This window comes from Deltaproteobacteria bacterium, assembly GCA_021737785.1.
In the GTDB taxonomy this organism is placed as follows: Bacteria; Desulfobacterota; DSM-4660; order Desulfatiglandales; family Desulfatiglandaceae; genus AUK324.
Genome location: JAIPDI010000046.1, coordinates 1 through 42,838, shown reverse-complemented (window position 1 = coordinate 42,838; position 42,838 = coordinate 1). Strand labels below are relative to the sequence as shown.

General features: G+C 52.2%; 44 protein-coding genes and 1 tRNA gene. 22 read left to right on the top strand and 23 right to left on the bottom strand.

Annotated elements, in window-relative coordinates:
- Nucleotides 1-299: 299 nt before the first annotated feature.
- Entirely contained in the window at nucleotides 300-2,660 is a 2,361-nt protein-coding gene (locus K9N21_19050) for a tetratricopeptide repeat protein (GenBank protein MCF8146011.1), read from the bottom strand.
- A gap of 1,344 nt (nucleotides 2,661-4,004) precedes the next feature.
- Between K9N21_19050 and K9N21_19045 the strand changes: the two genes are divergently transcribed.
- From K9N21_19045 to K9N21_19030, 4 genes are all read left to right on the top strand, one after another.
- Entirely contained in the window at nucleotides 4,005-4,778 is a 774-nt protein-coding gene (locus K9N21_19045; protein MCF8146010.1) for a phage Gp37/Gp68 family protein, read from the top strand.
- Nucleotides 4,779-4,782: 4 nt separating this feature from the next.
- Nucleotides 4,783-5,493 (top strand): DUF4919 domain-containing protein, encoded by a 711-nt coding sequence (locus K9N21_19040; GenBank protein MCF8146009.1) that lies wholly within the window; start codon nucleotides 4,783-4,785, stop codon nucleotides 5,491-5,493.
- A 324-nt stretch (nucleotides 5,494-5,817) separates the two neighbouring features.
- Nucleotides 5,818-6,006, top strand: a complete 189-nt coding sequence (locus tag K9N21_19035; GenBank protein ID MCF8146008.1) for a type II toxin-antitoxin system HicA family toxin — start codon at nucleotides 5,818-5,820, stop codon at nucleotides 6,004-6,006.
- Nucleotides 6,007-6,010: 4 nt separating this feature from the next.
- Nucleotides 6,011-6,412, top strand: a complete 402-nt coding sequence (locus tag K9N21_19030; protein MCF8146007.1) for a type II toxin-antitoxin system HicB family antitoxin — start codon at nucleotides 6,011-6,013, stop codon at nucleotides 6,410-6,412.
- 86 nt (nucleotides 6,413-6,498) lie between these two features.
- Here the strand turns inward: K9N21_19030 and K9N21_19025 are convergent, their stop codons facing one another.
- On the bottom strand, nucleotides 6,499-7,932 hold the full coding sequence (locus K9N21_19025) for a 4-hydroxybutyrate CoA-transferase (protein MCF8146006.1): 1,434 nt from the start codon (nucleotides 7,930-7,932) through the stop codon (nucleotides 6,499-6,501).
- Nucleotides 7,933-8,247: 315 nt separating this feature from the next.
- On the opposite strand from K9N21_19025, the gene K9N21_19020 reads away from it, so the two are divergent.
- Both K9N21_19020 and K9N21_19015 read left to right on the top strand, forming a co-directional pair.
- Nucleotides 8,248-9,177, top strand: a complete 930-nt coding sequence (locus K9N21_19020) for a phosphatase PAP2 family protein (protein MCF8146005.1) — start codon at nucleotides 8,248-8,250, stop codon at nucleotides 9,175-9,177.
- A gap of 623 nt (nucleotides 9,178-9,800) precedes the next feature.
- Nucleotides 9,801-11,243 (top strand): ATP-binding protein, encoded by a 1,443-nt coding sequence (locus K9N21_19015; GenBank protein MCF8146004.1) that lies wholly within the window; start codon nucleotides 9,801-9,803, stop codon nucleotides 11,241-11,243.
- A 356-nt stretch (nucleotides 11,244-11,599) separates the two neighbouring features.
- Here K9N21_19015 and K9N21_19010 read toward each other — a convergent pair whose 3' ends face one another.
- Nucleotides 11,600-13,096, bottom strand: a complete 1,497-nt coding sequence (locus K9N21_19010) for a CoA-binding protein (protein MCF8146003.1) — start codon at nucleotides 13,094-13,096, stop codon at nucleotides 11,600-11,602.
- A gap of 444 nt (nucleotides 13,097-13,540) precedes the next feature.
- Between K9N21_19010 and K9N21_19005 the strand changes: the two genes are divergently transcribed.
- From K9N21_19005 to K9N21_18975, 7 genes are all read left to right on the top strand, one after another.
- Nucleotides 13,541-14,662 carry an SPFH domain-containing protein gene (locus K9N21_19005; GenBank protein ID MCF8146002.1) on the top strand — a complete coding sequence of 374 codons (1,122 nt, stop codon included), beginning with the start codon at nucleotides 13,541-13,543 and terminating at the stop codon, nucleotides 14,660-14,662.
- 223 nt (nucleotides 14,663-14,885) lie between these two features.
- On the top strand, nucleotides 14,886-16,112 hold the full coding sequence (locus tag K9N21_19000) for a hypothetical protein (protein MCF8146001.1): 1,227 nt from the start codon (nucleotides 14,886-14,888) through the stop codon (nucleotides 16,110-16,112).
- Nucleotides 16,113-16,317: 205 nt separating this feature from the next.
- On the top strand, nucleotides 16,318-16,785 hold the full coding sequence (locus K9N21_18995; GenBank protein MCF8146000.1) for a YtfJ family protein: 468 nt from the start codon (nucleotides 16,318-16,320) through the stop codon (nucleotides 16,783-16,785).
- 22 nt (nucleotides 16,786-16,807) lie between these two features.
- The gene (gene tsaA, locus K9N21_18990) at nucleotides 16,808-17,221 is read left to right on the top strand and encodes a tRNA (N6-threonylcarbamoyladenosine(37)-N6)-methyltransferase TrmO (protein MCF8145999.1); all 414 of its coding nucleotides are present in this window, start codon (nucleotides 16,808-16,810) and stop codon (nucleotides 17,219-17,221) included.
- A gap of 338 nt (nucleotides 17,222-17,559) precedes the next feature.
- Nucleotides 17,560-17,928, top strand: a complete 369-nt coding sequence (locus tag K9N21_18985) for a hypothetical protein (protein ID MCF8145998.1) — start codon at nucleotides 17,560-17,562, stop codon at nucleotides 17,926-17,928.
- Nucleotides 17,929-18,042: 114 nt separating this feature from the next.
- On the top strand, nucleotides 18,043-18,669 hold the full coding sequence (locus K9N21_18980) for an XTP/dITP diphosphatase (GenBank protein ID MCF8145997.1): 627 nt from the start codon (nucleotides 18,043-18,045) through the stop codon (nucleotides 18,667-18,669).
- A gap of 116 nt (nucleotides 18,670-18,785) precedes the next feature.
- Nucleotides 18,786-19,100, top strand: a complete 315-nt coding sequence (locus K9N21_18975) for an IscA/HesB family protein (GenBank protein ID MCF8145996.1) — start codon at nucleotides 18,786-18,788, stop codon at nucleotides 19,098-19,100.
- A gap of 111 nt (nucleotides 19,101-19,211) precedes the next feature.
- Here the strand turns inward: K9N21_18975 and K9N21_18970 are convergent, their stop codons facing one another.
- Nucleotides 19,212-19,580, bottom strand: a complete 369-nt coding sequence (locus tag K9N21_18970; protein MCF8145995.1) for a hypothetical protein — start codon at nucleotides 19,578-19,580, stop codon at nucleotides 19,212-19,214.
- Nucleotides 19,581-20,023: 443 nt separating this feature from the next.
- On the opposite strand from K9N21_18970, the gene K9N21_18965 reads away from it, so the two are divergent.
- Entirely contained in the window at nucleotides 20,024-20,686 is a 663-nt protein-coding gene (locus tag K9N21_18965) for a YggS family pyridoxal phosphate-dependent enzyme (GenBank protein ID MCF8145994.1), read from the top strand.
- A 24-nt stretch (nucleotides 20,687-20,710) separates the two neighbouring features.
- Here the strand turns inward: K9N21_18965 and K9N21_18960 are convergent, their stop codons facing one another.
- Nucleotides 20,711-21,136, bottom strand: coding sequence for a cyclic nucleotide-binding domain-containing protein (locus tag K9N21_18960; protein ID MCF8145993.1), 426 nt, complete (start codon nucleotides 21,134-21,136; stop codon nucleotides 20,711-20,713).
- Nucleotides 21,137-21,151: 15 nt separating this feature from the next.
- Nucleotides 21,152-21,925, bottom strand: coding sequence for a cyclic nucleotide-binding domain-containing protein (locus tag K9N21_18955; protein ID MCF8145992.1), 774 nt, complete (start codon nucleotides 21,923-21,925; stop codon nucleotides 21,152-21,154).
- Between the two features lie 555 nt (nucleotides 21,926-22,480).
- Between K9N21_18955 and K9N21_18950 the strand changes: the two genes are divergently transcribed.
- Both K9N21_18950 and K9N21_18945 read left to right on the top strand, forming a co-directional pair.
- Nucleotides 22,481-23,200 (top strand): tRNA 2-thiocytidine(32) synthetase TtcA, encoded by a 720-nt coding sequence (locus tag K9N21_18950; protein ID MCF8145991.1) that lies wholly within the window; start codon nucleotides 22,481-22,483, stop codon nucleotides 23,198-23,200.
- Between the two features lie 27 nt (nucleotides 23,201-23,227).
- Complete coding sequence (locus tag K9N21_18945; GenBank protein MCF8145990.1) at nucleotides 23,228-23,641, top strand: cyclic nucleotide-binding domain-containing protein; 414 nt, start codon at nucleotides 23,228-23,230, stop codon at nucleotides 23,639-23,641.
- Between the two features lie 54 nt (nucleotides 23,642-23,695).
- Here the strand turns inward: K9N21_18945 and K9N21_18940 are convergent, their stop codons facing one another.
- The 3 genes from K9N21_18940 to K9N21_18930 all read right to left on the bottom strand — a co-directional run bounded on the left by K9N21_18940 (nucleotide 23,696) and on the right by K9N21_18930 (nucleotide 25,296).
- Nucleotides 23,696-23,998, bottom strand: coding sequence for a hypothetical protein (locus K9N21_18940; protein ID MCF8145989.1), 303 nt, complete (start codon nucleotides 23,996-23,998; stop codon nucleotides 23,696-23,698).
- A gap of 294 nt (nucleotides 23,999-24,292) precedes the next feature.
- Nucleotides 24,293-24,658 carry a hypothetical protein gene (locus tag K9N21_18935; GenBank protein MCF8145988.1) on the bottom strand — a complete coding sequence of 122 codons (366 nt, stop codon included), beginning with the start codon at nucleotides 24,656-24,658 and terminating at the stop codon, nucleotides 24,293-24,295.
- A gap of 221 nt (nucleotides 24,659-24,879) precedes the next feature.
- Nucleotides 24,880-25,296 (bottom strand): J domain-containing protein, encoded by a 417-nt coding sequence (locus tag K9N21_18930; protein MCF8145987.1) that lies wholly within the window; start codon nucleotides 25,294-25,296, stop codon nucleotides 24,880-24,882.
- Between the two features lie 315 nt (nucleotides 25,297-25,611).
- On the opposite strand from K9N21_18930, the gene K9N21_18925 reads away from it, so the two are divergent.
- The 6 genes from K9N21_18925 to K9N21_18900 all read left to right on the top strand — a co-directional run bounded on the left by K9N21_18925 (nucleotide 25,612) and on the right by K9N21_18900 (nucleotide 32,486).
- Nucleotides 25,612-27,429, top strand: a complete 1,818-nt coding sequence (locus tag K9N21_18925) for a GAF domain-containing sensor histidine kinase (GenBank protein MCF8145986.1) — start codon at nucleotides 25,612-25,614, stop codon at nucleotides 27,427-27,429.
- Nucleotides 27,430-27,557: 128 nt separating this feature from the next.
- Nucleotides 27,558-28,865 carry a cyclic nucleotide-binding domain-containing protein gene (locus tag K9N21_18920; protein ID MCF8145985.1) on the top strand — a complete coding sequence of 436 codons (1,308 nt, stop codon included), beginning with the start codon at nucleotides 27,558-27,560 and terminating at the stop codon, nucleotides 28,863-28,865.
- Nucleotides 28,866-28,916: 51 nt separating this feature from the next.
- Nucleotides 28,917-30,038: an MlaE family lipid ABC transporter permease subunit gene (locus K9N21_18915; protein ID MCF8145984.1), complete on the top strand. Its 1,122-nt coding sequence runs from the start codon at nucleotides 28,917-28,919 to the stop codon at nucleotides 30,036-30,038.
- Between the two features lie 9 nt (nucleotides 30,039-30,047).
- On the top strand, nucleotides 30,048-30,830 hold the full coding sequence (locus K9N21_18910) for an ATP-binding cassette domain-containing protein (GenBank protein MCF8145983.1): 783 nt from the start codon (nucleotides 30,048-30,050) through the stop codon (nucleotides 30,828-30,830).
- Nucleotides 30,830-31,852: an MlaD family protein gene (locus tag K9N21_18905; GenBank protein MCF8145982.1), complete on the top strand. Its 1,023-nt coding sequence runs from the start codon at nucleotides 30,830-30,832 to the stop codon at nucleotides 31,850-31,852. Before K9N21_18910 ends, K9N21_18905 begins: the two co-directional genes overlap by 1 nt.
- 10 nt (nucleotides 31,853-31,862) lie before the next feature.
- Nucleotides 31,863-32,486: a PqiC family protein gene (locus K9N21_18900; GenBank protein ID MCF8145981.1), complete on the top strand. Its 624-nt coding sequence runs from the start codon at nucleotides 31,863-31,865 to the stop codon at nucleotides 32,484-32,486.
- A gap of 207 nt (nucleotides 32,487-32,693) precedes the next feature.
- Here the strand turns inward: K9N21_18900 and K9N21_18895 are convergent.
- The 14 genes from K9N21_18895 to kdsA form a co-directional block, all read right to left on the bottom strand.
- Nucleotides 32,694-32,780, bottom strand: a tRNA-Leu gene (locus tag K9N21_18895).
- Nucleotides 32,781-32,793: 13 nt separating this feature from the next.
- Nucleotides 32,794-33,126, bottom strand: coding sequence for a preprotein translocase subunit SecG (gene secG / locus K9N21_18890; protein ID MCF8145980.1), 333 nt, complete (start codon nucleotides 33,124-33,126; stop codon nucleotides 32,794-32,796).
- A 159-nt stretch (nucleotides 33,127-33,285) separates the two neighbouring features.
- Nucleotides 33,286-34,056 carry a triose-phosphate isomerase gene (gene tpiA, locus K9N21_18885; GenBank protein MCF8145979.1) on the bottom strand — a complete coding sequence of 257 codons (771 nt, stop codon included), beginning with the start codon at nucleotides 34,054-34,056 and terminating at the stop codon, nucleotides 33,286-33,288.
- A 59-nt stretch (nucleotides 34,057-34,115) separates the two neighbouring features.
- Nucleotides 34,116-35,117, bottom strand: coding sequence for a type I glyceraldehyde-3-phosphate dehydrogenase (gap, locus tag K9N21_18880; GenBank protein ID MCF8145978.1), 1,002 nt, complete (start codon nucleotides 35,115-35,117; stop codon nucleotides 34,116-34,118).
- A 223-nt stretch (nucleotides 35,118-35,340) separates the two neighbouring features.
- Nucleotides 35,341-35,793, bottom strand: coding sequence for a ribosomal protein S18-alanine N-acetyltransferase (rimI, locus tag K9N21_18875; GenBank protein ID MCF8145977.1), 453 nt, complete (start codon nucleotides 35,791-35,793; stop codon nucleotides 35,341-35,343).
- Nucleotides 35,790-36,191 (bottom strand): PTS sugar transporter, encoded by a 402-nt coding sequence (locus K9N21_18870; GenBank protein ID MCF8145976.1) that lies wholly within the window; start codon nucleotides 36,189-36,191, stop codon nucleotides 35,790-35,792. Before K9N21_18870 ends, rimI begins: the two co-directional genes overlap by 4 nt.
- A 70-nt stretch (nucleotides 36,192-36,261) precedes the next feature.
- Complete coding sequence (locus K9N21_18865) at nucleotides 36,262-36,723, bottom strand: PTS sugar transporter subunit IIA (GenBank protein ID MCF8145975.1); 462 nt, start codon at nucleotides 36,721-36,723, stop codon at nucleotides 36,262-36,264.
- A 271-nt stretch (nucleotides 36,724-36,994) separates the two neighbouring features.
- A complete protein-coding gene (gene raiA, locus K9N21_18860; protein ID MCF8145974.1) occupies nucleotides 36,995-37,534 on the bottom strand; it encodes a ribosome-associated translation inhibitor RaiA in 540 nt (179 codons plus the stop codon).
- Nucleotides 37,535-37,636: 102 nt separating this feature from the next.
- Nucleotides 37,637-39,091, bottom strand: coding sequence for an RNA polymerase factor sigma-54 (gene rpoN, locus K9N21_18855; protein ID MCF8145973.1), 1,455 nt, complete (start codon nucleotides 39,089-39,091; stop codon nucleotides 37,637-37,639).
- 7 nt (nucleotides 39,092-39,098) lie between these two features.
- Complete coding sequence (lptB, locus tag K9N21_18850; GenBank protein MCF8145972.1) at nucleotides 39,099-39,827, bottom strand: LPS export ABC transporter ATP-binding protein; 729 nt, start codon at nucleotides 39,825-39,827, stop codon at nucleotides 39,099-39,101.
- 2 nt (nucleotides 39,828-39,829) lie between these two features.
- On the bottom strand, nucleotides 39,830-40,384 hold the full coding sequence (gene lptA, locus K9N21_18845; protein MCF8145971.1) for a lipopolysaccharide transport periplasmic protein LptA: 555 nt from the start codon (nucleotides 40,382-40,384) through the stop codon (nucleotides 39,830-39,832).
- Complete coding sequence (lptC, locus tag K9N21_18840; protein ID MCF8145970.1) at nucleotides 40,381-40,956, bottom strand: LPS export ABC transporter periplasmic protein LptC; 576 nt, start codon at nucleotides 40,954-40,956, stop codon at nucleotides 40,381-40,383. The genes lptA and lptC overlap by 4 nt, the downstream gene beginning before the upstream one ends.
- 20 nt (nucleotides 40,957-40,976) lie before the next feature.
- On the bottom strand, nucleotides 40,977-41,498 hold the full coding sequence (locus K9N21_18835; GenBank protein ID MCF8145969.1) for an HAD hydrolase family protein: 522 nt from the start codon (nucleotides 41,496-41,498) through the stop codon (nucleotides 40,977-40,979).
- Between the two features lie 213 nt (nucleotides 41,499-41,711).
- Nucleotides 41,712-42,533, bottom strand: coding sequence for a 3-deoxy-8-phosphooctulonate synthase (kdsA, locus tag K9N21_18830; protein ID MCF8145968.1), 822 nt, complete (start codon nucleotides 42,531-42,533; stop codon nucleotides 41,712-41,714).
- Nucleotides 42,534-42,838 lie beyond the last annotated feature (305 nt).

Sequence of the window (42,838 nt, the reverse complement as noted above, 5' to 3'; positions counted from 1 at the left end):
GACGAATCTTTGACCTTAAGGCAGTTCCCTATTCTATGGATTCGGGAGGATGACATTTTCGCAGGGAAGTTTTCAGCATCCGTGTCGTATTCTGCACTTATTAGTTAGTCAATTTATTTAGGACTACCAAAAGTAACCCAGAACCCCGGCCAATTCAAGGATAATATAGGCATCTTGCATCAGAAGGTTTCCCTAAATATCAGAAAACCTCAATTATCTTTTTGAATTTTCAGGTACAAAACTGTCATACAGGACAGGGCTTTCGTACAGGCTTCATTCCTCCAAGACGCATATTCATCTCACTTCAAACCAGCCTTCTGCAGAGCGTCGATTAAGCGTTCCTTGGTGGCCCTCTGAAAATTATACCAACCATACTTACCAATACTCTCCAAAGAGGTTCTCGGATTTATTCTCAGAATCTCTTCGGCTTCAGCACCAGCGTCTTCCATACGGCCTGACAGGCTATAAGATGCTGTCAAACCAATGTGCGAAGACAAAAAGTCAGGCCAAAGATCGATCGCTTTCTTAAATGCTGCGATCGCCTCTTCATACTGGCCCATCACAAGATATGAAAAACCTAAAGTCTCATAGACAAACGGTTCACGTTCAGGCTTAGGTCTGAGGCTTATTGATTTTTTAGCCATCGAAAGGGCTTCCTCGTGCCGCCCTGTAAGGATCAGAACCCATGACAAATTACGGCAGGATTCAGCATCTTTAGGGTTACGATTAAACACTTCCTGCATCGTTGTAATGGCTTCCTCAGTTTGTCCCGTGCAGGCACGGGCAACGGCTAAGTTGCCTGCGTACCAACCTGGACTGTACCAACCTAGACTATCCGGGTTCAGGCTCAACGCTTTGTCAAGCATCCCAACGGCTTCCTCCGGCTTGCCTGCAGCAATAAGAGCAACCCCTAAATAGGCATGTGCGTCAGCGTTCTTAGGCGCGTGACTGACCCCTTTTTTAGCTATCGCAATAGCCTTCTCATACTGGCCTGTCCAGAAATAGGCCCCGCCCAATGGAGAGAGGTACCAGCTTGGGTGTTTGGGGTCTATACGGATCGCCTTCTCAAAAAATGGAATAGCTTCCTTGAACTTGCCCGCACTGAACAGAGCATTGCCAGAGAAGGCGTTTATAAGAGAGCTGGCGGGATCGAGGGCTAAGGCTTTTTTTTGCGCAGCCACAGCCTTGTCAAATTGCCCTGTCTTAGCATACACATTGGCTAACACCATGTAAGCTCGGGGGCTTTGTTCATTAAGGGAGAGTGGCTTCTTTGCCAGTTCTACAGCCTTCTCATATGATTTTCCAGGGGTTTTGGTCCATCCAAACTCGGCTTCATGGAAATAAGTCCAGGCCAATAGTACATATGGGCGGGCATAATTGGGGTCCAATGCAATGGCCTCTCCATATAACCGTCGGGCTATCTCATTATCATTTTTATTAAAGCGCAAATGATGGTATCGCCCCTTCAACAATTTCAGGTATGCCTCCAGGTTTTTTGTGCCTTTGCCTAAACCAGACGCAGTCTCTCCCTCTGTTAGTTTAACCTGCAAGGCCGTTATCACGTTCTTCGTGATACCATCCTGGAGGGCAAACAGGTCTTTCAGGTCCCGGTCGTAGCGTTCCGACCATAGGTGATTCCCTGTCCTGGCATCAATGAGCTGGGCCGTGATCCGCAGTTTGTCTCCCGATTTTTGAACACTTCCCTCCAGCACATACCGCACACCCAGCTCCTCGCTGACCTGCTGCACCATCACGGGCTTGCCTTTGTAGGTAAAGACCGAATTGCGGGCAATCACCAACATCCGTGGTGTTTTGGACAGCGCCGTGATAATCTGTTCAGTGATCCCGTCACTCAGATAGTCTTCCTTTGGGTCGCCGCTGATGTTGGCAAAAGGGAGAACTGCGATAGAGGGCTCATCAGATACAGGTATTGGCGTCTTGTCGGATGACTTAGGAGCAGGGGCTTTTTTGGAGGCAACCTCCACCTTAGTAGGTGAGGGACGTAAGTAAGAGTGCCAGACTGCCAAGGCCCCTCCACCCAGAATAAGGACAACGACTATTGACAAGACAACATTACGCCATGTTTTTCCTACAGCCCTTTTCGCCTTTATAACTCTGTGAGCGGCTGCGCCAGGATAAGATAGAATTCGATACACTCGTATCGGTTTGTCAATATTCTTGACCTCGTGCTCCCCCTGATACTCAAACTCCAATCCCAGCTTACCCTCAATGCTGTCATACACCGTCCCAGAGATGGAAATCCCTCCCCCTGCAGCCAAGCCCTCGACTCTCGCTGCGATGTTGACACCGTCCCCGTAGATCCGTTCTCCTTCCTGAATAACATCCCCTGAGTTGACACCGATGCGAAATTCCATCTTGCGCTCAGGGGTTAACTCCTCATTTCGCTCGGCGAGTTCCCGCTGAATCTCTACAGCGCAATTCACCGCATCTAAACCACTCCCAAATTCGGCCAGGAGATTATCGCCCGGAGAATCCACCACCCTCCCGCGGTATTTCACGACAAGCCTGGCGATAGCCCTTCGGTAAGCCGTGAGCGTCCGGACAGTCTCATCCTCATCGGCCCTCATGAGACGACTGTACCCTTTGACATCGGCGCTTAGGATAGCGGTCAGTTTGCGCTCAAATCTTTCTGTGTTCATGGGATGACCCAGTAAATTGAAAAGCCCCCATGGACATACAAAAGTCCCTTGGAGGCTTTTTAATTGGAACCTTCCGATTGAGTTGTATCATGACAGACTCCAGAAGGTTAAAGTTATGTTGTTTTGTTCACTGGGGGAAAGAATGGATAATACTAATAGCGAATCCTATTTCATATAGAGAAGCCGTTTAATGTCAAGGAAAATTCGGTTACACGGATCGGCTTATTGTGGCAAATTTTGGGATTGAAAAATAAAACAGCTTGCCTAAGGTTTCTTTGTGTATGGCATTGCCCTCGGGAAAGGACTACGTGCATGATCATCGTCTCTGAGCACTCGCCAATTCGTGAAGGCTACAAAATGAAAGGTTGAAAAGTCAATAAGTGAAGGATACAAAAGGTATCTTTTGGAAATCCCACAGATTTCGGGTCACCCAAAACCTGGTATATGCCTACGTTTCCAGCGACTCTCAAAAGACGCCTTTTTGAATGGTCGCTAAACTTTTTTTAGAAAAGAGATAATAAGCTCCTTGCCAATCGCTGTCCGAATCAACGCTGTTACGGGAAAAGAGGATGGGTTGAGGGGGTGCCTAAGCTGCGCTATGGGTTGGGCTGTGAGGTGAAGAGTTGCCGAGTTTTTGGATAGGCCTTTTATGTATCCGATTTTTGTCGTTTGTCAAGGATTTTTGTTTGAAAGTTGGCTTAAATGACCTGATTCGCCCGAGGCGAGAGTCTAGGCCGGCAGGGAGGCAATCCGTACCGGCCTTTTTGTTTCTTATCCCACGAGCCAACGACGGGAGGTCCCATCCATGATCATCGCCAAAACCGCCCAGCACCGCTTTGACGAATCCGATGTGGCCCGGCTGATTGAGTACGACGGGAGCGACCTGCCAGTGTAGAGAGGCGGGACCGTGAAGCTGCGCATCTGCCACGGTGGAGCGGCCGGGTCCTATCCCCTGGCCTGCCGGATGCAGGGCCGCACATCGGCACTTTGTCGTTGACCCCAAGGGGTACCAATACTATAAGGCGTGTCTGGCGGGTTTCCCGGGCATCGGGGTCTATCCCCGGCATTGGGTGTGCCGCAGACGGTTCTTTTCTGATGGCATGGACCCATGAACCGCTCAAAGGACGCAAAGGGATTTGCCTTTTTCGTTTGTCGTTCAGAGGCCGACAAAAGAAAACCCCCTTTCACCGATTCTGATTCGCTGAGTGTATGTGAAATCGCGATGTTGTCTCGTCATCCAAAATGGTGTAGCCTCAGCATGGTCGCCGGGCCGCCTCGATGGGGAAAATCGATCGGGGAGCACCATTTGTCGACAGGCCTGGAGGGAATCGGAGGATTGTCTGGGTGACGACGCGGAGCACCATCGAATGGACCGAGCAGAGCTGGAACCCATGTACCGGGTGCACCAAGGTGTCGCCGGGCTGTCAGAACTGCTTTGCGGAGAGGATGGCCCTGCGTCTGAAAGCCATGGGCATGAAAGGGTACGCGAACGGGTTCACCCTGACGGTCCATCCCGATAGACTGAACGCCCCCCTGTTGCGCCGGAAACCGACTGTCTACTTTGTCAATTCCATGAGCGATGTGTTTCACAAGGCCGTGCCGGACGATTTTATCGACCGGATATTCGCCGTCATGGCACAGACGCCCCGGCACATCTATCAGCTGCTCACCAAGCGGGCCGACAGGATGGCCCGCTTCCTGTCCTCCAGAGAGGTCCCGAAAAACGTCTGGATCGGTGTGACCGTGGAAAACCGGGAACACGGTCTCCCAAGGATGGCGACCCTCAAAACCATCGATGCCCCGGTCCGATTCCTCTGCATGGAGCCCCTGCTGGAGGACCTGGGGGATCTCGATCTTGCCGGCATCCATTGGGTGATCGTGGGCGGAGAATCCGGGCCCCGCGCCAGACCCATGAAACCCGCGTGGGTGCAATCAATCAAAGACCAGTGCGATTTGGGGCAGGTCCCCTTTTTTTTCAAACAATGGGGCGTCTGGGGACCGGACGGCAAGCGGCGATCCAGAAAGGCCAACGGGAGACACCTCCTCGGCCGGACCTGGGATGAGATGCCGGCACTGGCGGGGTCGGTCTCTGCGACGCAGCGAAAAGAGAGTGATTGATTCTATGAAAAAGACAAAAAAAACGGCAAATCATCGAAAGGTAAAACGCAGACAGCCCACGGCAAGACGGATGGCTGCACCGGCATCCAAGAGGAGCCAACAGAGAGATGACGCCAAGGTCATGGATTTAATAAGTTATTCAATTACATACGATCCGATCGACGATGAGTATTCGCATCTGGTACCAGCAAAAATCGAGAAAGAAATCAGCGAGCTCTATCTTTTGTCAGTTGAAAAACCCAAGGAAGCCATCCCTCGACTGGAGGAATTAAGGGGCCTCTATCCCGAACACCCGCGTATCTGCAATTATCTGGCCGGGGCCTATTCACATGTCGGGGATTCAAATAAGATGATTGAAATCGTTGAGGAAAACTACCGAAGAAATCCCGGATACCTATTCGCCAAAATGAATTATGCAGAGATTTGCCTGCAAAGGGGTGAAACTGAAAAGATACCAGAAATAGTGGAACATAAGTTCGATCTGAAGCTCCTTTACCCGGAAAGAAACGCCTTTCACGTAACGGAGGCCGTCTCCTTTTTCGGCCTGCTTGGACTCTATTTCATGGAGATCAATGAATTGAAAAGGGCAGAAAGCATGCTGACAATGCTGGAAGACCTTGACGAGGATGCTCACATGACCAGACGACTCAGGAAACGCATCTCAAGAGCAAAGCGATTTCGACGACTTAAAGACCTGCTTGGCGGTGGACGGTGATGTGACGTGGGACTCGGGGTTTTGGGAAAACCATGCTCGGTCAGGACAAACCCCTTTTTGCCTCACGTAGCTGGAGATCCTGACGCCGCGATATGCCCATCGTGCCTCACCTGATCTCGTGCTTTGGCCTTTGGGCCCCCGCCGCCCTTCCTCGTCTTTCCACAGATGTGTGTGAATCCGAGAAAGTTGAAGGTCTCCGGTTTGAGCTGCCCCCTTTCCAATCCATTCCGGCGGGGGCCTTGTGCCGCGGCTGACCCGCTGGTTCGCCAATAGACCTCCATGGTATCATTGACAACCAAGCCGATAGTGTGTATAATACACATGATGAAAAGTGGGGAAATTATACAACGGTTGAAGAAGGATGGGTGGATTCTCCATCATAAAAAAGGAGACCATCATCAATTCAAGCATCCTGAAAAACCAGGTAAGGTGACAGTTCCTCATCCAAATAAGGATCTCCCTGTCGGCACTCTTCGAAATATTTACCGGCAGGCGGGCTGGCAATGGAGGTGAAAGGATGAAATACGCGGTAGTAATCCACAAAGATGAAAATTCGGATTATGGCGTTACGTTTCCGGACTTGCCGGGTTGTTTTTCCGCAGGGGAAACAATTGAAGAGGCTTTAGCCAATGCCCAGGAAGCCGCCGAGTGTCACATTGAAGGCATTCTGATTGACTCGGAACCCATCCCGGTTTCTACAAATATTGAGAGGCACAAAGAAAACCCTGATTTTAAAGGCGGCATATGGGCAATCGTTGAAGTAGATCTGAGTAAATTGTCCCTCAAGTCAAAAAGGATTAATATCACCATGCCGGAAAGGTTGCTGACTTCATTGGATTATTTTGCCAAAAAGCATGGTGAAACCCGATCCGGCATCTTGGCTCAAGCAGCAACTGAATACATGGCTTCTCGTCAGTAAAACGCACTGTCGAATCGGTTAGCCGGGAGCCTGATCACGAAAAGCCTCCGCCCGCAGAGCGGGTCGAGGCTCACTCCGGGCATCATCTACTCCCCATCCTCCCCGATTTTGGGCTCGGGGACACTGCCAGCATAGAGGGTCACCCCGTATGGAGGCCGGTCCAACCTGAAATCAAAGGGCTTGGTGAAAAAGGGATCGTCCACCACCTGCTTCAGCAGGGCATCTCTGAATCGCGGGTGGGCGATGCTGGCAATGGCCACGGCCTTGTTGCCGGTGGTCAATCCCCTGAGGTCGGCCATCCCGTATTCGGTCACCACCACCACGCCGTCATAGGAAGATGCGGTCAGACTGATCCCGGCCGGATGCTGGGACACGATCTTGGACTCGCCTTTATTCGTGATGCTTTTGAGCGCGATAATCGGCGTACCGAATTCGCGGCGGTTGATGGCCCGGATAAAGTCCGGCTGGCCCCCTACGCCGCTGTAATATCTTCGGGGGTCGATGAAATCGGCCCAGACATTGCCGAACAGGTCGATCCCGATGGCCGTGTTGACAGAGATAAAGGGGGCGTTTTTGCGGATGACCTCGGCACCGTTGGTATAGGCGCAGGGACGCATCTGCACGCCCGTGCGCATGTGGCAGAAGTCATAGAGTTCCCTGGACCCCATGATCAGGGAGGTGGTGCTGTAACCCATATTGGCCTTCTTTTTTCGATTGGTGATAATCCCCATCTTCTGAAGGAGCATGAGCCCGTCGCCGTACAGTTCGGTCTGCACGCCCAGATCCTTGAAACCGCCGTCCCGGATGATCCCGATCACCGAGTCGGGAATCTTGCCGATACCGGTCTGAAGGGTCACGCCGTCGCGGACAAAATGTTTCACAATGAGTTCTCCGATCCGCCGCTCCGCATGGGGAAGATCGTTGAAATCAGGCGGGTCAAAGGCATAAACCGGTTTGACGCCGTCCTCCACCAGGTAGTCGATGGAACTGGCATCCACCACGCTCTGGCCCTGGGTGAAGGGCATGGAGGGATCCAGTTCGGCCACCACCAAACGGGCGTGGTCGATGGCGGTGTGGATCGCCTCCACGGAAAGCCCCAGGCTGTATTCGCCGGTGTGGGGATTTTGGGCCACCTTGATCAACACCACGTCTGTCTGGTATTTTTCCCCGGGCCCGATCAGACTGTCCAGATTGGCGAGCGTGCAGGGAAGGTAATAGGCACGGCCCTGGTTGGCCGCTTTGCGCACCTCTCCCCCTGAAAAAATGGAATAGGCCATCACCCTGTCTTGCAGGCCTTCCTCCACATAGGGGATGGGGCCCTGGAGCAGGAGATGGACCATGCGCATAAATGGCAGCCGGGGAATGCCGGCCCTGATGGATTCGGTCAGGGATTCTATCAGGGTGGTGGGCGTTGCGGCATTGGAGCCGACGTAGCAGGTGACCGTTTCCCGGGCCGGGAAACGCTCCGCGATCACCGCGGCCAATTGATCGGCGTGAATGATGTGAGGCGTCTTGGTCATAAATCGGTTCTCCCTATACAGTTCGATGCCCTCTTGTCATGCCGGCCCCTGCATCAGGGGCGAACCAGATCCGATCCGGCAATCTGAGAAGTCAACCGGTTGATTTGATTGGTGCGAGGGAACCATACGCAAATGTTCTATGCCAGTCAAGGCCAATCCTGCGGCGCTTTCATCTCAACAAAGATGCATGGGTGAGACATATGAGCGCCCGGTGCTAACGACTTGATACCCTGCGACGTCTCCTGTATGATTCCACCGCCCGTGAGAGTGCCAACCGGAAAAAGCCGTTGTGCTTTCTGATTGATGGAGATGGAAATGGAGAGTCTGTTGGATTGGAGTGTGGCCGTTATTGTGTGGCTTCAGCAGTGGTCCGGCCCGGTGCCCGATGCCCTGTTCAAGGCCTTTACGTGGATGGGGAACGAGGGGTGTTACCTTTTGATTCTGCCGTTTGTCTACTGGTGCATCGATCGGGGCTACGGGGCCAGGCTGGCCATTCTCCTCCTCTTTTCCATCTATGTGAACGCCGTGGTAAAATCCCTGGCCCATCAGCCCAGACCGTTTCAGTACGATCGGGCCGTGAAAATGATGGTGAATGCAGGAGGGGGTGGGTTTCCGAGCGGTCATACGCAAGGGACCGTGGTGGTATGGGGCTATCTCATGAGCCGGTTTCAAAGGCCCTGGGTCTGGACAATCGGCATTGTCATGATGGTGTTTGTCCCCCTGTCAAGGCTCTATTTGGGGGTTCATTTTCCCACAGACCTTCTGGGCGGGTATGTCATCGGCGCCATTCTCCTCCTGTTGTGGTTCCGGCTGGAGCCCCCCATCGAGAAATGGCTGTCCGGAAAAGGCCTCTTATGGCAGCTGGGCGCGGCTGTGGGCATCCCCCTGTTTCTTGTGACGATCTTTATCGCCCGGGAAACATATATCCTCGTCCCTGCCGGAACCCTTATGGGTCTCGGGGTCGGGATTGTATTGGAACGCCGATGGATCGGTTTCGAGGCAGAAGGGAGCTGGAACCAGAGGGCATTTCGGTTTGTGCTGGGCGCGGCCATTTTGCTGGCAATCCATTGGGGAGTCAAGACGGCAGTCCTATTCATGGGCCCTGACGCCGTTTTCCGCTTTTTCCGCTATCTGGTCGTCGGTTTCTGGATTACCTTCGTAAGTCCCTGGATCTTTGTGAAGCTGGGGCTCGCCGGAAAAGACACGGGCACCGCAACGCATCAGACAGCCGCCCTCGCAAAATGAGTCAAGCGTAGACCCCTTTACCCCTTTAAATTCTTGCCATTTATGTCATTGGGGGTATAAGAGATTTGAAAGAGAGTAAGAGACCCGGTTGGCAGGAATGGGTCAACGAAATCAACTCCGTCCCAGAGGTGGCGGGGAAAACGCTGGGGAAACCGGTTGAACTGATAAGAAAGCGCAAGGGGCTGAGTGACCGGTTTTTGAGACGAATTGAAAGAGATATTCAGTCACTACTGTCCGGTTAAACTTTTAATAATATGGGTTAACTATATGATTTAATGTGTGAAAGTACCTTTTTTGCAAGGGATCGACTTGCCCAGAAGGTTCGGGTTGTGCTGTTGGGTTGCCCTGAATGCCTGAATGAATGGATCTCATTTTAATTAAAGACCCGGTAGGCCTGGATGTCAAGGCGAAACAGAATCGGGCGCGGGGAAAACCAACTCAGCCTGTACCTGACTGAAACAGGCAGCAAGGACTGGGGCCAATGGGCCTATGATTTGATGCTTTTTAATTGGTGGGTGGATGTGCCTTTCTTCTTGACAACCCCGTGTTCTTTGTGAACAATGAGCATTGCATAAATTTAGTCATTAACTAATGAATGAAAACACTCATTGCAGGAGCCGCCCATGGATCTCCGTTTTGCACCTCACAATACGCACCTCGATGACCCTGAAGCCTTTGAGGTACGGGATCCCCATCTGAAGCAGCTGCACCAGCAAAACCTGGTTCACCGCTCGTATCTCCTGGATGAACTCCCCTCCCACACACCCGGGGTCTATACGTTAGGCGGGGGCCGTCAGATCGGCAAAACCACCCTGATGAAGCAATGGATGGCCCTTCTCATGCAAAAGGGCGTGGCCCCCGAGAGCATCGCCTATTTCACCGGCGAACTGATCGATGACCATCATTCCCTCGTGCGGCTGGTGGGAGACACCCTGGAGGCCATGCCCGCCGACAATCTGACATACCTCATCCTGGACGAGGTGACCTACATACGGGACTGGGACAAGGGCGTCAAATACCTGGCCGACGCGGGCATGCTCCAAAGGGTGGAGCTGTTTTTGACCGGTTCCGACCTGGCGATCATCAGGGAAGCGCGGATGCGTCTTCCGGGCCGAAGAGGAGATTTGGCAACGGTTGACTTCCACCTCTATCCCCTCAACCTGTTGGAAACGGTTCGTCTAAAAAAGCAATTCACCCCCGATGAACTGGACACCCTGGTCAACCACGTCGGCGTTCCTTTCGCGGCGACCATGGAGAGACTATACCGGGAATTTGGTGATTATCTGGTCCATGGCGGATTTCTGACGGCCATGAACGATATGGCGAAGCACGGGAGCATACTGCCCGCGACCTTTTCAACGTACAGCGACTGGATCAGAGGGGATGTTCTGAAGAGGGGGAAACAGGAGCATTACCTGCGAGAAATCATGCAGGCCATCGTGAAACGCTACGGAAGTCAAACCACCTGGAACGGCCTTGCCCAGGACCTTTCCATTGATCATCCCAAGACGGTAAGCGATTACGTGGAATTGCTTGCGGCCATGGACGGTGTTTTCGTTCAACCCGCCCTGATCGAGGACAAGCTGACAGCCGCTCCCAAGAAGGCGCGAAAGGTCATGTTCACTGATCCTTTTATCTTTCATGCCGTGAGATCCTGGCTGACCCCGGTCCGAGACCCTTATCGCGACCAGGTCAGGCCCATCCTCTCCGATCCGGAATGGACGGGGAGGCTCGTGGAGGCCACAGTGATCACCCATTACCGGAGGTACTATCCCACCTTTTACATCAAGGCTGAGGGCGAAGTTGATCTGGCCTATGTCGCACAGAACCGTTTCTGGCCTGTGGAGGTGAAATGGACCGGACAGATCCGGCCCAAAGACCTCAAGCAGATCGTCAAATACAGCGATGGCCGGATACTGACCCAGTCAAAGCAGTCCGGCCATATCCTCGGTGTGCCCACCGAACCGCTCCCCAGGGCCCTGCTCCGCCTGGCTGCAAGAAAGGACAGGCCGGCAGGCGACACAACGGGAGCCCCTTCGACAAGAGCGCGTGTGTCGCCGCCCTGACAGGCCTTCAGCGCCGGAGGCAAGGAATGAGGTATGTCTTGTGCGGTTCTTTGGTGGCTGGATGTTGTAGGTTTTGATCATGCCAAGAAAAGCTGGAATAGATGCACCGGATGCGCTTCATCATGTGATTGTCAGGGGGATCGAACGGGCGAAGATTTTTCGATCCGATTACGATCGTAAGAATATGGTGAATCGTATCGGAGATTTGATTACCGAAACGCAGACCGATTGTTTTGCATGGGCATTGATTCCAAATCCATGAGGGTCAACAAATTGAAAGAGAGAATCGCTTGGAGCTGATCGACTCAAAAACATAAAATCATAGGCGTCCCCATCCTTCTACATAGTGTCTGCGCCTATGGAAGCGCAGCAACAGGAGAATGCCTCCCGTATGCCACCATACGGGCAAGCACATTGACCCCGGTTTCGGGCGTCTGGTAGAAAACGCCGCTATATCTCCTTCCGGGCACGGGGCGCACCGTCCCGGCGTCAGTCCGGGCCAGGGACACACCGATCACAGGTTTTTCATACGTCTCCATAAGTTCCACCATTTTAGAGACCAGGATCTCCTCATAATGATGGCTCATGGCCTTTATCTGATCCAGAAATTCCGGGGAAATTTCAGGATCGGCGTCGCGGGTGGACTGAATCAGCGAATGGACAAATTCGTCTCTGCCCACGACCCCCAGGACCATGACCGCGTCAACGCCGTCCCACTTGGCGAGTTCCTGCATAGCGACGATCGGGGCGTCCAGATCGCGGGTCCCCACCAGATCCACCGGATTTCCCTTGCTCCAGAAGGGCGGGAGATGCTGCCCGATCGCCTCCACCATATGATTCGGTATGGGGGGAACCACCAGTCCTCTGTCGTTGCACTGATCCGCCGTGACGACCCCCCAGCCGCCGCCGAGGGTGACGATGCCCACCCGGTTTCCCTTTGGCAGCGGGAGGGAAGAAAATCCCGCGGAGAGGTTCAGCAGTTCGGACGGCACCCGGGCATCCAGTATCCCTGCCTGGCGGCATGCCCCCCTGAATATGGCATTCTCCCCGCTCATGGAGCCCGTATGAGAGGCTGCAGCCGTTCGTCCGGCCTCGGTCCTGCCGCCCTTGAGCACGATGACCGGTTTTGTTTGATTGACCCGGGTTGCCACTTCCATGAAACGGCCGCCGTGACCGACGCTTTCCAAGTACAGAATAATGATCCGGGTACGGGGATCGTGCTCCAGGTATTCCAGATAGTCGGGGCAGGTGATCATGGCCTCATTTCCCGATCCCACAAAGAGAGAGATGCCGATCCCCTGCTGATCGGCCCAGTGGGTGAGCTGATTCCCCAGGTTGCCGGACTGGGAGATAAAGGCCACCGATCCCTTTCGAGGTCGCGAATGTGCCCCGGTGGCAAAGAGGTCCGCATAGGGGGCGATAATCCCCATGGTATTGGGGCCGATGATGTAAATCCCCTTTTCCTGTCCAATGCTGACAATCTCTTTTTCAAGGTCTTTGCCGGCCTGGTCGCTTTCGCTGAATCCTGAGGTGATGATCACCACCCCCTTCACCCCTTTATCGCCGCATGCCTTCAGGACCGACGGCACGGTCTTCGCGGGCGTGATGATAAAGGCCAGGTCCACAGGATCCGGGATATCTCCGATGTGCCCGAAGACCGGAAGGCCGAACATCTCTTTATAGCCTGGGTTTACGGGGAATATTTTTCCTTTGTAGCCGCCTGCGATAATATTGGAGGCGATGAGCTGACCCCATTTCCCAAACGTGGTGGACGCCCCCACAAGGGCGACCGATTTCGGATTGAAAATAGTTTCGAGGCCGGTGATGAGTTGGTTATCCGTTGTATGTTTCATATGGTGCAAGTCCTCTCCATTCTATTCGCAGGCGTTCGGAGCTGGTGAGCTGTCAAGCTGGTAAGCTGCGAGCGGTTGAGTTGATCAAGCCACGACTGATGAGATGAAATGATACCTTTATACAGCCCTGAACTTGGTATCGGAAGATAGTAAGGCCTCTGGATGAAGGTGTCAAACAGGAAAACCCTGGGAGCCTCTATTGGACAGGCCCAGGCCCACCTGGAACCCCCTGGGATTCAGGAGATGGGAGGGGCGTGTGACAGGGGAATTCTCTCCTTGCAATTTCATCCGGCACCGCTTAAAATGCCTTGCATGTCTCAATGCAACATTATGAAAACATGGCACTTTCAAGATATGTGGGATGCCTGCACGGCTTCCGTTGGCAGCCACGGAGTGCAGGAATTTGTGAAGCGGCTTGTCAGGAGCAAAACAGGGAGGGCATGAATGGGCACGGATAATGTCGTTTTTCTGGAAGTCATCGAATGGTTTGACGAGACCGGCAAAGAGCTGCTTCACAGGATCCCTGAACAGGGGTCCGGGGAGATCAAATGGGGGGCCCAGTTCATTATCCGCGAGAGCCAGGCCGGCGTACTCTTTTACAAGGGAAAGGCGTGCGACGCCTTCGGCCCGGGCCGTCACACCCTGAAAACCGGAAATATCCCCATCATCAATAAGATCATGGCCATCCCATGGGCCATGACCAGTCCCCTTCGCGCAGAGGCCTATCTCGTCAACATGAAGGTCTTTCCGAACCTCAGATGGGGGACCAGGGACCCGGTGGCTTTCAAGGATTCGGAACTGGGTCTCATCCGCCTTCGGGCCCATGGCGTATTCAATATCCAGGTCGTTCAACCCCTTCTCTTCATCAACACCCTGGTGGGCACCATGGGGAAATTCACTACTGAAGAGATCGAGGAGTATCTGAAACGGGTCATTGTGTCCCGCTTTAACGATCACTTGGGGGAGCACTTGGACAGTATCCTCAACCTGCCGGGTCAATACGAAGAGATCTCGACAGGGCTTCAACAGAGATTGAAAAAGGACTTCAGCCACTTCGGCCTTGGGCTGACCCATCTTTACATCGGCTCCATTACCCCGCCCCCCGAGGTGCAGGAGGCCATTGACGACAGGGGACGGCTGAACGTCATCCAGGACCTGGACCGGCTGGTCAAGCTCAAGGCGGCCATGGCCATGGAGAAGGCGGCAGAAAACCAGGGTGAGGCAGGGGCCGGCCTGGGCATGGGCATGGGGTTCATGATGCCGGCCATGTTTGCCGATGTCCTCAGGCCCCAGGGAGGAGGAGGGCCGCAGAAGGCGCAGGCCCTTTGCCCGGACTGCGGACAGCCGGTCACCAGGGATGCCAGATTCTGTCCCTCCTGCGGGCATCAGCAATGGGTCATTGATCAGTGCGCCAGTTGCGGGAAGAACCTTCCGGCCAATGCCCAGTTCTGTCCCAGATGCGGCCATCGGGTTGATGAAAAACCGGTCGCTCGGATCTGTCCTCACTGCAAGGCGGAAAACCTGGCCGGTTCTGCATTCTGCAACCAGTGCGGGGAAAAGATTTGAAGTGAACTAAAGTGCCTGAAGTCAACAGCAGTCAAGCTCGAAGCTCAAAGCCCAGCAAACCCAATGAACCGGTAACCAGTTCAGCGGCAACGGGCATCCGGTATCCGGCAACAAAGGCCGGGAGTCAGGTATCGGGAATCAGAAGACAAAAAATTCATCAGCCGTCACTGTCCGGTAATGACTGACCTGTAACGAGCAACCAGTAATCATCAAGAGTTCGGCAATGGGGTTTACCGTCGTACAGGAATGCCCCCAGTGCGGGGGGCCCGTTGAACTGGACGAGGCCGATCGGCTGCTTCGGTGCCCCTATTGCGGGGTAAACAGCTTTCTTTTCTCCCAAGACGGCTACCGCTTTGTTCTCCCCCACAAGGCAGGCGACCGGGACCTCATCTTCATCCCTTATCTCCGTTTCAGGGGGAGCGTCTTTTCCTGCGACATGGAGGGCGTTCACTACCGCATCGTGGATATCACCCGGTTGGGCGTCCCGTTCAAACGATTTCCCATTTCCCTGGGCCTGAGGCCCCAGGCCATGAAGGTGCGGTTCGCAGGGACGGATGCCGCCGGGTCTTTTCTGAAATGTCTTCTAAAGACCCGTGACATTCTGGCACGTGCAGAAAAGCATTCAGCGTCATCCGATACCGGTGACATGTTTCACAGGGCTTTCATAGGCGATGCCGTGAGTCTCATCTATCTCCCCCTGTATGTGGAAAAAAGGACCCTCTTTGACGGAATAACCAACAGACCGATCGCCAAGTTACCCGAAGGGGGGGATATTTTCTCTTCTCTCACAGACCGCCGCCCCCGATGGAAACTGACATTCTTGGCCACCCTATGCCCCCGTTGCGGCTGGAATCTGACAGGAGAAAGGGACAGCGTGGTTTTGACATGCAGCAATTGCGAGACCGCATGGGAGGCCGGAAAAGGGAGGTTCGTTCAAATGGACCTCGCGGTGGTGTCCGGGGAACAACCCGATGCCGCCTACCTCCCTTTCTGGAAGATTTCCGTCCGGATTACCGGCATCCCCATCGCGTCATATGCCGATTTCATCCGGGCCACCAATCAGCCCAAGGTCATTCAGAAGGCATGGGAAGGGCAGGAGATGTATTTCTGGAGCCCGGCCTTCAAGATCCGACCCAATCGATTTCTCCACCTTTCAAGACGGATGACGGTAACACAGGAAGCACTGGAAGCCGATGGGAGACTTCCCCGGAAAAACCTCTATCCTGTAACGCTTCCCCTCAGCGAGGCCATACAGGGGATCAAGGTGACCCTGGCCGGGTCGGCTGTGAACAGGAAGAAGTTCATGCCCAGTCTCCCGGACATTGGGCTCTCCATACGAGGCGCCTCCCTTGTGTATCTCCCCTTTCGCGAAACGGTCCACGAAATGATCCAGGAGCATACCCATGTCAGCATCAACAAGAAATCACTTGAATTCGGTCGGTTTCTGTGACCGAGACCGCAAAGACCCGCTTCCGCGCCAATATGTGATTGACACCCGGCCTTTCATGATCTATTCTTTTTTTATCTGAAGAAGCGTTGGAACCCGGTGTGTAAACAAGTAATCATGGAGGCCGACAATGACCTATCTGATGAAGATCTATGGGGTATTCATTCTCGCTGCGATCTGCCTGGTGACCCAGCCTGTCTGGGCCGGATTGGAGATGGGCCGGGTTCCCACAAAGGTTGATTTGAAGGGCGACCTTGGTGGAAGATTGGACGGGAGCCCGTGGAGCAGCAGTGAATTGCAAGGAAAGGTCCATGTGATCTTTTATGTGGACCCTGATGAGAAAGACCTCAATAACGATGCCAGCGAGGCCCTGCGCAAAGAAGAATTGCCTCGCGATAAATATCAGAGCTTCGCCATTATCAATATGGATGCCACCTGGCTTCCCAATTTTGCCATCTCTTCCGCCCTGAAAGAGAAGCAGGAACGGTATCCGACAGCCATCTATGTGCGCGACTATGACAAGGTACTTGTGAAGGCGTGGGGCATCGCCGATGACAACAGCGACGTACTGGCTTTTGACAAGGAAGGAAAACTCATTTTTGAGAAATTCGGCAAATTGACGGAATCAGATATACAGAAGCTCATAGAGGTGGTTCGCGCCCACCTTGACAAATAAACAGTCCCGAGGTCACTGACAAATGATATCCGGCGTGTTCCAGCTCAGGCAGATCGGAATCATCCGATCCGAACTGAAAAATATTCATGACTGCCAGCGTCAGGAGAGGGAGGGCGCCGCCAGGGCGTGGATCGAGGTCGATCCTGAATATTCAGCGGCACTGGAAGGTTTGGAAGCAGGGGTCGAGATTCTGGTTCTGACCTGGCTGCACCTGGCAGATCGATCGATGCTAAAGGTCCACCCGAGGGGCAACCCGGAAAACCCGATGAGGGGTGTGTTTGCCACCCGGTCTCCGCACAGGCCCAATCCGATCGGTCTTCACAGAACCCGCGTGATCTCCGTGGCGCCGCCCTCCAGGCTTCAGGTGCAGCCCTTGGAGGTGATAGACGAGACCCCGGTCGTGGACATCAAGTCCGTTCTTTCAGGGGATCGATAATACCAAAATGTAGGTTGTGGGCCTTCAACTCTTCATTAATGTAGATTTGTCAGGGCCTTTTCGGCCTCAGACAATCTGATACGCGTCATCAGAAATCACAGACTGCCAATGAGCTGGGACCAATGAAGGCGGCCTGGTCCCCAAATGCGGGGTTCAGGGCTTTCCTGACCTTCTTGCCTTGTGCGGGCCGGTCATCCATGGCATGGGATTAAAGATGAAACGCGTGTCGATCTTGGTTCTGGCACCTTAATTGCAAAAATTTTATTGATAGGATAGGGGAAGTTTCCGGGTCACAAAGGGCTCTTTATGAATTCCCTCATGCATGAAAGGAGGCCGTTATGTCATTTGATTGGGGACCCCACTTTATTGTTCCCTCGGAGAGTCTGACAAGTTTTTCCGGGGTGGTCCGATTGCGGGAGAGTCTGGATGAGGAACTCCTCCACAAGGAAATGGAGGAACTGGGCATCTCGGGCGCAGTGGTAAAAATCACAAACCCCTGGTATTTTCGAAAGAAAGGGACCGGCAGCTGGATCAAGATCGGCGAGTCTCAAGACATGGAAGAAAACTTTCCTGTCAGATGGGATACCTCAGGGCTGGAAAACGGGTCTTATGAGATACTGGGACTCATGCATGTCTCCATATCCGAACATGAGACCGAACATGTCATCGCCCGTCAGAGCATCGTGGATGTGACTGTCGCCAACTGAGGTTCCGATGCTGCATCATATATTTCAGCTGACTTCATCCCTTATCAGGGCTGAAACCTGTGATTGAGGAATAAGGATCAGAGACGTATGAATGCGTTGGGAGAAACACTCAAACTGGATCGGCCGCTGGTCCTGGCGACCCGGAACAGAGGCAAGATTGCCGAGTTTGCAGAGCTGTTCAGTGGGACTGATATCGAATTAAGGAGCCTTGACGACTTCGGACCTATCCCGCCGGTCGTAGAGGACGGCGAGACATTTGAGGATAACGCCGTGATAAAAGCCCGGTTCACGGCAAGGGTGCTCGGATTGCCTGCCCTTGCCGATGACTCCGGACTGACCGTCAAAGCCCTTGGCGGGGAGCCCGGAGTTCTTTCCGCGCGCTATGCAGGGGAGGGCGCCATTGACCGGGAAAATAATCTCAGACTGTTAGACAGGATGAAGGGTGTAAAGGAAAGGGAAGCCGCCTTCATCTGTGTTCTCGCCATTGCCGTGCCACGGGGCCCGGCCCTCATATACGATGGAATCTGTGAGGGGGTTATATCGGAAGCGCTGACCGGCGGTGAGGGGTTCGGATATGATCCCCTTTTTTATTACCCTCCCTTGAAAAAGACCTTTGCCCAGATGACAAAGGCAGAAAAAAACCGTGTCAGCCACAGGGGAAAGGCCATGGCGGAACTCAAGGGGGAGCTGGAAAAGGTGTGCATCTGGCTGAGGCAAAGGCTGTCAGAGGAGCCATTCTGAGAATTTGTGTCACCTTTTTCCCCGGTCTGTCTCTAAAGTTGACAAAAGGGTTTTTCATGGCTATTATGTTAAAACACTTAAACAATAAGAATCCCAACAAGGAGGATAGTGGAATTATGTTAGAAGTTACTGAAAAAGCAAGTGAAATGATAAAGGATTTCCTGAAGGACAAGGAAGAGATACCGGCCATCCGGATCATGCTCTCCCAAGGCGGCTGATCCGGGCCCTCACTGGGCATGGCTCTGGATGAGTCACGTGAAAACGACGAGGTGTTTGATGACAAGGGTCTCACCTATGTGGTGGAGAAAGGCCTCTACGAAAATATCAAACCCATAAAGGTTGACTATGTCAATTCCCCTATGGGGTCTGGTTTTAATATTTCTTCGAGTATGCAGATGGGGGCATCATGCGGAGGTTCATGTAGCTGTTAATTCGCTGTTCCCCGCCATCAGCAATATAATCGCCACTTTCTGAAGACCCTCTTGAATCAACGGGTCATGCGGAAAGTGGCTTTTTTTATATCGATTACGTGCCATTGCCCATCAAAAGGCCCCTATCTGGCACGAAGTGATCTTGATGCCCAGGGCCTGGCATGCCGATGAGACCGCCATTTTTCGAAGGCCCAGGGATTTCGCGATGTTCCATGCGCTCACGCACGGCAGCCTTCCGTTTTCCAGCCTTTCTTTGATGGCCTCTTCGAGATCCGGCGATACTATTTCTGCCGGCTCGACGATCCGCTTTGCCGGCCGGTATCCGAAAAGCCCCAACTGGCACTTTGTAAGACGCATTTCGAGAAGATCCGCGACATGTCCCACCTCTCCCGGTTGGACGTCCAGATCAGATGCTATCTTGAATGCAACAGCGCATGGAAGTTCTCCGTTCGAAACTTCCTGCTTCAGGGCTGCTTCGATCTCTGGATTCGCCTTGGCGCCAGCCTGATGTTTCTTTGCGAAATGTCCTTTGTCCTTATCCGCGGCCATATCGTCCCCCATGATGACAATGATCTCAAGTTCCTTCAATATATATACCATATATACCATTATTTCCGAAAACTCAATCTGCCTGGCCTGCAACGCGCTTTACACTCTCCACAAAATGGAGTATCAGTTTTCCAAGGGCCGTGAATGACTAAAAGTGAGATCTTACCTGATGAACGGCCTGCACGTATGCATGTCGCCTCAGACAGGGGAAAAGGGCCGGATTGACAGAGCCGGGCCCGGCGCACAAACCCGACGAGGCAACGATGAGACGATTTCCGAGGTCTTTTGACCTGTGCGGCTCGGCCTTGCCTATTCTGAACAGCCATCCACCATGGGGAGCGCACGGGTGGGGTTTTTGCCGGAGGAGAGAAGCCATGATCAAAGAGAATGTCAGAAAAATTTTGGAGTCGCTCCCTCAGGGGGTACAGCTTGTGGCTGCTGTCAAGACACGGACTCCGGAAGAGGTTCTGGAGGCGATCCAGGCAGGGGTCACGATTATCGGGCACAACTATGTTCAGGAGGCGGAGGCCGCATTCCCGACCATCGGCCATCAGGCAAAATGGCACATGATCGGTCACCTTCAGTCCAATAAGGCCAGGAAGGCCGCAGCTATATTCGATATGATAGAGACGGTTGATTCCTTCAAACTTGCACGGGCCATCAATCAGGCCTGTCAAAGCATGCACACATCCATGCCCATTCTCATTGAGATCAACAGCGGTGAAGAATTGCAGAAGGCGGGGGTGATGCCCCGGGATGCCATGTCTGTGATCCGGGAAATTGCGGATCTGGAGAATGTCAAAATCGTGGGTCTTATGACCATGGGACCTTTCAGCGGGGATCCGGAGGATGCCCGGCCCTATTTTAGGAAGACGCGGGAGATTTTTGAGACCATTAAGAACGCCGGCATACCCGGTGTGGAGATGAAGAACCTGTCCATGGGGATGTCCAACTCCTATGGGGTGGCCATTGAAGAAGGCGCCAATATGGTGAGAATCGGCACAAGGCTATTTGGAGAGCGGGATGCCAGGCGGTGATTTGAAAAAGCAGGGAGATCGGATCTATTTTTCCCCTCGATTTTTCGGATTAGCTGCCACTACAAAGGCCGCGGCCCTTTCGTTGCATTCTTTGAGCCTTACGATCAGTGCATCGATCAGCAACTTGAGTTGAGGAGAAAGGGAGTCGTAGTCCCTGCGAAGAAGCTCGAAGTTCAGCACACCTAACTTGACAGGCCCATCCGCAGCGATCACTGAGGCGCTCCGTCCGTCCATGAACTTCCCCAACATGGCCATTTCTCCAAAAACGGCGCCTTGCTTCAGGGTATCCATGGTCACAATTCCCACTTCCGTCCTCTTGGTTACCTTTACCTGCCCAGCCAGAACAACATAGACCCAGTTGCCCCTGCTTCCTTCTTCGATTATAATGTCGCCGGATTCATAGGTCTCCTCCGTGGACAGGTACATCTGCATGAACGGCATTATGTCCATAGGTCAACCTCCTTATCAAGCCATCAAGAAAAAGCCGAGCACCTTCTTTGCATTTTCTGTCAATTCTATAAAAGTCATGCCTATCAGCAATTTGTTCGGCGTTTCACTCTGGTTGAGTGACACGATTTTGGCTTTCAATTCGAGATCTTTTCCGTTGGGCAAGACCGTATTTAAGATAAACAAATCGCTTTCCATATGAGAAAAACTTGATGCGTTCCGGACCGCTATCTCCATCCCGACTCCGCTGAGACTTATATCCTTGATTCGCCCTGACAGACGAGCCTTCGGCGACAGCGCGGCAGGTCGATAATAACACTCCAAGTCGACAGCCTTACGGTAATAGCACCGCTCGGAAACAAATGGATCCCGTTTCTCCGAGGCCTTCCGTCTCTTCTGTTCCTGGTCCGACAGCTGAACCAGGACTTGACCCATTCGGAGAAGACGGGTTAATAGCTGGTCGACTACATACTTGAGCATTGGGGGCATCTCCTGGTATTCCTTTGACAACATAGAGGGATGCCATACTTCGAGCTCAGTTTCTTCAAGTGCCCTGGCTGATGCGGAGCGGGTCTCCCGGTCCCTATTCAAAAAGGCGATCTCTCCGAAAATCTCGCCAGGATTCAAGGTCGTAAGGGCGATTTCCTTATCACCGGATTCCTTAAAAACAAAAACCCTGCCCTTAATGATTTTATAGATGGAGATCCCGTAATCGCCTTGCTTGATGATCAGATCTCCTTCCCGGTATGCCAAGCTGATAACTGGAAAGCGGTTTGGATGCGTGCCTGTCATTGTTTTCACTCCTTTGCCTGATGACGCCGCGCTTGCTACCACAACCATTGACAGAGCACTCCGAATTTTCTTTTTTTAGAGATTCTGGAAAGGAACCCCGAGGGCTTAAGCGTCCCATTCCCACTCATTTCATTCTGAAATCGCTTCGATTGTCAAGCGGAATATTGATTTCTCGGCCCCTTTTTCACGGGAAGTGCCCCCAACCGCCGACGATACTCAGGTCGCGGCATGGATGTTCTTATCCCGCACCCGGTCGATGGAAACTCGTTCCCGCAGGGAAGAGCAGTCTGTAATTGGCATCCATAAGGCATCAACCAGATCCGCTTTTCACACGAAAATTCTTGACCCAGGTTGGATGAACCGATTAGAACAGACTTACAACAGCAATCCGTTTGAGTCCTGTTGTCAAATGGTCTTTGTGCAATCCTGGGAATCGGTGTGCTGAAAGATGCGGGTTCCTTTTTTATGTGCCTGGGATTCGGACCCTGTTGGGACGTGTCCACTATGTACGTGGATCTACTATTCTCCTGGTGCGCGCATCATGGAGGTCAATATTTGGCATTCGCTGCAAAAGAGATGAGGCGCCTGATGGGGAAGGCCATTCACACCCATCAGATGATCCATGACGGCGATCACCTGCTGGTGGCAGTGTCAGGTGGAAAGGACAGCCTTTCTCTCCTGTGGCTCTTGCAGGAACGGATTCGACGGATTCCGATCCAATACCGGATCACTGCGGTCCACGTGGACCCGGGCTTCGGGACGGATTCGGCCGAACAGATGGGCCTCTTTTTCTCGACCCACGGCTTTGATTACCGGGTGATCAAGACTCAGATCGGCCCCCAGGCCCACAGTCCGGATAACCGGGAAAACCCATGCTTTATATGCTCCCGCATGAGAAGAAAGATCCTCTTTGAGCTGGCTGGAGAGATCGGCTGCACCCGGATTGCCTTCGGGCATCATAAGGATGACATCATCGAGACCTTCTTTCTGAACGTATTTTACGGTGCCTCCATAAGTACCATGCTCCCGGTTCAGGAGTTCTTTAAAGGAGCGCTTACGGTGATCCGACCCCTTTATTTGATCGACGAAGACCTTATTCAGCGGTATGCAAAGGCAATGGGATGGGAGCGGATCGAACTGGGCTGCCCGAGCGCGGGTTCATCAAAAAGGGAAGAAATCAAGGGCATGCTTCAAGGTCTTTACCGGTCAAACACAAAGGTCAAGGGAAATATCTTCCATGCATTGCAGAATGTAAACCCGGAATATCTTTTGTAAGAACAGGCTTCCCAAAGGAGTGTACCCATGGACGATGCAGAGATCCTGTCAAGAGTCGCCCTTTTTTCTCTGATGAAAAGACGCGATTTAAAGCGTATCGCAAAATTGGCGAAACATCACTCGTATGAAAAGGAAGACGTCATTATCAGGGAGGGCGAGCGCGACGGCCGCCTGTTTATTATCATTTCAGGGGAGGTAACCGTGGTAAAGGATCTGGGAGGGCCGTCTGAAAAGACCTTGAGGGTTCTCAGGGCCGATAACTACTTTGGTGAGATGGCCTTAATCGATGACTATGTCCGCACGGCAAGCGTCATCGCGCAGGCGGACACCGAAGTCCTTTCCCTGGACCAATGGAATATCCGGGAAGAGATCAAAAAATACCCGGCTATTGCCATTGAACTGCTCCAGACATTAGGGCGGCGTCTGAGAGGCGTCGAGTAGCAAAAGTCCCGCGGGTCTGACCGTGATCCATGGGAAGCCTGTGGAACGACTTTTTCAGGGCTCTCCCAACGGCCTTGTAAAGGTATATGTGGCAGGATCAACGACAAGTTTCTGTCGTGCCTCCTCCTCGTTTCCACCTGCCAGGGAAAAGGGGAGAGAGAGCACATAGAGCACGGCGCCCACAGCGGTCGCGGCGATTCCCAATGGACGTACGACCAGGAAATCCCCCGCCATGAAACCGGCTTTTTCATCCAGGTCTTGAAGGTGTTCCTGTGCCGGGGCTATCGCCGCAAAATGGAAAAAAAGCAGGGCTGAAATCAACACCGAGGCCATACCCTTTTTTATTTTTTTTTGCATGTCTTTCCTCCTTATCTCATCGGGATCCACCTCGTCCATCCCCGGACGGCGCTCCCACTGACCCTGGATATGAGAGTGACAGCGCTAGACGATTCTCTCGAAAACACAACGCTCACACAAAACGGTTCAAGGCTTCCAATCGAGAAGTGTAATCCCATGCGGCATCGAATTCCCGGCACCACCAGAGCGCGATACAATAGGGATATTCAGAGGCGGATCTTTCTTGATCAGACGAGTCCTCCGGCCGACCAAGGCTGCCCCCGAAAGCGCAGAAGGAGGGCCATCACCCCGGGGTTATGCCGCCATATAGACGCCTCGCGTGGTGGATTGAATCTTCCCCTGTTTTTTAAGTCTGAAAATCACGTTTCTTATGGTTTTTGTATCAAGGTCTGTTTTGCTTTTCAGCGCAGCCGTATCAATCCCCTTTTTCTGCCGCTTGATAATGCTCAAGACGGTGTCGGTGGCCGTTGCAGGGGCTTTCTTTCTGGCTGCGGACTTGCCAGCAGGCTTGCCAGCAGGCTTGCCAGCCTTTACGGGCCGGTTGGGGGCGGCCTTAACCTTCTCCGCCGCGTCCAATCGCTTTGCAATTTTTTCGGTCTTTTCTGTCAGTGCCTTTAGGTTCTTGATCACAGACTGCAGGTCCCTCTTTAATCTCTTCATTTTCATACCTCCCTTTTCCAAGATGCAAAGATAAATTATCAAATGTTCACAGGTCCCGGATTCTCTAATTCATGCCTGAAGTAATAAAGAGCCGTTTTGTTGACCCCGTGAATGGTATGGAAATCACACCGGAGAATCTATTACTACAGTTTTCAGGAAATTTCAACTAAAAAACAAATATTTACCGAAATGGTTCTCGGTGTTCCCATCCCATCTGCCGGTTAGGGTCGCTTCTTTTCCACGAAATGATGCAACTGGGTAGAAACATAAGAGCAGAAGCTAAGGATAAGTGCCGTTCCCACTTCGGCAGCAATTTCCGTCCGACTCCTTTCTTTGGCAGCGTGTTGGCCGTTTCCGTAATTCCCGTGGTGTGTCTGTGGAGAGGTATCATCTACTTCTTCTTTCACGGCACTATTTGACAGTGTGCTCTCTTGAAAAAAGGCCTTTGCCGTTTCGTAAGCAACATTGACTTCTTTCAATTTCTGCTCGGCCTTGTGCTTCAGGCGCGGATTCGCAGCAAAACGATCCGGGTGCCAGACATTGGCGATATCTTTATAGGCCTGGCGCGCATCATTCAGGGTCGCACCCGGTTCTAATTCCAGTATCTCAAAGGATCGTCGAATTGTCATGAATGCCAATGTCAGTTTCTCCGGATGGAGTGCTTGTGGTCACTATTCATCTGAAATGTAAAAATAACATACCCGAATCAGGAGGTCAACTGGAACATTATTAACTGTTATCCTTCTGATGTGCTTGACTTTTCGACTTTTTCCTGGTATTTGTTCAAAGCCTTTCAAATTATTAATAAAGCGTTTTGAGTTCATCCGGTTCTGGTATAATCAAAAGGATTACAGGAAAACGGTCCTGTTCGCTACTCAATGAAATTGCGGACCAAGGACGCTTTCTCTGTTCTGCTGCAAAAATGAATGCCCAAGCCGACCACGAGGCATGTTATGTTGATAGATCTGGAGGGCCTGGCCAGTGAAATCCAAAAAGAACCCTGGGCCAGAGGGGTTCCTGTAGGAAAGGACTTCTGGTCCATTTTAATGAAATGGATCGACGAACATGTATTATCGGAATTCCTTGATCGGCTTGTCACTCAGATCAATAAAATTGTGGGCATTGACGCGGATCTCTCGGAGCCGCAGATCCTGGAAAGTGCGACGCGGTATATGGTGGAACTCCTGGGCGCGCATTCGGCTTCGGTGAGGATATATGATCCTCAGACAGAACAGATGCTCTCTTATTGTTCCTACCCCTCAGCAGAGGAGGATCGCGAAACTTTTATCCCGTTGGACGGGAGCATCGCGGGTGAGGTGGTAAAGACCCGGAAGCCTTATCTGGTCCCCGATCTCTCGCATGAGGACCTCTACCATAACAAGGACGTCATCTATAAGAAACAGGTTCATTCCTTAATGGCGATCCCCCTTGAGATTCCCCGATTTTTTCCCCGGGAACGGGATACCATCGGGGTTATCCAGATTTATTATGCGGAGAAAAATCGAGAGTTCAGGCCGTTGGAGGTCCAAACCGCCAATACCATGGCCAAGCGTCTCAGCTTCGTCATTGCCCGGAAAAAGATCCTTTCCATGCACAAGATGGCTGAAAAACGGGAAACGATTGTCCACCATATATTCCGCAAGGTGGGTTCCCGAGGGGGTGTTAAACTGGCAGAGGTATTTAATCAGGTGGTGCCCGAGCTGGTGGATATCGTCGATCTCCAGAGCTGTACGCTGTTTTCAGTCGCCGAAGGGCTTGACCACGTCATCCTGGAGGCGGGATTTCCCGCTGAGGGAGGCTATCACACCGTGGGAAAGGTCTTTTCCGTGAGTGACGAGCCGGTTTTTGAGTTGCTTCTCCAGTTGAGGGAATATTCCGGGGATTCTCTTTATGAAGTGGTGACTCCCCTTTATATACTGGTGGTGGATCCGCAACGAAGTGATCTGATCTCTGAAAATCTCAAGCGGTTCGCGGCATTTCATCATATCCACTCTATCCTCTATATCCCTTTGGGTTACAATGGGGAGGTCACTCATTTTATGACCTTTGACGCATTAGACCAGCGACAGCGATATAGAGACGATGAGATCGATGTCTTTCTTTTTCTGGGGAGAGAACTCTTGAAGGCCCAGAAAATGGAACGGCTGGACGACGCGCTGCACGATTTCAAGAATCCCGCCATTGCCACTGCAGGCTTTGCGCGACGTCTCAAGGAAATTGTCGAAAAGGGTGAATGGGAACAATCAAAAGAACAGATACAAAAATACCTGGATATCTTATTGGAGGAGACAAGCCGCTTGCAAGAGCTGGCCATGAGCATTTACAGAGTTGGCGAGGAGCAGGACGTAAATCTGACGGACGTCGTCAAAAGGCGATTCGAGATTAACAAAGAAGCCATTAAAGAGCAGCTCAAGCCGAATGTGATATTGGCGGAGGGCCCCTATGCGCCGGACCTCCGGGTGAAGTGCCATGCGGTTCATCTGGAGAGGGTTCTGGACAATCTCTTGAACAATGCCACCAAGGCCATTCCGTTCAGGGGCGGAGAACTCGCCGTGAGGACCTACCAAGAGGGCGAATGGGCGTGTGCGGAAATCAGGAATACCGGAGAAATATCAGAGCAGGATCGTCAGAAAATCGTCGAAGGGGAGGGTGAGGGCCGGGGGATGTACATCACCTATCGAATCATCCGCCTGCTAAAGGGAAAGATAGAGATCCAGGCCGACAGGGGAACGACTATCTTTGTGGTTTCTTTTCCCCTCCACAGACCCTGAAGGGCCGGCCCTAATCGCTAAGAAAGCGGTGATCGGTTGTTTTTCTTTGTCATTGACCCGATAACGCCATTTATTTATAGTTATTCCAAATGAAAAAAATTCTTGAACATTAATTGGATTGCGTTCCCATGGTAAGTTCCATTACTGACAATACGAAATTAGATAAATATGTCGTCCGCTTTGAGACGGGCCAGACGGTTTTTCTCGAGGGCGATGACTCCCAGGATGTCTATATCGTGGTGGAGGGGAAAGTAGGCGTTTTTAAGGGGACCAAAGAAATAGCGGAAATATCGGGTGAAGGGTCCGTGTTCGGGGAGATGTCCTTCCTCTTGGGGGAGAGCAGGACGGCCACTGTCAAGGCGGTGACCGACCTCAAGGTCATAAAGCTTCCCAAGGAGGAAATCCCTAATTTTCTCATTGAATTTCCGGAGGCTGTGGGAGAATTTGCCAGGGATCTGGCCAAGCGGCTTCACGAGACCAGCCAGATCGTTTACGGGCTCAGGGAATTCTGCGATCAGCTTCCGGATGCGGTGATTCTGACCGATAAGAGCGGAAAAATTTTGTCGTGGAACCATGCGGCTGAAAAATTGTATGGCAGGGAAGAAGATCAGATGCGGTATACGCCCGTGGAAGAAATTTATGAAGACCCTGCCGCATACAGGCGCTTTCTGGAGGAAGTGATATCCAAACAGGCGGTGAGTGAAAAGACCCTCAGGGTCAAACATCCCAAAGAGGGGATACGCCATGTTTCCACAAGCACAACCGTCCTGTACGATGGTCAGCACAATTTTGAGGGAGTTCTGTTCCTGGGGAGGGATGTCACCCAGACAGAGATTGTGGCAAAACGATATCAACGCGTGAAACGATGTTTCATCCCATTATCTGCCCTGTTGGTCATGTTAGTGGCCGGCATTTTTTTCGGGTATCCCTATTTTTCAAAGGGGTACCACATCACCGATGTCAAAAAACAAGAGCTGAAGGATGACCTGGCCGTGGATTTCCGTCTGCTCCAGTCTTTGCTGGTGGAACCCTTTGAGGCCGGCGACCGGCAGGAGACAACCGATGTGATGAAAAGTTTTTTTGATGCCCAGAAGGGGGTCGATATCCCTGTTACAGGTCTGGTGCTGCTTGGGGAAGACAAGCGGGTATTCGACGCCTATTCCATCCTCCCCGGCGTCGATGGGGAGGCAATGATAGGGAGCAGTTATTCCGGCATCGATCTGGGTGAGGGGGAGCGGGCGCCCTATAAGGTGTTATCCCTTTACCGGGAACACAAAGATCACCCGATGGGAATTCGGTACACAGAAATTGCGTTCAGACTGAATGATGCGAATAGAGGATGGCTGATCTTTCAAATGGATATGGAGCTTCTTAAAAGCAAATATAATGCGGATGAAACGGATCTCAGGGTCTTCCGTTTTGAAGAGCTTGAATAAATAACGGAATGATCCGGCACTGACGATATGAAGATTCCTGAAACGTCCACGATGCCTCAGTATGAGGTCTCCGAAGATCCCCAAGGAGTCGTTACCCTCTCCATTCACGGGAACATGGATGCCGCCAATGCCGGTCCCATGATCAAAGCACTGTCGGCCCGTCTGAAAAAATACGCGATCTCTTCCTTGACCGTAGACCTTGAAAACGTGGATTACCTGGATGACTTTGGAACGCTGGTGCTGACGGAATTGAGAAAGATGGTGCCCCAGGGAAAGGCCGCGTTTCATGTCATTCACGCAAGCGACAAGGTAAGGGAGCTCCTTTCTCTCCTCGACTTTGATTCCCTGGATGAACAGATAACGATCCAGGAAAGGCGACCTCCGGGGGTATTCGTCCGGCTCGGCGAGACGGTCATTCAGCAGATTTCAGAGCTGAAATATTCCATGTCATTCATCGGTTCGATCATCCTTTCACTCATTCATGTCTGTGCAAGGCCCGGATCTCTTCGAAGGGGCGATACCCTGCTGTATATGCAGAGGGTGGGGGTGGACGGCCTTCCCATTGTGGCCCTCATCAGCTTTCTCATGGGATTGATCATGGCCTTCATGTCCTCGGTTCAGCTTCAGCAATTCGGCGCCAATATCTATGTCGCCTCACTGGTGAGTCTGGCCATGACCCGTGAACTGGGTCCGATCATAACGGCCATTATCGTCGCCGGAAGGTCCGGATCGGCCTTTGCTGCGGAAATCGGGACCATGAAGATCTCTGAAGAGGTGGATGCACTTTTCACCATGGGATTTAATCCCGTATTGTTTCTGGTCATTCCCAAGCTCATTGCGGCGGTGGTCATGGTTCCCATCCTGACACTTTTTTCAGATCTCTTTGCGATCATAGGAGGGCTTATTGTCGGGATCTCCATGCTGGATCTGACCGTCAATTCGTATATTGCCCAGACCATCAAGACCCTGACCCTCTTTGACGTATTCTGGGGCGTCCTCAAGAGCGGCATCTTCGCGGTATTGATCACCTGGGTAGGCTGTCTTCGAGGGTTTCAGGTCAGCGGCGGGGCCGCATCGGTGGGACAGGCCACCACGTCGGCCGTGGTCAGCAGTATCTTCCTGATCATTCTGTCCGACTCCATTTTTTCAGTCATACTTCGTTACTGGGGATAAAATTACAGAATGGCGAGGAAGCCGATTATTCAGGTAAAAGATCTCAAAGTGGGGTATGGTGATGTTATTATCCTTGACCAGGTCTCTTTCACCATATACGAAGGAGAGGTCTTTGGTATATTAGGAGGGAGCGGGTGCGGCAAGAGCACCTTGTTGAAGACGATTATCGGTCTTATCCCCCCCCGTTCCGGTCAGATCATTTTGGACGGTGATGAGGTTTCCACCGATGACGAGGTAAAACTCCAGGACGTACTGAGAAAGATCGGGGTTCTTTACCAGGGGGCCGCCCTGTTTGGTTCCATGACCATTGCTCAGAATGTGGCCTTGCCCATCGAGGAATACACCACGCTGTCCCGGGAATCGGTGAATACGCTGGTCCGGATGAAACTGGGCCTGGTCAATCTCCAGGGATATGAGAACCATTTTCCCTCGGAATTGAGCGGAGGCATGAAAAAGCGGGCAGGGCTGGCGAGGGCCATGGCCCTGAATCCGAAGATCCTCTTTTTCGACGAACCTTCTGCCGGCCTTGACCCGATCACATCCGCGGAATTGGATGATCTTATTCTCCATCTCAACAGGAGCCTAGGAACCACCATGGTTATTGTCACCCACGAACTTGAAAGCATCTTTACCGTGGCCCAGAGGATTATTATGTTGGACAAAGCTGCAAAGGGGATTATTGCTGAGGGCGATCCCGGGTATTTGAGGGATCACAGTCAGAATCCGTTTGTTAAGCGTTTTTTCAACCGCCGGGCCGCTGAAGAAAACGGCGATCAGAAGGGCACCGGATAATGGCTTCCCAGAGAACTAAATTTGCGGTCGGGCTGTTTGTGGTCAGCGGGATCGTCATAAGCTTGATGGCGATTGTCTGGCTGGGCATGTCCCGCTATCTGGGGAAGGGTCACTATTTTACAGCCTATTTTAATGAGTCGGTTCAGGGCCTGAATCAGGACGCCCCGGTCAAGTACAGGGGGGTGCCGATCGGCCGTGTGGAGAAAATTCGGGTGGCCCCGGATTCGAATCTGATAGAGGTTATCATGAAGATCGAGACAGGCCAGACCCTCGACCGGAGCTATGTGGCGCAGTTGAAAAACGTGGGCATCACGGGGAGCATGTTCGTGGAGCTGGATCGAAAAAAGCCGGGGGAACCGGACCGTTCCCCGCATATCAGCTTTCCTTCAGAGTACCCGATCGTGGCCTCAAGGCCTTCAGAATTGAGTCAGCTCCTCGGAGACCTCAATAGCGTCTTCACCCACATCAAGACCTTGGACCTCAAAGGGATTTCGGAAAAAATGAAACTAACCCTTGACAACATGAACGGGATGATGGCCGAGGTCGACGTCAAGGGCATCTCCGAAAAACTGAATTCGACCCTGGACGGGGCTGACCGCCTGATGGACGAGGAGAGGTGGGATCGTATCCTGGCCGCTATTGACCAGGCGGCCCAATCCATCAACCAATTAATGCCTCAGGCGGCGCAGACCATGGACCAGGCAAACAAGACCCTGGGAAGCGCAGAACGACTCCTGGCGGAAAACGAAAAAGAGATCCAACAGACCCTGGCGGGACTGGTCAGGGCCGTGGAGAATGCCAATATCCTGCTGGAAAAGGGGACGTCCTTTATCAGCAGAACGGATGATGCAGCTGTCCGGCTCATCGATCGCCTTTCGGTCAGTGCGCAGAACCTGGAGAGGGCAACGGACAGTCTGAATCAATTTCTGGAGGTGCTCGCGGATCATCCCTCCCAATTGGTTTTTGGTGAACCCCCGGCTGCCCGGATCATGGACCGGGAGGGAAAACACTCGCAAAATTAAGGGAACCCGTATGTATTCCAAGATAAAGATATGTTTTTTGTGTGTGAGCGTTTTATGTCTTACCGGGGGGTGCTTCAATTTCAAGCAACCGAGAAATCAGGTTCAATACTATATGCTCGAATACGCCTCTCCGGAGATAACAGACCTCGCGCCGCTCCCGGTGGCACTCAAGATCGAGCGTTTCAGCGTAGCTTCTGCCTACAATTCGAAACGAATCATCTACCGGGATGCGTCATTCAAGAGGGATGAATACTTTTATCATAAATGGCGTGCCAACCCGGGAGATATGGTCACCGACTTTCTCGGCCGGGATATTCGAAGTTCCGGTCTTTTCAAGGCCGTTTTGCCCCATGGAAGTGACTTTCCCTTTTCCTTCGTCCTGGAAGGATCGGTGGATGAGTTTGTGGAGTGGGATGGGCCAGACGGGTGGAAGGCGGTCCTGGGTGTCACCGTTGTCCTGATGGCGGCAAATGAGCCGGATGTCAGCAAGCGGGTTCTCTTCCAGAAGGCCTATCGTGTGGAGAAACCGTTCACAGAGAAAACTCCCCGGGGCCTGGCTCAGGCCATGAGCATGGCCATGGGGGATATCTCAACGGCCATTATCAGGGATGTCTATTCCGTTTTAAAGAAGTGATCCGGGTTAGGCTTTTTGCGTCGGTTCAGCCCCTGTAGGGGCAAATCCATTCTCACAGTCCCGCTCTGATCGGCACCCAGAGGAAACCACCCCTGGGTCCCCGCCGCCACATTGGAGACAAGCGATCGGGAAGGCACACGCAAATGGGGTTGCCCAGAAAAAACAAGCCCTTCCGAAAAAGGGCTTGTTGGGGTGCCTGTTTGGTTATGGTGCCGAAGGCGGGACTTGAACCCGCACGGGCGTCGCCCACTACCCCCTCAAGATAGCGTGTCTACCAGATTCCACCACTTCGGCAAGCATCTTCGTGCTACGGTTTATTTTCTGGGCTTTCGCTGCTCGGCGCCGGTGCAGTGCTCGTTTCGGCTGCCGGAGGCTGGGTGGGTGTCACATCCTCCATGACGGAAGAGGTGCTCCCCTGGCTGAAGAGAAACGAGAGACCCAGAGACGTCAGCATGAATACCACAGCGATGACTGTGGTCACTTTATGGAGTAAGGTGGTGGCGCCAGCGCTTCCGAAAACAGTCTGACTGGAGCCTCCAAAGGCCGCCCCCATGCCGGCACCCTTGCCCTTCTGCAGGAGTACAATCAGAATTAATGCCACACATACACAAATATGGAGGATGATGATGACCGGTATCATTTTAAATATCTCTTTCCGCCAACCCGCCCTGTCCCTGACGATCTGTTGGTGTCACTGTAATGGGATGTCCTGCTGCATGTCATGCAGCAGGTCTGGAGTCGCTTCCATCGGACGCATATTAACTAAAATGAAGTATTTTGCAACAAAAAAAGAACTTCATCACCTTTCATTATAACGAATAATCTGAACAAAAGAATCCCCTTTGAGGCTTGCGCCGCCGACAAGCGCCCCGTCAATGTCCGGCTCCGACATGAGATCGGCGATATTTTCGGGTTTGACGCTGCCGCCGTAGAGAATCCGCACCTGGGCCGCGCAGCCCGTATTAAAGGTCTTCTCTATCCATTCCCGGATAAACCGGTGCACCTCCTGGGCCTGACCCGGAGTTGCCGTTCTACCGGTTCCGATCGCCCACACCGGCTCGTAGGCCAGAATGGTGGATGGCCGCATCAATTGATCGGCTTTGTAGTTGTGAAATGATGCATCGAGTTGCGCCCGGATCACCTCAAAGGTCTGGTCGGCCTCGCGTTCCTCGAGGGTTTCCCCGACACATACGATCGGGATCAGGCCCAGAAACGTGGCGGCCTTCACCTTGAGATCGATTGTTTCACTCGTTTCCTTGAAGAGGATACGTCTTTCAGAATGCCCCAGGATGACATGGGTACAGGTGGCTTCCTGAAGCATCCTTCCGGATATCTCTCCAGTGAAAGCCCCGCTCATTTCCCAGTGCATGTTTTGTCCGGCCAGAAAAATTCGGGCGTTTCCAACAGCCTCCCTCACTTTCGCCAGATGGGTAAAAGGGGGCGCCACCAGGACATCGACCCCCTCAAGACCTTCAATCCCCTCCCCGATGCGCTTCACCAGCGCCGCTGCCTCAGCATGGCGCAGATTCATCTTCCAATTGCCGGCGATCATCGGCGTTCTTTGAAACATCGGTCAGTTCACTCCTTATTGGGCGGCCGCAAGTCTTGGGGCCGCCCGGTTGTATGGTTTTATGAACGATTCGCCATATGCACAGCCAGGTCGATCATCCGACTGGAGTATCCGAATTCATTATCGTACCAGGCCAGGATCTTGACCATATCCCCGATGGCCATGGTGGAGGGCCCGTCAATGGTAGATGAAACAGATGTTCCATTAAAATCTATGGAAACCAGGGGGGCATCGCTGAAGGCCAGAATGCCCTTGAGACGGGTCTCGGCCGCCTTTTTCATCGCCTCATTCACATCTTCCGCTGTAACCGATGTCTTCAATTGGGCGACCAGGTCCACCACCGATACATTGGGGGTAGGTACCCGGATGGCCATGCCGTTGAGCTTTCCTGCCAACTGAGGAAGGACCAGGCCGACGGCCTTTGCGGCGCCGGTTGTGGTTGGTATCATGGAGAGGGCTGCGGCCCGGGCCCTCCTCAGGTCCTTGTGGGGGAAATCCAGCAACCTCTGATCTCCGGTGTAAGAATGGGTCGTTGTCATCAACCCCTTTTCAATCCCGAAATTATCCAGCAGCACCTTGCACGGGGGGGCGAGGCAGTTCGTTGTGCAGGAGGCATTAGAGACAATATGATGATTTTCTGGATCATATTCGGTTTCATTCACCCCCATGACAATAGTGACATCCGGTTCCTTGGCGGGTGCGGAAATGATGACCTTCCCGGCGCCGGCCTTTAAATGACCTGCAGCCTTTTCCCGATCTCTGAAGAGTCCGGTGCACTCAAAGACGGTTTGAATCCCGAGTTCTCCCCATGGAATGTTCGCGGGGTCCTTCCGGGTAAATATCTCAATCTTTTTATTGTCAACAATAAGGGAGTTCTCGGAACTTGAGACCTCCGCCTTGAGAGTTCCATGCACAGAGTCGTATTTCAACAGATGGGCCAGCGTTGCAGGGTCGGTAAGATCATTTATTGCAACGAAATCGATCTGGGGGTTGTGAATCCCCGCCCTGAAGACCATTCTTCCAATCCGCCCAAAACCATTTATCCCCACTTTAAGAGACATCTTCTCCCTCCTTATCAGCAGTATGCCGGAACCCTCGTCCCCGGTCTAAGATTTAGGGTGATGATCACCCTTTTACCTGTGTTGTCCTTCAATCTTCAACTTGGAGGTTTCTCCCCAATGGGCGCCTCTGGCGGGATTCAGCCTTCCTTCCCGCCACCCCATCATTTCAGATCCACGGCACCGAAAATGGATACCAGAGGAACTTCCGAGACATCCAATTACGTCATGGCAGTGCCCTGGACATGAGGATGGCGTCTTCAGCGGTATCGGTGTAATACCGCAGTCTTCGGCCGACCTCCAGAAACCCCGCCTTTGCGTAGAGGGATTTTGCTGCGAGGTTAGAAGGTCGTACCTCTAACCAGGCCGTCTCTGCGCCTTCACTGATCCCTACCTCAAACATCTTTGACAGGAGCCGCCACCCTACACCCTTCTGTCGACAGGCCTTGTGTACGGCTATATTCAGCAAATGAACTTCACCTGCGAAAATCCAGAAGCAGATATATCCTGCCAGGGCATCATTGCTGGTGAGGACCCAGAAATGAGAAATCGTCCGGTCAATTTCACTTGAAAAACTGTTTTCGTCCCAGGGTGAGGGAAAGGAGCTGCTTTCAATAGCCAGAATGTCCCTTTGAAACCTGGGGAAATTCTCTCTGGTAACCGCTTCCAGACAACTCATGCGGTTTTCAACAGTTTGCGGGCCAAGGTGATGCTGCGCTTCCCTGCCTGCTCTGCCTTTTCACCCAACTCCCCCAATGTCAGACGATCCCGGTCATTGGAAACGGCGATCACCATCGGCAGATTGACGCCTGTTAATACTTCGACTTTCTCATCATTCAGAAAAGAAAGGCTCAGATTGGAAGGCGTGCCGCCAAACATGTCGGTAAGTACCAGAACGCCCTGTCCTTGATTGAGCGCCCGTATCTTTTTTGAGATCTCTTCAAGTATCTCGCTGCTTTCCGTCGTCTGGGTGATGGAAATGGAATCGGCTGCTTCCAGCCGTCCCACAATGAGTTCAGCCGCGTTCAAAAGTTCTTTCCCCAGATCACAGTGTGAAATTATCAGGAGTCCGATCATCGGCCAGATAAAACCTCGGCAGGTGGTTCGATGTTTTTGTTAAGGAGCTCGGCATGCTGTCCACAATCAGCTACGTTTCTTCATCTGATTGAATAATGGTCTGGTACAGCTCTTCTTTTGTTTCGGCCTGCATCAGCTCTTTCCTGAAAGCACTCTTTTTCAACATCTTGGCGATTCGGGTCAGTACCTGAAGGTGTACGCCGGAAGAATTTTCAGGAGCCAGGAGAAGAAAAAAAAGATACGCGGGCTGTCCGTCCATGGAATCAAAATCGAGTCCCCGCTTGCTCCTTCCAAATGACACGATAGGGTGCTTAACAGTATTCAATTTACCGTGTGGGATGGCCACGCCATCACCGATGCCCGTGCTCCCGAGGTGCTCCCTCTCGACAAGGACCCGGACGAGCATTCTCTTGTCGATGTCCGGATGATGACTTGTAATCACCTCGGCCAATTCCCCCAAAACACCCTTCTTATCTCTTGCCCTGAGTTCGGGTATGATTTTGTCTATTGTAATTATTTCAGATAGTTTCATCATATAAACCGGATCATCCCATTCTGACTTGCCTTTTTATCATTTATATTCCGGGCAGTCTGGGTGCTGTAAAACAGTAAATCATCATCCTCCGGCATTCACAGGCCAGCATATCCCCCAAGGCGGCCTGACGGCCGCAACCAAAAAGGTATGGGTGCAAATCCCGTAAATTTTCCGAGCACTTACCCATAAGGCGCCAACTTCTCGGCATATTGTCCCGCAATGCGGGGTTACAGACACGGCGTCTAAACCGATGCGCATTCAGGAGATTCTAATTTTCAGGCTCAATAAGCCCGAGATCTCCGTCGCCACGTTTATAGATGGCATTTATTTCCCTGGATTTGGCATTTCTAAATACCAGGAAATCCTGTTTCAGCAGGTTGAGCTGCATGGCTGCTTCTTCGGGATCCATCGGTTTGGCAAACATCTTTTCCACCACGATGGCAGGCTCGTCATGAGCCAGCCCAACGATGTCAGCGGCCTCTTCATTCACTGATTCGGATTCGGCCTTGGGGCTTTCCTGGCGGTGACTCTTTATCTTGGAGAGATGTTTTTTGACCCGGTTTTCGACCTTGTCCATCACCTGGTCGATGGCCGAATACATATCCCCGGTTTCCTCAACCGCCATTATGGGGGTGCCGTTCAGGCTGAGGGTCACGTCTGCTATATGTCGGAATTTCTCAACAGTCAATACAATGTGGGCTTCCAAAGGAACGTCCAGGTATTTTTTTAACTTGGACACCTTCTCTTCGGCGTATGCCCGGAGGCTCTCAATGGGTTCCGTATGCCTGAATGTCACCGTAATTTCCATAAGGCTTCCTCCAGATTAAGAATAAAAAAAATGAATAATGGACAGTCGAACGTCTCCCGATAGATGAACTCGCGATATGCATACACCCCACGGGCCGGCATCCTAAAGGTGCGATCTCGATAACGGATCCCTTCGCTTTCTCGATGGGAGAATACCCATGGACTCTCTGTATTTGGCAATGGTGCGACGGGCAACATTAATGTTAAGTCTCTTCATCATATTTTCAATCTCTTTGTCGCTGTAAGGCCGTGCCTTGTCTTCGCTTTTGATGAATTTGCGAATCTGCGCCTTAACGCTTTCAGATGCAAGGTCATCCCCGTCAAGTCTGCTGATGGAGCTGTTGAAGAAGAATTTCAGTTCAAAAAGACCCTGTGGCGTATATACATATTTGTTGGTGGTGACCCGGCTCACAGTGGACTCATGCATCTCGATGTCCTCTGCCACATTGCGGAGCACGAGGGGTCTGAGATGCGCAATCCCCTTGTCGAGAAATGCTTTTTGAAAGCGAACGATACTCTCCGTCACTCGAAACAAGGTCCGTTGACGCTGGTGAATGCTCTTTATCAACCAGGCGGCGGATCGCATTTTTTCCTGAATATACGTCTTTGTATTCTCCGAAATAGGGGTCTTATTCTGAAGGATTTGCCTGTAATACCCATTAATCCTCAGTTTGGGCAATCCGTCCTCATTTTGTACGATTTCATAATCATCGCCGACTTTAAAGACATAGATATCCGGGGTGATATAGATGGTTTCCTCGTTTGAGTAAACCCTTCCGGGCCGCGGATCCAAGGTCTGAATAACAGAGAGGGCGGAAACAATGTCCTGAAGGGGGAGGGAAAGGGTGCTCGCAATCTTATCATAATTCCTGTTTTCCAGATCCTTCATATGATCCATGAGTATGGTTTCCACCAGACTCCCGCCGAGATTATGGAATCTGGCCTGGATGAGCAGAGACTCCCGCGTGTCCCTCGCGGCCACGCCCACCGGATCGAAATTCTGGATCAGGGAAAGTGTTTCCGTCACCCTTTCAGGAGAATGTCCCGTAATCTCGCAGATCTCTTCCAGTGAGATGTCCAGGTACCCATCATCATCGAGATTTCCGATGATCTGAATTCCGATTTCTCTTTGATCCTCGTCAAGGCTGCTCATATTGAGCTGCCAGGTCAGGTGTTCTGGAAGATTGGTTTTGGTGTCGGTGATATTGTCAAAATTGGGGACGTCTCTTTCCTCGTAACGGGTTTCAGCCCACCCGGTATTGTATTCGGTGATATAGGTCTCCCAGTCCACATCATCCCGGGCCCGATCCTCTACCATTACTTCAGGGATTTCGGAAGACTCCCGGACCGGTTCATCTTTTACGTCATCTTTATCCTCGTCCTGCTCGGATTCCCCTGCCATCAGTTCTTCCAGTACAGGGTTTTCCTCTATCTCCTGTGAAATGGTTTCAAGAAGTTCGAGCCGGGAAAGCTGAAGAAGCTTAATCGCCTGCTGCAACTGGGGAGTCATGACCAGCTGCTGAGCAAGGCCCAATGATTGTCTTAATTCTAACGCCATAACGAATTCACAAGTTGAAGTTGTCTCCTAGGTAAACGCTCCGGGCGATATCGCTTTTTACGATTGTGGCCGGGGAACCCTGTTCAATGATCATTCCCTGGTTGATAATATAGGCGGTGTCACAGGCGCTTAAGGTTTCCCGGACGTTATGGTCCGAGATGATAACGCCAAGGCCGCGCTCTTTCAACTGTCTGATGATTTGCTGGATATCATTTATGGCAAGCGGGTCAATTCCAGCAAAGGGCTCATCCAGCAGCATAAATCTCGGATTTGTAATCAGAGCCCTGGAGATTTCAAGTCTTCGGCGTTCTCCGCCGGAGAGGGAGATGGCCTTCTGTTTGGCCAGATGCGCGATGCCAAGCTCTGCAAGGGCATTATCCAGTCGCAATTTTCTTTCATGAACCGGAACATCCAGCAGTTCCAGGATCGCCAGGAGGTTCTGTTCCACGGTCAATTTCCTGAACACAGAGGGTTCCTGCGCCAGATAACTGATCCCTCTCCTGGCCCTCCGATACATCGGATCACGGGTGATGTCAGCGCCGTCCAGGAAGACCCTCCCCTCATCCGGATGAGCGAGTCCCACCACCATATAGAAGGTCGTGGTCTTGCCGGCGCCATTGGGACCCAGAAGACCGACGATCTCCTGGCGTTCCACCACAATGTTTACATGATCGACAACCCGCTTTCCGCTGTAACCTTTGACCAGGCCTTGTGCCTGGAGCGTATCATTTGCCACGGTTAAGGGCCCTGCCCCTTGGCCTTTGTGGGAAATATCACGGCCCGCACCTTCTTGTCCGATGAACTCTCTACGACACTTCGATCCTCTTTTAAAAAGAGTGTGATTCGATCGCCCTCCACCGAACTGTCCCCTTGTTTCACCACCGGTTTTCCGGTAAGAACCAGTTTTTCATCCTGTTGATAATACACCGCTTGTTCACCGGTGGCAATCCCGCCTTCGGCGCGAACGATTTTGACGTTTCCGCTGGCAACGATCTTCTCGATTTGGGCTGCAAATTTTTCGGTTCCCTTTTCGGCGGGGGATTTTGCATAGTGAACCACCATCTTTTGACAGTAGACGGTAAAATCATCCCGCTGCGCATCCACCTCTCCCGTAAATGTGACAGTCCCCTTCTTGTCGTCCGCCTCCAGCGTGTTGGAATGGATGATCATTTCCCCCTGGCCGGTCTCCCGGGGTTGAGGGAGAGGGGTCTCCGATTGAGCAGGGCTGGATCCAACCGCCGGCCATAACAGAATGGCGCAGCAAAGTACCAGAGAATATTTAAAGGCTCTCATGGGGTTTCCGGGTTTCCCTTTAAAGTGGTGGTGACGTCTGACAATATGCGAATCGTTTCATTGGGCAGATCTGCCACAAGGCCTTGGCCCTTCACGGTGAAGAATGGTCCGGATATCCTGACCGGCCGATCGGTACTCAACCGCCCGAAGTTATCGCTGACCAGCAGATATTCCGTAAAGATTTGATAGTCGTTGCCGTAAAGACCTTTCAGCTCTCCCCAGAGTTCGATCTGATTAGAGTCCTTGAAATAATTCCCCCGTTTCCCGCTCAATTTGAAACCGGGTCTTGCCTCGGGCTCAACCATCAGGTCAAAGCCATAGAATCGTACAACCTTCTTATCCTCTGAGAGCCGGACTTCCTCCGCGTCGAGCACCCATTTTATCTTGTCTTCCGGATCATTCTGGCGATAATGGATATCCTCCAGCTTGAGCCCCTCGCCCGACACCATATCTTTTAAAAGTGCGGTTGTCTTAACCAGCTCTTTCCCCGATTTTGCAAGGTAAAAGGCCACGATAAGGAGCAACGCCCCTAAACCCAGGAGGGGCCAATGTCTCTTGAGAAGAATTTTCATAAAATGGCAGAGGTACTATATCAACCTCCGGTGAGTTCTGTAAAGCCGTTTTTGGGCCATTCCCCTTGTCGTTTCAGGATCCATTCGCACGCCTCCCGCACTGCACCATGCCCCCCTTTTTTGCAGGTTACGAGATCAGCTTTTTGGCGAACCTCCTCGGCTGCGTCGGCAACCGCGATGCGAAGACCTGTTTCCCTGAACATGGCCAGATCAGGGAGATCGTCCCCGATGCATCCGGCCTCCGCTTTCTCAATTTCCTTCTCTCTGAGAACCTGCCTGCACACGTCCCCTTTGTCTGCACTCCCTTGATAGAGCGCCGTAATCCCCAGCTCTCTGGTCCGATGGGCCACCGCCCCCGATGCCCGGCCGGTGAGGATCACCACCTCAATTCCTGCAGCCATCACCATCTTCAATCCCAGGCCGTCTTTTACACAGAACGATTTGATTTCTTCTCCCTCTTGGTTCATGGTAATACGGCCGTCCGTCAAGACGCCGTCCACATCCACAAACAATATTCTGATCTTGTTCGCTTTATTCACCACTGTTATTCACCACTGCTTCTCCCGACCTGTATACCGTTGCCCATAAGGAGAGGTCCCTTGCTTGCAGCGCCCGATGTCCTTATATCGGAGTCACCCATCTTGTTACCGGGAGATCCATGTTCCGGTTTTATGGGCAAGACCTCCGGCCAGTTGTGAGCTGTTTTAAAAAGCGGCCGGGAAGGGGAGGCTCGGTTCAACAGGAAGAAAATGAATTCAGTCTCTTACGAGGCCATGAATATCCTTGAGCATACGCAACAACGGCTCAATGTCACAAAGAGGCATCGAATTGGGCCCATCACACAAGGCTGCATCGGGATCCGGATGGATCTCCATGAAAACTCCGTCCGCTCCGGCTGCAACCGCGGCCCTGGAGAGATGGCTGACAAAATCCCTCTGACCGCCTGAACAGGTTCCCTGACCTCCCGGAAGCTGTACACTGTGAGTGGCGTCAAAAATCACCGGAAAATCGAATCGTTTCATAATGGCGATGGAGCGCATGTCCACCACCAGGTTGTTGTAGCCGAAAAAAGAGCCCCTTTCGGTCACGAGGATACGATGGTTTCCGGTGGAAGTCACTTTTCCAATGATCGGGCCGATCTCATCGGGGGAAATAAACTGGCCTTTCTTGATATTGACCGGCAGGCCTGTCCGAGCCACGGCCGTGATAAGGTCGGTCTGCCTGCAGAGAAATGCAGGAATCTGGATCACGTCAAGAACCCCTGCGGCCCTTTCCACCTCACTGATCCGGTGGACATCTGAAAGTACCGGCAAGCCGGTCCTTTCTTTTACCTTCATCAATATTTCCAGGCCTTTTTCCACTCCAGGCCCCCTGAAAGAATCTATGGAGGTCCGGTTGGCCTTATCATAAGAACTCTTAAAGATGGTGGGGATTCCGAGTCTTTCACTGATTTCTTTCAAAGACTCAGCGATCTGCACCGTCGTTGATTCGTCCTCAATAACACACGGTCCGGCAATCAGAAAAAAGGGGCCGCTGGTGCTGACGGTCAGCTGACCGATGGTCATCCTATTCTTCATTTCACAATTTACCGAAAACCTGCCGATCCACCCTCGACAGGAGGCGGAAGGGTGACATGTTATTTCTCACCTGAGGATGGCCAAATCCATGTTGAAAATCGCCCCTGAAAAACATTGTGAGAACCCTATCCCAAGGCGGGATGAAAGTCAAGGAAGGTGAACATCTTCTGGAATTCCGATATAAGGATTGAACGAGAAACTGGGTTATCAAGAGAAAGCCCCGCTACTTTGTCAGGGATTCTGAGTTATGGTCTGAGCCGTGTATTTGGCATAGACCTGTTCTCGGGTGATATTGAGTTCCTTTG

Bases quoted from the DNA above. Each gene is read 5' to 3' on its own strand.
- K9N21_19050 (MCF8146011.1), bottom strand. From the start codon at position 2,660: ATGAACACAGAAAGATTTGAGCGCAAACTGACCGCTATCCTAAGCGCC.
- K9N21_19040 (MCF8146009.1), top strand. From the start codon at position 4,783: ATGAAAAAGACAAAAAAAACGGCAAATCATCGAAAGGTAAAACGCAGA.
- K9N21_19035 (MCF8146008.1), top strand. From the start codon at position 5,818: ATGAAAAGTGGGGAAATTATACAACGGTTGAAGAAGGATGGGTGGATT.
- K9N21_19030 (MCF8146007.1), top strand. From the start codon at position 6,011: ATGAAATACGCGGTAGTAATCCACAAAGATGAAAATTCGGATTATGGC.
- K9N21_19025 (MCF8146006.1), bottom strand. From the start codon at position 7,932: ATGACCAAGACGCCTCACATCATTCACGCCGATCAATTGGCCGCGGTG.
- K9N21_19020 (MCF8146005.1), top strand. From the start codon at position 8,248: ATGGAGAGTCTGTTGGATTGGAGTGTGGCCGTTATTGTGTGGCTTCAG.
- K9N21_19015 (MCF8146004.1), top strand. From the start codon at position 9,801: ATGGATCTCCGTTTTGCACCTCACAATACGCACCTCGATGACCCTGAA.
- K9N21_19010 (MCF8146003.1), bottom strand. From the start codon at position 13,096: ATGAAACATACAACGGATAACCAACTCATCACCGGCCTCGAAACTATT.
- K9N21_19005 (MCF8146002.1), top strand. From the start codon at position 13,541: ATGGGCACGGATAATGTCGTTTTTCTGGAAGTCATCGAATGGTTTGAC.
- K9N21_19000 (MCF8146001.1), top strand. From the start codon at position 14,886: ATGGGGTTTACCGTCGTACAGGAATGCCCCCAGTGCGGGGGGCCCGTT.
- tsaA (MCF8145999.1), top strand. From the start codon at position 16,808: ATGATATCCGGCGTGTTCCAGCTCAGGCAGATCGGAATCATCCGATCC.
- K9N21_18985 (MCF8145998.1), top strand. From the start codon at position 17,560: ATGTCATTTGATTGGGGACCCCACTTTATTGTTCCCTCGGAGAGTCTG.
- K9N21_18965 (MCF8145994.1), top strand. From the start codon at position 20,024: ATGATCAAAGAGAATGTCAGAAAAATTTTGGAGTCGCTCCCTCAGGGG.
- K9N21_18960 (MCF8145993.1), bottom strand. From the start codon at position 21,136: ATGGACATAATGCCGTTCATGCAGATGTACCTGTCCACGGAGGAGACC.
- K9N21_18955 (MCF8145992.1), bottom strand. From the start codon at position 21,925: ATGACAGGCACGCATCCAAACCGCTTTCCAGTTATCAGCTTGGCATAC.
- K9N21_18945 (MCF8145990.1), top strand. From the start codon at position 23,228: ATGGACGATGCAGAGATCCTGTCAAGAGTCGCCCTTTTTTCTCTGATG.
- K9N21_18940 (MCF8145989.1), bottom strand. From the start codon at position 23,998: ATGCAAAAAAAAATAAAAAAGGGTATGGCCTCGGTGTTGATTTCAGCC.
- K9N21_18935 (MCF8145988.1), bottom strand. From the start codon at position 24,658: ATGAAGAGATTAAAGAGGGACCTGCAGTCTGTGATCAAGAACCTAAAG.
- K9N21_18925 (MCF8145986.1), top strand. From the start codon at position 25,612: ATGTTGATAGATCTGGAGGGCCTGGCCAGTGAAATCCAAAAAGAACCC.
- K9N21_18920 (MCF8145985.1), top strand. From the start codon at position 27,558: ATGGTAAGTTCCATTACTGACAATACGAAATTAGATAAATATGTCGTC.
- K9N21_18915 (MCF8145984.1), top strand. From the start codon at position 28,917: ATGCCTCAGTATGAGGTCTCCGAAGATCCCCAAGGAGTCGTTACCCTC.
- K9N21_18910 (MCF8145983.1), top strand. From the start codon at position 30,048: ATGGCGAGGAAGCCGATTATTCAGGTAAAAGATCTCAAAGTGGGGTAT.
- K9N21_18905 (MCF8145982.1), top strand. From the start codon at position 30,830: ATGGCTTCCCAGAGAACTAAATTTGCGGTCGGGCTGTTTGTGGTCAGC.
- K9N21_18900 (MCF8145981.1), top strand. From the start codon at position 31,863: ATGTATTCCAAGATAAAGATATGTTTTTTGTGTGTGAGCGTTTTATGT.
- secG (MCF8145980.1), bottom strand. From the start codon at position 33,126: ATGATACCGGTCATCATCATCCTCCATATTTGTGTATGTGTGGCATTA.
- tpiA (MCF8145979.1), bottom strand. From the start codon at position 34,056: ATGTTTCAAAGAACGCCGATGATCGCCGGCAATTGGAAGATGAATCTG.
- gap (MCF8145978.1), bottom strand. From the start codon at position 35,117: ATGTCTCTTAAAGTGGGGATAAATGGTTTTGGGCGGATTGGAAGAATG.
- rimI (MCF8145977.1), bottom strand. From the start codon at position 35,793: ATGAGTTGTCTGGAAGCGGTTACCAGAGAGAATTTCCCCAGGTTTCAA.
- K9N21_18870 (MCF8145976.1), bottom strand. From the start codon at position 36,191: ATGATCGGACTCCTGATAATTTCACACTGTGATCTGGGGAAAGAACTT.
- K9N21_18865 (MCF8145975.1), bottom strand. From the start codon at position 36,723: ATGAAACTATCTGAAATAATTACAATAGACAAAATCATACCCGAACTC.
- raiA (MCF8145974.1), bottom strand. From the start codon at position 37,534: ATGGAAATTACGGTGACATTCAGGCATACGGAACCCATTGAGAGCCTC.
- rpoN (MCF8145973.1), bottom strand. From the start codon at position 39,091: ATGGCGTTAGAATTAAGACAATCATTGGGCCTTGCTCAGCAGCTGGTC.
- lptA (MCF8145971.1), bottom strand. From the start codon at position 40,384: ATGAGAGCCTTTAAATATTCTCTGGTACTTTGCTGCGCCATTCTGTTA.
- lptC (MCF8145970.1), bottom strand. From the start codon at position 40,956: ATGAAAATTCTTCTCAAGAGACATTGGCCCCTCCTGGGTTTAGGGGCG.
- kdsA (MCF8145968.1), bottom strand. From the start codon at position 42,533: ATGAAGAATAGGATGACCATCGGTCAGCTGACCGTCAGCACCAGCGGC.